49 protein-coding genes are annotated in these 54,170 nt (G+C 47.7%); 38 read left to right on the top strand and 11 right to left on the bottom strand.

Annotated features, from left to right (window positions below):
• Window positions 1-820: 820 nt before the first annotated feature.
• The gene (gene queG, locus A3K86_RS00450; protein ID WP_068326008.1) at window positions 821-1,969 is read right to left on the bottom strand and encodes a tRNA epoxyqueuosine(34) reductase QueG; all 1,149 of its coding nucleotides are present in this window, start codon (window positions 1,967-1,969) and stop codon (window positions 821-823) included.
• Between the two features lie 445 nt (window positions 1,970-2,414).
• Here queG and A3K86_RS00445 point away from each other — a divergent pair, with 445 nt between their 5' ends.
• The 12 genes from A3K86_RS00445 to motX all read left to right on the top strand — a co-directional run bounded on the left by A3K86_RS00445 (window position 2,415) and on the right by motX (window position 15,682).
• A complete protein-coding gene (locus tag A3K86_RS00445; RefSeq protein WP_068326005.1) occupies window positions 2,415-3,902 on the top strand; it encodes a bifunctional ADP-dependent NAD(P)H-hydrate dehydratase/NAD(P)H-hydrate epimerase in 1,488 nt (495 codons plus the stop codon).
• 7 nt (window positions 3,903-3,909) lie between these two features.
• Entirely contained in the window at window positions 3,910-4,374 is a 465-nt protein-coding gene (gene tsaE, locus A3K86_RS00440; RefSeq protein ID WP_068326003.1) for a tRNA (adenosine(37)-N6)-threonylcarbamoyltransferase complex ATPase subunit type 1 TsaE, read from the top strand.
• 4 nt (window positions 4,375-4,378) lie between these two features.
• Window positions 4,379-6,094 carry an N-acetylmuramoyl-L-alanine amidase gene (locus tag A3K86_RS00435; protein ID WP_068326001.1) on the top strand — a complete coding sequence of 572 codons (1,716 nt, stop codon included), beginning with the start codon at window positions 4,379-4,381 and terminating at the stop codon, window positions 6,092-6,094.
• A 2-nt stretch (window positions 6,095-6,096) separates the two neighbouring features.
• Complete coding sequence (mutL, locus tag A3K86_RS00430) at window positions 6,097-8,304, top strand: DNA mismatch repair endonuclease MutL (RefSeq protein ID WP_068325991.1); 2,208 nt, start codon at window positions 6,097-6,099, stop codon at window positions 8,302-8,304.
• Window positions 8,297-9,232, top strand: a complete 936-nt coding sequence (gene miaA, locus A3K86_RS00425) for a tRNA (adenosine(37)-N6)-dimethylallyltransferase MiaA (protein ID WP_068325989.1) — start codon at window positions 8,297-8,299, stop codon at window positions 9,230-9,232. The genes mutL and miaA overlap by 8 nt, the downstream gene beginning before the upstream one ends.
• An 88-nt stretch (window positions 9,233-9,320) precedes the next feature.
• Window positions 9,321-9,590 (top strand): RNA chaperone Hfq, encoded by a 270-nt coding sequence (gene hfq / locus A3K86_RS00420; protein WP_068325986.1) that lies wholly within the window; start codon window positions 9,321-9,323, stop codon window positions 9,588-9,590.
• Window positions 9,591-9,615: 25 nt separating this feature from the next.
• Complete coding sequence (gene hflX / locus A3K86_RS00415; protein WP_068325984.1) at window positions 9,616-10,905, top strand: ribosome rescue GTPase HflX; 1,290 nt, start codon at window positions 9,616-9,618, stop codon at window positions 10,903-10,905.
• 51 nt (window positions 10,906-10,956) lie between these two features.
• On the top strand, window positions 10,957-12,120 hold the full coding sequence (gene hflK, locus A3K86_RS00410; protein WP_068325980.1) for an FtsH protease activity modulator HflK: 1,164 nt from the start codon (window positions 10,957-10,959) through the stop codon (window positions 12,118-12,120).
• Window positions 12,121-12,122: 2 nt separating this feature from the next.
• Complete coding sequence (gene hflC / locus A3K86_RS00405) at window positions 12,123-13,115, top strand: protease modulator HflC (protein WP_068325977.1); 993 nt, start codon at window positions 12,123-12,125, stop codon at window positions 13,113-13,115.
• Window positions 13,116-13,179: 64 nt separating this feature from the next.
• Window positions 13,180-13,374: a DUF2065 domain-containing protein gene (locus A3K86_RS00400; protein ID WP_068325966.1), complete on the top strand. Its 195-nt coding sequence runs from the start codon at window positions 13,180-13,182 to the stop codon at window positions 13,372-13,374.
• A 122-nt stretch (window positions 13,375-13,496) separates the two neighbouring features.
• Complete coding sequence (locus A3K86_RS00395) at window positions 13,497-14,813, top strand: adenylosuccinate synthase (protein ID WP_068325958.1); 1,317 nt, start codon at window positions 13,497-13,499, stop codon at window positions 14,811-14,813.
• A 242-nt stretch (window positions 14,814-15,055) separates the two neighbouring features.
• A complete protein-coding gene (motX, locus tag A3K86_RS00390; RefSeq protein ID WP_068325956.1) occupies window positions 15,056-15,682 on the top strand; it encodes a flagellar protein MotX in 627 nt (208 codons plus the stop codon).
• Window positions 15,683-15,822: 140 nt separating this feature from the next.
• On the opposite strand, the gene hmpA is transcribed toward motX, so the two are convergent.
• Window positions 15,823-17,007: an NO-inducible flavohemoprotein gene (gene hmpA / locus A3K86_RS00385; RefSeq protein ID WP_068325955.1), complete on the bottom strand. Its 1,185-nt coding sequence runs from the start codon at window positions 17,005-17,007 to the stop codon at window positions 15,823-15,825.
• A gap of 106 nt (window positions 17,008-17,113) precedes the next feature.
• Here hmpA and nsrR point away from each other — a divergent pair, with 106 nt between their 5' ends.
• From nsrR to rplI, 7 genes are all read left to right on the top strand, one after another.
• Window positions 17,114-17,554, top strand: a complete 441-nt coding sequence (gene nsrR / locus A3K86_RS00380; RefSeq protein WP_068325954.1) for a nitric oxide-sensing transcriptional repressor NsrR — start codon at window positions 17,114-17,116, stop codon at window positions 17,552-17,554.
• A gap of 162 nt (window positions 17,555-17,716) precedes the next feature.
• A complete protein-coding gene (rnr, locus tag A3K86_RS00375) occupies window positions 17,717-20,290 on the top strand; it encodes a ribonuclease R (protein WP_068325953.1) in 2,574 nt (857 codons plus the stop codon).
• Window positions 20,290-21,027, top strand: a complete 738-nt coding sequence (gene rlmB, locus A3K86_RS00370; protein ID WP_068325951.1) for a 23S rRNA (guanosine(2251)-2'-O)-methyltransferase RlmB — start codon at window positions 20,290-20,292, stop codon at window positions 21,025-21,027. Before rnr ends, rlmB begins: the two co-directional genes overlap by 1 nt.
• Before the next feature lie 252 nt (window positions 21,028-21,279).
• Window positions 21,280-21,678: a 30S ribosomal protein S6 gene (rpsF, locus tag A3K86_RS00365; RefSeq protein ID WP_068325949.1), complete on the top strand. Its 399-nt coding sequence runs from the start codon at window positions 21,280-21,282 to the stop codon at window positions 21,676-21,678.
• Between the two features lie 7 nt (window positions 21,679-21,685).
• Complete coding sequence (priB, locus tag A3K86_RS00360; RefSeq protein ID WP_068325942.1) at window positions 21,686-22,000, top strand: primosomal replication protein N; 315 nt, start codon at window positions 21,686-21,688, stop codon at window positions 21,998-22,000.
• 3 nt (window positions 22,001-22,003) lie between these two features.
• Window positions 22,004-22,231 carry a 30S ribosomal protein S18 gene (rpsR, locus tag A3K86_RS00355; protein WP_005421136.1) on the top strand — a complete coding sequence of 76 codons (228 nt, stop codon included), beginning with the start codon at window positions 22,004-22,006 and terminating at the stop codon, window positions 22,229-22,231.
• 38 nt (window positions 22,232-22,269) lie between these two features.
• On the top strand, window positions 22,270-22,722 hold the full coding sequence (rplI, locus tag A3K86_RS00350) for a 50S ribosomal protein L9 (protein ID WP_068325940.1): 453 nt from the start codon (window positions 22,270-22,272) through the stop codon (window positions 22,720-22,722).
• A gap of 126 nt (window positions 22,723-22,848) precedes the next feature.
• Here the strand turns inward: rplI and A3K86_RS00345 are convergent, their stop codons facing one another.
• Window positions 22,849-23,604: a DUF481 domain-containing protein gene (locus A3K86_RS00345; RefSeq protein WP_068325935.1), complete on the bottom strand. Its 756-nt coding sequence runs from the start codon at window positions 23,602-23,604 to the stop codon at window positions 22,849-22,851.
• A 228-nt stretch (window positions 23,605-23,832) separates the two neighbouring features.
• On the opposite strand from A3K86_RS00345, the gene A3K86_RS00340 reads away from it, so the two are divergent.
• From A3K86_RS00340 to A3K86_RS00330, 3 genes are all read left to right on the top strand, one after another.
• On the top strand, window positions 23,833-25,230 hold the full coding sequence (locus A3K86_RS00340) for a replicative DNA helicase (protein ID WP_068325930.1): 1,398 nt from the start codon (window positions 23,833-23,835) through the stop codon (window positions 25,228-25,230).
• Window positions 25,231-25,334: 104 nt separating this feature from the next.
• Complete coding sequence (alr, locus tag A3K86_RS00335) at window positions 25,335-26,414, top strand: alanine racemase (protein WP_068325927.1); 1,080 nt, start codon at window positions 25,335-25,337, stop codon at window positions 26,412-26,414.
• Window positions 26,415-26,510: 96 nt separating this feature from the next.
• A complete protein-coding gene (locus A3K86_RS00330; protein ID WP_068325924.1) occupies window positions 26,511-27,701 on the top strand; it encodes a BamA/TamA family outer membrane protein in 1,191 nt (396 codons plus the stop codon).
• Between the two features lie 76 nt (window positions 27,702-27,777).
• Here the strand turns inward: A3K86_RS00330 and A3K86_RS00325 are convergent, their stop codons facing one another.
• On the bottom strand, window positions 27,778-28,197 hold the full coding sequence (locus tag A3K86_RS00325) for a secondary thiamine-phosphate synthase enzyme YjbQ (RefSeq protein ID WP_068325922.1): 420 nt from the start codon (window positions 28,195-28,197) through the stop codon (window positions 27,778-27,780).
• 274 nt (window positions 28,198-28,471) lie between these two features.
• On the opposite strand from A3K86_RS00325, the gene pgi reads away from it, so the two are divergent.
• Together pgi and A3K86_RS00315 are read left to right on the top strand one after the other, a co-directional pair.
• Complete coding sequence (gene pgi, locus A3K86_RS00320) at window positions 28,472-30,124, top strand: glucose-6-phosphate isomerase (RefSeq protein WP_068325920.1); 1,653 nt, start codon at window positions 28,472-28,474, stop codon at window positions 30,122-30,124.
• A 340-nt stretch (window positions 30,125-30,464) separates the two neighbouring features.
• Window positions 30,465-31,865: an SPFH domain-containing protein gene (locus A3K86_RS00315; protein WP_415860023.1), complete on the top strand. Its 1,401-nt coding sequence runs from the start codon at window positions 30,465-30,467 to the stop codon at window positions 31,863-31,865.
• A gap of 76 nt (window positions 31,866-31,941) precedes the next feature.
• Here the strand turns inward: A3K86_RS00315 and A3K86_RS00310 are convergent, their stop codons facing one another.
• Both A3K86_RS00310 and zur read right to left on the bottom strand, forming a co-directional pair.
• Window positions 31,942-32,403 (bottom strand): chemotaxis protein CheX, encoded by a 462-nt coding sequence (locus A3K86_RS00310; protein WP_068325918.1) that lies wholly within the window; start codon window positions 32,401-32,403, stop codon window positions 31,942-31,944.
• 28 nt (window positions 32,404-32,431) lie between these two features.
• Window positions 32,432-32,881, bottom strand: a complete 450-nt coding sequence (gene zur, locus A3K86_RS00305; RefSeq protein WP_068325916.1) for a zinc uptake transcriptional repressor Zur — start codon at window positions 32,879-32,881, stop codon at window positions 32,432-32,434.
• A 562-nt stretch (window positions 32,882-33,443) separates the two neighbouring features.
• Between zur and dusA the strand changes: the two genes are divergently transcribed.
• The 7 genes from dusA (at window position 33,444) to A3K86_RS00270 (ending at window position 40,508) form a co-directional block, all read left to right on the top strand.
• Window positions 33,444-34,484 (top strand): tRNA dihydrouridine(20/20a) synthase DusA, encoded by a 1,041-nt coding sequence (gene dusA / locus A3K86_RS00300; RefSeq protein ID WP_068325914.1) that lies wholly within the window; start codon window positions 33,444-33,446, stop codon window positions 34,482-34,484.
• A gap of 178 nt (window positions 34,485-34,662) precedes the next feature.
• A complete protein-coding gene (pspG, locus tag A3K86_RS00295; RefSeq protein ID WP_068325912.1) occupies window positions 34,663-34,899 on the top strand; it encodes an envelope stress response protein PspG in 237 nt (78 codons plus the stop codon).
• A 153-nt stretch (window positions 34,900-35,052) separates the two neighbouring features.
• Complete coding sequence (locus A3K86_RS00290) at window positions 35,053-35,700, top strand: TIGR04219 family outer membrane beta-barrel protein (protein ID WP_068325909.1); 648 nt, start codon at window positions 35,053-35,055, stop codon at window positions 35,698-35,700.
• Window positions 35,701-35,827: 127 nt separating this feature from the next.
• Entirely contained in the window at window positions 35,828-36,061 is a 234-nt protein-coding gene (locus A3K86_RS00285; RefSeq protein ID WP_068325904.1) for a thymidylate kinase, read from the top strand.
• 157 nt (window positions 36,062-36,218) lie between these two features.
• Window positions 36,219-38,039: an assimilatory sulfite reductase (NADPH) flavoprotein subunit gene (locus tag A3K86_RS00280; protein WP_068325901.1), complete on the top strand. Its 1,821-nt coding sequence runs from the start codon at window positions 36,219-36,221 to the stop codon at window positions 38,037-38,039.
• Complete coding sequence (cysI, locus tag A3K86_RS00275) at window positions 38,039-39,730, top strand: assimilatory sulfite reductase (NADPH) hemoprotein subunit (protein ID WP_068325898.1); 1,692 nt, start codon at window positions 38,039-38,041, stop codon at window positions 39,728-39,730. Before A3K86_RS00280 ends, cysI begins: the two co-directional genes overlap by 1 nt.
• The gene (locus A3K86_RS00270) at window positions 39,723-40,508 is read left to right on the top strand and encodes a phosphoadenylyl-sulfate reductase (protein ID WP_068325897.1); all 786 of its coding nucleotides are present in this window, start codon (window positions 39,723-39,725) and stop codon (window positions 40,506-40,508) included. The genes cysI and A3K86_RS00270 overlap by 8 nt, the downstream gene beginning before the upstream one ends.
• Window positions 40,509-40,648: 140 nt before the next feature.
• Here A3K86_RS00270 and A3K86_RS00265 read toward each other — a convergent pair whose 3' ends face one another.
• On the bottom strand, window positions 40,649-41,146 hold the full coding sequence (locus tag A3K86_RS00265; RefSeq protein ID WP_068325896.1) for a DUF2780 domain-containing protein: 498 nt from the start codon (window positions 41,144-41,146) through the stop codon (window positions 40,649-40,651).
• A 245-nt stretch (window positions 41,147-41,391) separates the two neighbouring features.
• Window positions 41,392-42,012, bottom strand: coding sequence for an FKBP-type peptidyl-prolyl cis-trans isomerase (locus A3K86_RS00260; RefSeq protein WP_068325895.1), 621 nt, complete (start codon window positions 42,010-42,012; stop codon window positions 41,392-41,394).
• 137 nt (window positions 42,013-42,149) lie between these two features.
• On the opposite strand from A3K86_RS00260, the gene A3K86_RS00255 reads away from it, so the two are divergent.
• Window positions 42,150-42,839, top strand: coding sequence for a LysM-like peptidoglycan-binding domain-containing protein (locus A3K86_RS00255; RefSeq protein ID WP_068325890.1), 690 nt, complete (start codon window positions 42,150-42,152; stop codon window positions 42,837-42,839).
• A 143-nt stretch (window positions 42,840-42,982) separates the two neighbouring features.
• Here the strand turns inward: A3K86_RS00255 and A3K86_RS00250 are convergent, their stop codons facing one another.
• The 3 genes from A3K86_RS00250 to A3K86_RS00240 form a co-directional block, all read right to left on the bottom strand.
• The gene (locus A3K86_RS00250) at window positions 42,983-43,447 is read right to left on the bottom strand and encodes a GNAT family N-acetyltransferase (RefSeq protein ID WP_068325887.1); all 465 of its coding nucleotides are present in this window, start codon (window positions 43,445-43,447) and stop codon (window positions 42,983-42,985) included.
• Between the two features lie 123 nt (window positions 43,448-43,570).
• The gene (locus A3K86_RS00245; protein WP_068325884.1) at window positions 43,571-44,152 is read right to left on the bottom strand and encodes a Crp/Fnr family transcriptional regulator; all 582 of its coding nucleotides are present in this window, start codon (window positions 44,150-44,152) and stop codon (window positions 43,571-43,573) included.
• Between the two features lie 127 nt (window positions 44,153-44,279).
• Window positions 44,280-46,244: a bifunctional 2',3'-cyclic-nucleotide 2'-phosphodiesterase/3'-nucleotidase gene (locus A3K86_RS00240; protein WP_068325881.1), complete on the bottom strand. Its 1,965-nt coding sequence runs from the start codon at window positions 46,242-46,244 to the stop codon at window positions 44,280-44,282.
• A 410-nt stretch (window positions 46,245-46,654) separates the two neighbouring features.
• On the opposite strand from A3K86_RS00240, the gene cysG reads away from it, so the two are divergent.
• Genes cysG through cysQ form a run of 6 tightly spaced genes read left to right on the top strand, consistent with a single transcriptional unit; the run spans window position 46,655 to window position 53,559 of the window.
• A complete protein-coding gene (cysG, locus tag A3K86_RS00235) occupies window positions 46,655-48,061 on the top strand; it encodes a siroheme synthase CysG (RefSeq protein WP_068325871.1) in 1,407 nt (468 codons plus the stop codon).
• Window positions 48,062-48,074: 13 nt separating this feature from the next.
• On the top strand, window positions 48,075-48,983 hold the full coding sequence (gene cysD, locus A3K86_RS00230) for a sulfate adenylyltransferase subunit CysD (RefSeq protein ID WP_068325869.1): 909 nt from the start codon (window positions 48,075-48,077) through the stop codon (window positions 48,981-48,983).
• 10 nt (window positions 48,984-48,993) lie between these two features.
• Entirely contained in the window at window positions 48,994-50,424 is a 1,431-nt protein-coding gene (gene cysN / locus A3K86_RS00225; RefSeq protein WP_068325867.1) for a sulfate adenylyltransferase subunit CysN, read from the top strand.
• Window positions 50,425-50,428: 4 nt separating this feature from the next.
• A complete protein-coding gene (locus A3K86_RS00220; protein WP_068325864.1) occupies window positions 50,429-52,153 on the top strand; it encodes an SLC13 family permease in 1,725 nt (574 codons plus the stop codon).
• A 23-nt stretch (window positions 52,154-52,176) separates the two neighbouring features.
• Entirely contained in the window at window positions 52,177-52,800 is a 624-nt protein-coding gene (cysC, locus tag A3K86_RS00215) for an adenylyl-sulfate kinase (protein WP_068325858.1), read from the top strand.
• An 18-nt stretch (window positions 52,801-52,818) separates the two neighbouring features.
• Complete coding sequence (gene cysQ / locus A3K86_RS00210) at window positions 52,819-53,559, top strand: 3'(2'),5'-bisphosphate nucleotidase CysQ (protein ID WP_084406450.1); 741 nt, start codon at window positions 52,819-52,821, stop codon at window positions 53,557-53,559.
• The last annotated feature ends 611 nt before the right edge of the window (window positions 53,560-54,170 follow it).

Here is a 54,170-nt window from a genome sequence, read left to right as displayed (position 1 = left end):
GTAGAGTGCAACCTTGCCAAGGTTGAGGTCACGCCTAGCTCCTCGAAGATCGGGAACCTCGTGTGTCGCTCCAATTTGATAGTTCTCATTGTACTTAACAATGACCCTACTACTGTGAAGTATTAGTCCCAAGTTGCATTAGGTCTCCAAGCGCGAAAGCCACCTAAGTGCACTCCAAAATCCCAACTCGATTGGGAGACATAGAAGCAATCAGCTTCAATCATCACCATCGCCAGACATTGCAACCTCTCTGAGGTTGTTCTTGTTATCTGTGCATTATGGTGCTCTGTTGTAATGCATGAAGCATAACCACAAGCTGACTAGAGTACGTAGTGCCAAATCTCAATGATAAGGCCAACCGACACGCTTCGAATGTACCTGCTCTCTTATCCAACACTGTTTTTCGTGTTAAGGCTGATGATATCTGGCTTTAGCGTGATACTGACAGGGACTTTCCGATCTTAATTAACAGAGTTATCCACATTGGTTATCTTGTGGGTAAGTCGGTTGATTACATGTGCTGATGCGGTGTGAATAACTTTAATCAAATTGATTTTATACCCGCCTTGCCAATTACCTTAATAACATTATCAACATTTTAACTTGTTGTTTTTGTTGTATTTTTAATCTTTACTCCCACACTTATATACAGCTTGATCAATATCTGATCTTGTGGAAAAAAGTGGCGTAATGAAATGAATGCGGTCTGTGTTTAATCCCCTGATGTTGCACGCTAAAATGGCAAACTGTAAATGTTTTCCACATATACACTGAATGCTGACCTAGCTCGCATTTTGTAGGTGGGGAATAAAACACCAAGTTATTGTGGTGGGCTGTGTGCGTCTCGTGGTAAGCCTTTCTCGACGATACGAACAAGGCGTTTGGTTTTTGATGGTAATACATCAACCGCAAGCGCTTCTCGTTTGAGCTGTTGCTGCTCCAATGCCCATTCGATGTGGATATCCAATAACTCGCTTAGCCCCTGACGTTCGCTAAGTGCATTGATAATTTCAGGTGCGTAAGGAGCGTTGCCAAGCGCAATGGTAATATTACGCAGCCATTGGATATGACCAATTCGGCGAATGGCAGAACCTTCGGTATTTTTTAAGAAGCTGGCTTCATCCCACTGGTACAAGGTGAGTAAGTCTTGTTGGTATAGCGTATCGCGACAATGGTAATCGGCTTCTTCTGTTAAATCGGAAAAACGGTTAAATGGACATACAAGCTGGCAGTCATCGCAGCCGTAAATACGGTTTCCGATTTTTTCGCGAAACTCTTCGGGGATCACGCCATCAAATTCAATGGTGAGGTACGACACGCAGCGGCGGGCATCAATAACACCTTCTTCAACGATGGCACCGGTTGGACAGCTTGTCATACAGGCTACACACTTGCCGCACTGATTAGTTTCTGGTGTATCAACAGGCAGCGGTAGGTCAATCAGCAGTTCGCCAAGGAAAAACCATGACCCAGCACTCTGGCTTAAAATCAGTGAGTGCTTACCTGTCCAACCCAGCCCAGCTTTTTCTGCTAAGGGGCGCTCTAGAATCGGCGCTGAGTCGACAAAAGGACGATAACCAAATTGCCCTACTTCTTGCTCGATTTGTTGCCCTAGACGCTTTAAGCGGTTGCGGATCAGCTTGTGGTAATCTCGACCAAGTGAATAACGGCTAATGTAAGCTTTATTTGGATTAGCTAGCGTGTCGGCAAAGCCGGCATCGGGTGGCAAATAGTTCATCCGCACGCTGATCACCCGTACTGTGCCAGGTAATAACTCGTCAGGACGCGCACGCATCATACCGTGACGTGCCATCCAGTCCATTTCACCGTGGTATCCCATATCAAGCCAACGCTGGAGTTGAGCTTCATGATCGCTAAGATCTACATTGCAGATCCCAACGTGTTGGAATCCGAGAGCTTGTCCCCATTGTTTAATTTTCTGGGCTAAGTCTGTGTAGTCTGGGCTCATGATGCGCTGCTGTTGGTTCTGCCTGTGTAGCGGGGTGCGAAGTGTAGCACAGAATTAAATGTGGAATGAGGCTTAATTGATCTTAGGTTTGATCCTGATGGCGTGAGAGGATCTAAAGGCTGGGTGAATAACAAAAAAGTGGCGCAGAGTGATCTAGATGATCAATCTGCGTACAAGGCAGGGTGAAATGATTACACCTTGATATTGGCTGTTATTGGCGTTGTTTACGTCGGTTGCTCATCGCCCTGTCTCACTTCAATTCTCTTAGTTATTTCCTTCTCTTGATGGTTAGTGGCGTTAGTCTTTTGGTTGCGGGTAAGATCAGATATCGAGGTGTAGTTTTTCTCGCAAATAAGCGTAAACCGTATAATAAAAATACGAATTTCTATGGTAATTATGTGTCGAGTCACCACTGCTATTGGTCTACGACAGGAAAGGATATCTTATGAGCACTTCACCGTTACCCCATGTTTTATACCGTGCTGACATTGTTCGTAAGGGCGAGCAATTGGCAGCTCAAACGCATGATATTGCGATGTACACCCTTATGGAACGCGCAGGCCAAGCGGTGTTTACGCATTTATGCCAGAGTTATCCGCAAGCGACACAGGTGTTGGTGTGTTGTGGTGGCGGCAATAACGGTGGTGACGGCTATGTCGTGGCACGGTTAGCAAAAGAAGCTGGGATGGCGGTGACGCTATGGCATAGTGGCGACGCTACGAAACTATGCGGTGATGCTGCTTTAGCGCGTGATGCATGGTTGGCCGCTGGCGGTAAAATTGCCGCTGTGGGCTCAAGTGTTCCCACAGATGCCGATATTATTGTTGATGCCATTTTAGGTACAGGGCTTACAGGGACGGTACGTCCTGCGCAGCAAGCCTTGATTGAAACCATAAATGCCTCAACGTTGCCGGTGATAGCGATCGATGTTCCCTCTGGCTTATGCGCTGATTCTGGGGCTCAATTGGGCGCTGCAATAGTGGCGACCAGTACCGTCACATTTATTGGTGTAAAGCAGGGGCTGGTTACCGGGCAAGCGCACAACTATGTCGGGGAGTTATGCTTTGCAGGTTTAGAGGTGGATGCCACTTTCCAACAACAGCAATCAACATGGGTGCAACTGATCCCCAATGACTTGGTGACCCGTTATTTAGGGACGCGGCAACGCACTGCGCATAAAGGTGAGCATGGTCGTGTGACGTGTTTTGGCGGTGATCTCGGTATGGCAGGGGCGATTCGGTTGGCGTCTGAAGCGTGTGCGCGTACAGGAGCCGGGCTAACCGCTGTTGTCACACAACCTGACAATGTATTGTCAATTGTAGCCGCTCGCCCTGAGATAATGGCAAAAGGCTGGTTTGAAAAAGCCCATGAAATTCAACAACAACGAGATTGGAGCGATGTAGTCGTGCTGGGGCCTGGGCTTGGTACCCAAGATTGGGGCAAAGCCTTGTACTTTCATTTAGCCGATTATGAAAAAAAACTTGTTGTCGATGCTGATGGATTGAACTTATTAGCCCTTTCCCCTGACTATAAAAATAATCGTATAATTACTCCCCACCCAGGAGAAGCTGCCCGCTTATTAGGTTGTACGGTGGCCGAGATTGAAGCTGATCGTTATGCCGCAGTACGGCAATTGCAGCAAAAATACGGTGGCGTTGTGGTATTGAAAGGGGCGGGCACCTTGGTAGATGATGGGCAGTACTGTTATGTATGCCGAGCGGGGAACCCCGGTATGGCAACAGGTGGCATGGGAGATGTGTTGTCTGGCGTAATTGGTGCGTTATTGGCGCAAAAACTGTCATTGATAGAAGCCGCTCAACTTGGGGTCTGGCTTCATAGTTATGCCGCTGACTTGTGCGCTCAAGAGGGTGAGCGAGGCATGTTAGCCAGCGATTTATTTCCGTATATTCGACAATTAGTTAACGCTAGATAATAAGATAATGCAAACAATTGAAATTCAACTTGCTGATGAGCAAGCAACCGTCGCACTTGGTCAGCAACTGGCACAGGCTTGCGAACGTCAAACGACGATTTATCTGCATGGTGATTTAGGTGCTGGTAAAACCACATTCAGCCGTGGTTTCATTCGCGCTTTAGGTCATCAAGGCAATGTGAAAAGCCCAACTTATACCTTGGTTGAACCTTACGAATTACCGCCGTGGCAGGTTTACCACTTCGACTTATACCGTCTTGCTGATCCTGAAGAGCTTGAATTCATGGGGATCCGTGATTACTTCTCGGCTGATGCTATTTGCTTAGTTGAGTGGCCTGAAAAAGGGCAAGGTCTATTACCAGAACCCGATCTAGACTTAGATATGCGCTACCTCGGTGATCAACGTCAAGCCACTATTACCGCAAATAATGAAACTGGCTTAGCTTTAGTAAAACGTTTGGAGTTGTGTTGATAGGATGTCTGTGCGGACTTTTTTTCAGGTTGTTGTATTAGGGATTGGGTTATTTGGTTCACTGGCCAGTTGGGCGAATGAATTAAAAAGTATTCGTGTTTGGCCGGCGCCAGATGAAACCCGAGTCGTATTAGATATGAAAGGTGAGGCGGCGTACTCGTATTTTACGCTGACCAAGCCATACCGCTTGGTGGTCGACTTAAAGAAGACCAGCTTGAAAGCCAAGTTGCCCATTTCGGTGGGTAATAGCGCTATATTGAAAAAAATCCGCAGCAGTGGAGCCCCTGAAAAAGGAACGTTCCGCTTGGTGTTTGAAACCAAAGAGGGGACAACACCAAAACTCTTTACGCTCGCGCCAACACCTGATGGTCACTATGGTCATCGCTTGGTGTTGGACTTACCACATGCCAAAAAGAAGCCGACAGACGTTTTCAAAAAGAAGACTCAACCATCGCCTTCCGTGGAAAACCACGAGGCACAGTTACCATCCGGCAATGATGACATCATCGTTGCCATCGACCCGGGTCACGGTGGTGAAGATCCTGGCTCTATCGGTCCAACGCGCAAATACGAGAAAAATGTCACTTTAGATGTTTCTAAACGGGTGGCAGCCAAGATCAATGCGACGCCGGGGATGCGCGCGGTATTGACTCGTCGTGGTGATTACTTCGTGAATTTGAACAAGCGTTCTGAAATTGCCCGTAAAAATAAAGCGCATTTATTGGTGTCGATCCATGCTGATGGTTTTCATAAACCACAGCCGCGAGGCGCATCGGTTTGGGTATTGAATACTCGCCGTGCGAATTCTGAAATCGGTCGCTGGATCGAACAAACTGAGAAACAATCTGAGCTGCTCGGTGGTGGCGATGTATTATCGGGTGATAACGATGACCAATACTTGAGTATGGCGGTGTTGGATCTGCAATTTAGTCACTCGCAAAAAGAAGGCTACGATGTCGCTTCACGGGTGCTGAAAGAGTTGGGACGAGTAACGACTTTGCATAAGAGCCGTCCTGAGCATGCCAGTTTAGCGGTACTGAAATCTCCGGATATTCCGTCTTTGTTGGTGGAAACGGGATTCATCACCAACCCGAAAGAAGAGCGCTTACTGAATTCATCATCGCACCAAAATAAGCTTGCGACTGCAGTTTATAAAGGGGTGTTGCAATATTTCAACGAGAAGCCGCCAGAAGGCACCTTGTTTGCCTCGCGTAAACACGGCATTAAGCACAAGGTAACCTCAGGTCAGTCGCTGAGTATTATTGCGCAAAAATACCGCACCTCGGTCAGTGCGTTGAAAAAGGCCAATGGGCTGAAATCAAACACCCTAAAAGTGGGCCAAGTGCTGACGATCCCTGGTGGAAAAGCACCCGCGAGCAAGACGGTCGCCGTTAATAAACCACAGCCAGCTAAGGCGAAAATTGTGACGCATAAAGTGCAGCGCGGCGAGTTCTTAGGCAAGATCGCCGATAAGTACGGTGTGACGGTGGCAAGCATTCGTAGTGAAAATAAACTGCGTTCAGACTCGCTGGCCGTGGGGCAAAAGCTTAAAATTAACCTTAGCAGCCGTAAAGCATTGAAACATACAGTTAAACGCGGTGAGTTTTTAGGTAAAATCGCTAACCAATATGGCGTGAGCGTCGATAGTATTCGAAGTGCGAATAAGCTAAGCTCAGATAGTCTGGCTGTTGGTCAGACACTAATCATCCCTAGAAGTTAATTATGCCCATTCAGATATTACCTGCCAGACTGGCAAACCAGATAGCCGCCGGCGAGGTAGTGGAACGTCCAGCATCCGTTGTGAAGGAGCTGGTTGAAAACAGCCTTGATGCTGGCGCAACCCGAATCGATATTGATATCGATAAAGGGGGCAGCCGTACGATCCGAATTCGAGATAACGGCAAGGGCATAGTCAAAGATGAGCTTGGCTTGGCGCTAAGCCGCCATGCGACTTCCAAAATATCTTCGCTCGATGATTTAGAAGCCATCGTGAGTTTAGGATTTCGCGGTGAAGCGTTAGCCAGTATCAGTTCTGTGTCGCGTTTGACCATCACTTCTCGCACTCAAGCGCAAGACGAAGCTTGGTCGGCGTATGCCGAAGGGCGCGATATGGAAGTGAAGTTGAAACCTGCCGCTCACCCGGTGGGGACCACGGTGGAAGTGCTGGATTTGTTTTTCAACACGCCAGCACGTCGTAAATTTCTTCGCACTGAAAAAACCGAATTTGGCCACATCGATGAGCTATTAAAGCGCATTGCATTGAGTCGTTTTGATGTTGCCATCAATTTACGCCATAACGGTAAACTGGTTCGCCAGTACCGCGCTTCTGCTACTCAGGTGCAAAAAGAGCGCCGATTGGCTGCGGTATGCGGCAATCCGTTTTTAAAACATGCCTTAGCGGTTGAGCTAGAGCACGGTGACTTGAAGTTATCGGGCTGGATTTGTAATCCCCAAGGGGCGAGAGCCCAAAACGATATTCAATACTGCTATGTGAATGGCAGGATGATGAAAGATAAGTTGATCAACCATGCGATAAGACAGGCCTATGAAGCCAGCTTACCGTCTGATCAATATGCCGCTTATGTGCTGTTTATCGAAGTAGACCCGCATCAAGTGGACGTCAATGTGCATCCGGCTAAGCATGAGGTGCGTTTTCACCAAGGGCGTTGGGTACACGATTTTATCTATCAAGCGATCCAAAGTGCGTTGCACCAAGGTTGGCATGGCGATATGGAACAGTACCAAGCGCCGCAACGTGCCAGCGCGTCTGCGCAGCATTACGCTGAACCAACGCCTTCAACCCAGCATCATATCGCGGAGGTGGCGCCGTCATCAGCTGCGATTGCCAATACGCCAGCTTACCCGAATAAAGCGGAAGATGATGCTTGGCTTAAGAGTTCTTCGGCAGGAAATAACCGTGATTATGGCTCGGCGTCTTCTGCGGGGAGCTCATCATATGCAGGCTCTGAGAAACGATCTCGTTCGGAAGAACGTCATCACTCACAAGTAGCCAGTTATACCGAGCACAGTGGCAGTCACCGTAATGGTGGCAGTGAAAATGGTCGTGCACCAAGCTCGGCTAGCAGTGGTGGGCGTCAGCAATATTCGAGCGATGGTCCAACGCCACAAGAAGTTGCCGTGTATCAAGAGTTAATGCAAACGGCACCACCGACGGAGCATCCGCAAGGAGCGACTTCGTTGCCGGTATCACCGCCGAGTGAACCTTCTTCGCCTGAGCAGCTTGTTAAATCGTCATCGACTGTACCTGCGTTTACCGGTAATGAATGGCAACAAAGTGCGCCTGCGGCTCGAACATCGCAGTCACATGCGTCACAGCCTATGGTCGCAGGGCAAAGTCAGGTGGGATTGGGCAAAGCATTATCACTGGTTGCTCAACGTTATCTATTATTAAGCCGAGAAGATGGCATTTATTTGTTATCTTTAGAGATTGCGCAGCGTTTGCGCCATAAAGGTCAGCTTAAACTAGCCCAAAGTGAAGGGTTAAAGCCGCAACCGTTATTGATCCCACATTCAGTCCCTGTTGAGCCTGAATTGATAGCGTGTGCTGAACAACATGCGCTATTGCTAAAACAGCTGGGTATTCAGCTGAAAAAGAAAAATCATAATGGTTTGATCATCATGTCGGTGTGCATGCCACTTCGACAACAAAATTTACAGCAACTGATCCCGAATCTATTGATGTATTTGGCTTCGGTTGCCGAGGATCAACAGGCCCAAGGTTGGGACAAATTACTCGATTGGCTGGCAGCACAGTGTGTGATGCCAACAGACGCTTTCAGTCTGTCTCAAGCGATTCAGTTAATCAGCGAACTTGAGCAGCTATGGGCCAATGATCTTGAACACTATTATCCAGAGTTGCTGCGTCCGGTTGATCTCGACGTTGCAATAGAAGCATTTAAACATGAGTAAGCCATTACCACAGGCCATCTTTTTAATGGGGCCGACCGCATCAGGTAAAACTGATTTAGCAATCCGATTGCGTGAGCAGTTACCAGTAGAGTTGATTAGTGTCGATTCCGCCCTTATCTATAAGGGAATGGATATTGGTACTGCAAAGCCGGACGAGCGTGAATTGTCGCTAGCGCCGCATCGCTTGATCGATATTCGTGATCCAGCGCAAAGTTATTCGGCTGCGGACTTCAGAGCCGATGCGTTAAAAGAAATGGCTGATATAGTTGCAGCTGGGCGTATCCCGCTTTTAGTCGGCGGTACCATGTTGTATTTTAAAGCATTACTGGAAGGCCTTTCGCCGTTACCGGCGGCAGACCCTGAAGTGCGTGCCCAAATTGAACGCGATGTAGCCGAGCGTGGTTGGCAGTCGTTGCACGATGAACTCGTTAGTATCGACCCAGTTGCTGGGGCGCGAATTCATCCCAATGACCCACAGCGTTTGTCGCGTGCATTGGAAGTTTTTAGAATTTCGGGTAAAACTTTAACAGAGTTAACCCAAACTCAAGGTGAGCCGTTACCATATAAGGTTCATCAATTTGCAATAGCTCCCATGGATAGGGCTGTACTGCATCAACGGATCGAGCAACGTTTTGAGAAAATGATGGAAGCGGGCTTCGAGCAAGAAGTACGTGCGCTCTACGAGCGAGAGGATCTGACTGCAGATCTGCCATCTATTCGTTGTGTTGGTTACCGTCAGATGTGGGACTATTTGGACGGGCAGTATGATATAGACGAAGCGATTTTCCGCGGAGTTTGTGCTACTCGTCAATTGGCGAAGCGTCAAATTACTTGGCTGAGAGGCTGGGATAATTTGACCTGGTTGGATAGCAGTAATGTTGAGCTAGCGTTACAAACAGTCACAAACTCAGTTAGCTGTGATGTTTGATAACCGTGTATACTCATTACTGTTTTGCGTATTTATTTAATTTTTGTTCGTTGCTAATACAACTACAAACTAATAAGGAAAAGAAATAATGGCTAAGGGGCAATCTTTGCAAGACCCGTTTTTGAATGCGCTACGTCGTGAACGTATTCCGGTGTCTATTTACCTGGTTAACGGCATCAAACTACAAGGTCAAATCGAATCGTTTGACCAATTTGTGATCCTACTGAAAAACACAGTAAACCAAATGGTTTACAAGCACGCAATTTCAACAGTTGTTCCTGCTCGTCCGGTGAACCATCACCACACGGGTGAGCGCACGGCAACTGGCGACCGTCCTCAAGAGAAAACTGAAGAATAATATTCTTCGTTAAGGAGTTGGTTGCTTGTTTGACCGTTATGAAGCCGGTGAGCAGGCAATTCTTGTTCATATCAACTTCACGCAAGAAGGGGAATGGGAAGACTTAAGCGAGTTTGAAATGCTGGTCTCCTCGGCGGGAGTTAACACACTACGCGTAGTTACGGGTAGTCGTAAAACTCCCCACCCTAAATTCTATGTTGGGGAAGGTAAGGCACAAGAAATTGCTGATGCGGTAAGGATGGAAGGGGCGGAAATCGTCATCTTCAACCATGCCCTTTCTCCCGCGCAAGAGCGTAATTTGGAACATCTGTGTAAATGTCGTGTTTTGGACCGTACGGGTCTGATCCTTGATATTTTCGCCCAGCGCGCACGCACTCACGAAGGTAAGCTACAAGTGGAATTGGCGCAGCTGCGTCATATTTCTACGCGTTTGATCCGAGGCTGGACGCACCTTGAACGCCAAAAAGGCGGGATTGGCTTGCGTGGTCCGGGTGAAACTCAGTTAGAAACCGACCGTCGTTTACTCCGTGATCGTATTAAAGCGATTTTGCGCCGCCTAGAGAAAGTCTCTAAGCAGCGTGATCAAGGTCGTCGTGCACGTAATCGCGCAGAGATCCCAACAATATCGCTGGTGGGTTACACCAATGCCGGGAAATCAACCCTGTTTAACCGCATCACAGATGCCGGCGTTTATGCCGCAGATCAGCTGTTTGCGACACTGGATCCAACGCTGCGTAAGATTGAAGTCGCCGATGTCGGCACCTCGATTTTGGCTGATACCGTTGGGTTTATCCGTCACCTACCTCACGACCTCGTGGCCGCGTTTAAAGCCACACTGAAAGAAACCCAAGAAGCCAGTTTATTGCTTCATGTGGTGGATGCCAGTGATGAGCGTTTCCGTGAAAACATCGATGCTGTTGAGGAAGTGTTGGATGAAATCGATGCAAGCGAAGTGCCTGCATTGGTGGTGATGAATAAAATCGATAATCTGGATGCTGCTGAGCCACGTATTGAACGTGATGACGAGGGGGTTCCTCGCCGCGTGTGGGTATCAGCAATGGAAGGGATCGGTATTGACCTGTTATTCCAAGCGCTGACTGAGCGCTTAGCTGGCACCATGATCTGCCACACGTTGCGATTACCACCGCAGCATATTGGTCGGGTCCGTAGTAAGTTCTGTCAGTTAGGCTGTATTTTGCGTGAAGAATACGAATCGGATGGCAGCCTGACGATTGACATTCGTTTACCGCAGACAGAATGGTCGCGGTTACAAAAAAGAGACAGCGCATCACTGGATGACTTTATTGTCAGTTGAGGGTGTGTTAGTTAAAAAACTGTCGTCATATCATATTGATGGAGTTCTATAATGGCGTGGAATGAGCCTGGAAATAACGGCGGCCGTGATAAAGACCCTTGGGGTAATAATAATCGCGGTGGACGTGAACAAGGGCCGCCAGATCTCGATGAAGTTTTCTCAAAGCTGAGTCGTAAAGTTGGTGGTGTTTTTGGGAATAAAAAAGGTGGTTCTTCGATGGGCGGCGGCGGTGCTGCTGGCTTAGGAGCAATCGCTGTTTTGGCGGCGGCAGTGTGGGGCTTTTCGGGCTTTTACACTATCGGTGAAGCAGAGCGCGGCGTAGTACTACGTTTCGGTAAGTTCTATGAAATGGTGGATCCAGGTTTGAACTGGAAACCAACGTTCATCGATGAAGTACAGCCTGTGAACATCCAAGCGATCCGTTCACTTCGTAGCTCGGGCTTGATGCTGACCAAAGATGAAAACGTACTGAAAGTTGAAATGGACGTTCAGTACCGTGTTTCTGATGCGCACAAGTACCTATTTAGCGTAACCAATGCGGATGACAGTCTACGTCAGGCGACTGACTCGGCACTGCGTGCTGTTATTGGTGACTCAACCATGGATGAAGCATTGACGACAGGTCGTCAAACCATCCGTGCCAATACCCAAGAAGCGATTGATAAGATCATCGCTAAATACGACATGGGTATCTTGGTTGTTGACGTTAACTTCCAGTCTGCGCGTCCACCTGAAGCGGTGAAAGATGCGTTCGATGACGCTATCGCGGCGCGAGAAGATGAAGAGCGTTTTGTACGTGAAGCCGAAGCTTACAGCAATGATATCTTGCCGAAAGCAACAGGTCGTGCAGAACGTCTGAAGAAGGAAGCGGAAGGTTACTCTGAGAAAGTGATCAACGGTGCATTGGGTGAAGTGGCACAATTTGAAAAGCTACTGCCTGAGTACCTAGCAGCACCAGAAGTAACCCGTAATCGTCTGTACCTAGAGACGATGGAGCGCGTTTACAACAACACCAGTAAGGTGATGATCGACTCTGAGTCGAGCGGTAACCTACTGTACTTACCGTTAGATAAGCTGATGAACCAAGGCGATGCGAAACAAGCGAAGCCGAAAGATTCTTCAAGCAACAGTTACGGTATTGAGCTGGAAAAAGTAGCAACGCCAGCTCCGGCACCAACGCCGCGCAGTGACACTGGTCGTCAAGGGAGATATTAATAATGCGTAAGTTAATTATCCCAGTAGTAGTGATTTTTATTGCTTTACTGCTGATGTCGATCTTTGTTGTTCGCGAAGGTGACCGCGGTATCGTGGTACGTTTCGGTCGTATTATCAAAGATAATAACACTGAAATTGCGCGTATTTACGAGCCAGGCCTGCACTTTAAAGTGCCATTGTTTGACCGTGTGCGTACGCTAGACGCACGTATCCAAACGATGGATGACCAAGCGGACCGTTTCGTAACGGCTGAGAAAAAAGACGTTATCATCGATACCTACGTGAAATGGCGTATCTCAGACTTTGGTACTTACTACCTAGCAACAGGTGGTGGCGATAAGTCGACAGCAGAAGCGCTATTGAAACGTAAAGTGGTTGATAGCTTGCGTGCTGAAATCGGTGCTAAAGAAATCAAGCAAATCGTTTCTGGACCTGATCGTGGTGATAAAGTCGATCCAGGTGCCGTAATCGCTGATGACACAGCGCCAGCGACAAACATCGTGGCTGAAGTTGTACCGCGTAAAGAAGTAGAAGGTCAACGTGACCAAATCATGGCGGATGTATTGGTTGAAGCGCAAGCAAGTGCGAAAGACCTAGGCATCGAGGTGGTGGACTTCCGAATGAAGAAAATCAACCTGCCTGATGAGATCAGTGAATCTATCTACCGTCGTATGCGTGCGGAGCGTGAGTCAGTGGCTCGTAAGCACCGCTCTCAAGGTCGTGAGAAAGCGGAAGTTATCCGCGCTCAGTCTGAGCTAGAAGTGGCGAAGATTTTGGCGGAAGCTGATCGTGAAGCGCGTGTGGTACGCGGTGAAGCGGATGCGAAATCTGCACAGATTTATGCAGACGCATTCAAAGGTCACGCTGAGTTCTACAACTTCGTTCGTTCACTTAAAGCGTATGAAAACAGCTTTAACAACAAGAACGACATGCTAGTGGTTGATCCGAATTCGGACTTCTTCCGCTACATGAAGAAGGCGGATGGCGTAAACTAAGCCTCGCAGAGTAAGACTAAATAAGACAAGGCCTCGGCCTTGTCTTTTTTTTGGGAGTAATAAAATGAGTAATTCGATTTGGTTAGCACTGGCTTTAGTGCTTGTTTTTGAAGGGCTGGGTCCACTGCTTGCGCCACGCGGTTGGCGTGAAATGGTCGGGCAGTTAGCACAGCAAGACGATAATAGCTTGCGTCGTATCGGCGGCTGCTTAGTGGTAGCGGGCAGTACCATTGCTTACATGGTCTACCATTGGGTGTAAATTGCCCTCGTCATTTGCTGTGACCTTGTGCTTGCAAAAATATTTGCCATGGTTAAAAAATGACTGCAAGCCGCGCACGAAGGTGCTAGAATCCATTTTTAACTACTGATAGACGAAGAAAGATGGCAAATAATGTAGTCGTTCTTGGCACCCAATGGGGTGACGAAGGTAAAGGTAAGATCGTTGATCTTTTAACCGAAGATGCAAAGTATGTAGTACGCTACCAAGGTGGCCACAATGCAGGTCACACTCTTGTCATTGACGGTGAAAAAACTGTCCTTCACCTGATCCCATCAGGTATCCTGCGTGACAACGTTAAATGTATCATCGGTAACGGTGTTGTACTTTCTCCAGATGCACTGATGAAAGAAATGGGTCCACTAGAAGAGCGTGGTATCCCAGTACGTGAACGTCTATTCCTTTCTGAAGCTTGTCCGCTAATTCTTCCATACCACATTGCTCTAGACCAAGCACGTGAACTTGCACGTGGTAAAAAAGCAATTGGTACGACTGGTCGTGGTATCGGTCCTGCATACGAAGATAAAGTTGCACGTCGTGGTCTACGTGTTGGCGATCTATTCGATAAAGAAGCATTTGCTGAGAAGCTTAAAGAAGTAATGGCTTACCATAACTTCCAGCTTGAGCATTACTACAATGCTGAGCCTGTAAGCTACGAAGACGTACTAGCTGGTGTTATGGCACAAGCTGACGTACTGACTGCGATGGTAATCGACGTAACTAAAGAGCTTGATGACGCGCGTCTACGTGGCGACAAGATCATGTTCGAAGGTGCGCAAGGTACACTTCTAGATATCGACCACGGTACTTACCCATACGTAACTTCATCAAACACAACTGCTGGTGGTGTTGCTGCAGGTTCTGGTTTTGGTCCTCGTCACCTAGGTTACATCCTAGGTATCGCGAAAGCATACTGTACTCGTGTTGGTGCGGGTCCATTCCCAACTGAGCTATACGACGGTCAAGATAAGCAAGACCCAGTTGGTAAGCACCTAGGTGAAGTAGGTAACGAGTTTGGCGCGACGACTGGTCGTCTACGTCGTACTGGTTGGTTCGATGCTGTTGCTATGCGTCGTGCGATTCAGATCAACTCAATCACTGGCTTCTGTCTAACTAAACTAGACGTTCTAGATGGCCTTGAAGAGATCAAAATCTGTACTGGTTACAAGACGAAAGATGGCGAAATCCTAGAAGTATCTCCAATGGCGGCTGACGCTTACGAGAACATCGAGCCAATCTACGAAACAGTACCAGGCTGGTCTGAAAACACATTCGGTGCTAAGTCTCTAGATGCGCTGCCACAAACAGCTCTAGACTACATTGCTCGCATCGAAGAGCTAACGGGCGTGCCAGTTGACATCATTTCAACAGGTCCTGACCGTAACGAAACTATCATCAAGGTTCACCCATACGGTGAGTAATTTGTGATGTTTTGTCAAAAGCCAACCTTAGGGTTGGCTTTTTTGTATCTGCCGATCACCAATTCCTGTTACCATCTTGCGTTCGGTTATTTGAGCGGCAAAAAGATGCCGTTATGTTGCAAAAAAGGGTTAAAGAGTTTGCCGCCTAAGCCGATACGTTTTGTACTGCCAGTAATTTGACTGCTGGTGGATTGCATGTTGCCTCGCAACACCACTCACTGGGTTATCACGAGTAAGGTGAAATGAAACTGCGTACCCTTTTACTGTCTACAGTGTTGTTAGCTGCGCCAGTACACGCTCTTGAAAGCGTGGGCGATGCTGTAGAAGTGTACACAGAGCCTGAGTTGTTTCGAATGTTCGATAGCAACAGCCATCTTGAGCGCGTTAAGGCGGATGATTGCCAGCTAGTGCAAGATATTGAAGCACGAGCGCAGCGCGTGGAATCACCAGCATATGAATTCTTGTATGGTGATATGTTGGCGTGGGGTGTGTGTGTTGAGCAGGATGTAGAGCTGGGTTTGGACTACATGGAGTCTGCCGCTCACCAAGGTTCACCGACGGCGCTAGAGCAACTTGGTCGTTATTACGCCCGCGGTATTTTAGTTCAGCAAGATCGTGAACGCGCCATTCCTTATTTACGTGAAGCAGCCTCGCTAGGCAATGTTGCCGCGCGTATTCAATTAGCCGAGCTTTTGCTTAATAATTACGGTAGCCCACTCGATTACGAAGATGCCTACCGCTGGTTGTACAACACAGTGACAGCCAATAAAACGACCCACCGTAAAATTACCCGTTTACGCCGCAGCTTGGAAAGCCAGATGCCCGCGAATGTTATTGCGCGTGCTAAACGACGAGATAGCTTTTGGTAATCGACTGAGACCGTTTAGGCAAATAGAGACTAGCGATGATTCAGTCTTAGCCATGCCAAATAACAAGCAAATGAAAAGAGCGCCAATGGGCGCTCTTTGTGGTTTTTAGGGCTCTCAGCTAGCGAGCTAAGCAAGGTGGATTAGATCACCTTGTGCGGACCGAAGCACTCGTAGTGGATACGATCTTGCTCAACACCCATATCCAGTAATTGCTTGGCGATGTGTTGCATGAAGCCAACCGGACCACAGAAGTAGAATTGCATTGATGGCTCAGCGATTTGCTCTGCAACCTGTGATAGGTCCATCAGCCCTTCAAACTCGAAATCTTCTGCCGGACGATCGCTTGCCTGTGGTGCGTTATACCACGTAGTTGTCGTGATGTGGTCGTGCTGGTCAGCCATGGTCGCCACATGCTGTTTGAATGCATGGTGCTGACCGTTTTCCGCTGCATGTAGCCAGTTAACCGGTGCCTGGTGCGCCGTTAGTGTTTCTAGCATTGATAGGGTTGGGGTCAGACCGACACCAGCAGAAATCAGAGTAACGGGGGTTGTTGCCTCAACATCAAGGAAGAAGTCACCAGCAGGTGCTGCTAGTTGTACCTTATCGCCAACTTGCAGTTCATTATGTAGGTGGTTAGACACGATACCACCGTCTTCGCGTTTGACCGAAATACGGTAGCTGTCGGTTTGCGGTGCTGAAGAAAAGCTGTATTGGCGAATTTCTTGGAATTCAAACGCTTCAGGTTGTAGGTAAATGCCTAGGTATTGACCCGGCTTAAAGCTCGCGACAGGACGACCATCGGTCGGCTTGAACGTAAAGCTAGTGATCACTTCTGATTCTTGCTGCTTAGCAACCAGTTCAAACTCGCGCGTACCACGCCAGCCGCCGTCTTTGCCTTCGTTTTCTTGGTAAATTTCTTCTTCACGCTTGATGAAAATGTCAGCCAGTACACCGTAAGCCTCTGCCCATGCATCAAGCACTTCTTGTCCTGGAGATAGTAGATCATCGATTGTGCCCAACAAGTGACCGCCGACAATCGCGTATTGCTCTGCGGTGATCATAAAACTGGTGTGCTTATGAGCAATTTTTTCTACTGCGGGTAGTAGGGCGGCAAGGTTTTCAATGTTGTTTGCGTAGGCACAAATGGCATTGAAAAGTGCTTCGCGTTGGTCGCCATTACGCTGATTGCTCATATTGAAAATATCTTTCAATTCAGGATTATGGCTAAACATACGCTCATAGAAGTGCGCGGTAAGTGCAGGGCCTGTTTGAGCAATAACAGGGGCGGTTGCCTTTACGACATCAATAGTTTGTTGGCTAATCATTACTACTATCTCTTGAAAGTTGTATTTATTATATATGTTTTAAGTTGTATCCGATCTGTATCTTTTAGTCAATAACAAGATTAGAATAGTTGCAGGAGGAGTTATTGTGCAGTTAACAAGTTTTACCGATTTTGGCTTGCGGGCATTGATTTATCTTGCCACCTTGCCTGAAGGCGAATTAGCCAGCATTACAAAAGTCACCGAAGTTTATGGTGTGTCGCGTAACCATATGGTCAAGATCATCAATAAGCTTGGTCAGTTAGGTTATGTAGAAACTGTACGTGGTAAAAACGGCGGTATTCGTTTAGGCATGGCAGCGCAAGATATTGTGATTGGTGATGTAGTGCGTGCCATTGAGCCACTACAGATTGTTAATTGCAGCGAAGATTTTTGCCACATTACGCCAGCTTGTCGCCTGAAAGGTGTGTTAGCGACAGCTCGTGAGGCGTTCTTGAATGAACTTGATCAGCATACATTGGCAACCATGATAGATGACAACCCACCGTTAAGGGTGTTGTTGGATGTACCCGCTGAGCCTCTGAGTTAACCTCTGCAAACTCTTTCTTCGAGAGGCACAGATCTGTGCCTTTGTCTTATTTGGGGAGTGAAGTCGTTGTGCCGTTGTGCACAAAATTTGTACTTGGCTCCCATCTGTTCACCTATGGTCTGGATATACTAGAGCTATGTCCTCGCCAATATGGATCTATTTATGCCTAAAGGTACTACCGATTTACCGGTCGATCCTTTCCGCGATCGCGAAGCGTCAAACTACGAAAACCCAATTCCAAGCCGAGAAATGTTGCTTGATGTGATCCGTGGTTTCAGTACGCCAGTTAGCCGCGACCAACTGTTTACTGAGTTGAAATTGGAAGGGGATGACCAATACGAAGGGCTACGTCGTCGTTTACGTGCGATGGAGCGAGATGGTCAACTTATTTTCACCCGTCGCCAATGTTACGCCTTACCAGAGCGTCTTGATTTGATCAAAGGTCATGTCATTGGTCATCGCGACGGATTTGGCTTTATCCGCCCTGAAGGCAGTGTGGGTAAAGACGACGATTTACTATTACCCAACCACCAAATGCGCGGTGTGTTGCACGGTGACTATATTCTAGCGCAAGCGGATGGCGTCGATAAACGCGGTCGTCGTGAAGCGCGTGTGGTACGTGTATTACAAGAGCGTACTGGCCAAATTGTCGGTCGATTCTTTGTCGAAGACGGCATGGGCTATGTGGTGCCGGATGATTCTCGTATTGCCCAAGATATCGTGATCCCGAACGACCAGCGTCTTGGCGCTCGTATGGGTAACGTTGTCGTGGTTGAGATCAGCCAGCGTGCCACACGTCAGTACAATGCCGTGGGTAAAGTGGTGGAAGTGCTCGGTGAAAATATGGCACCGGGGATGGAAATTGAAATTGCTTTGCGTACCCACGATATTCCCCACGAATGGCCTGTGGAAGTTGAAAAGCAAATTGAAGGCTTAGGCGAAGAAGTCCCAGAAGAGGCTAAGCAAGGCCGTGTGGACTTACGTGATCTGCCATTGGTAACCATTGATGGTGAAGATGCGCGTGACTTCGATGATGCGGTTTACTGTGAGCGTAAAAAGTCGGGTGGCTGGCGCTTATGGGTTGCGATTGCGGATGTGAGTCACTACGTGCGTCCGGGGACTGCACTAGATAAAGAAGCAACTAACCGTGGTAACTCGGTGTACTTCCCATCGCAAGTGATCCCAATGTTGCCTGAAGTGTTATCGAACGGTTTGTGTTCGCTTAACCCGCAAGTGGATCGCTTGTGTATGGTGTGTGAGATGACCATCTCAGACTCCGGTAAGCTATCAGGTTACAAGCATTACGAAGCGGTCATGAACTCTCATGCGCGTCTGACTTACACCAAAGTGAGTAAGATGCTAGACGGTGATGAAGAGTTGCGTGAGCGTTACCAGCACTTGGTACCACACCTTGAAGACTTGTACGGAATGTACAAGGTGATCAAGCAAGCGCGTGAAGAGCGTGGTGCAATTGAGTTTGAAACCATTGAAACGCAATTCATCTTCAACGCCGATCGCAAGATTGACCGTATCGTGCCGGCTGAGCGTAACGAAGCCCACAAGATCATCGAAGAATGTATGATCATGGCGAACGTGGCGTCAGCACGTTTTGTTGAAAAAGCAAAAGAGCCTGCTCTGTACCGTGTACACGATAGCCCAGGTGAAGAGCGCCTTACTGGTTTCCGTGATTTCTTGGGTGAGCTGAGCTTGAATTTGTCGGGTGGCCTTGAGCCGTCACCGCGCGATTACGCTGCGCTGGCTGCGATGATCCAAGACCGTCCGGATAAAGAGCTTATTCAAACCATGCTGCTGCGCTCCATGAAGCAGGCGGTGTATCAGGCTGATAATATTGGTCACTTTGGTTTGGCGCTGAAACAGTACGCACACTTTACGTCACCAATTCGTCGTTACCCAGATTTGACCTTGCACCGTGGGATCAAATACTTAATTGCCAAGCAAAATGGTACTAATACTGATCGTTGGACACCAACGGGTGGGTACCATTACTCGGTGGATGATATCGATGTACTGGGCGAGCAGTGTTCAACCACTGAGCGCCGTGCTGACGATGCGACGCGTGATGTGGCTGACTGGCTAAAATGTGAATACATGCAAGACCACCTAGGCGATGTGTTCGACGGTGTGATTGCTAACGTAACGGGCTTTGGTTTCTTCGTACGCTTGAACGAGCTGAATATCGATGGCTTGGTACACATTTCTAACCTTGCCAACGATTACTACCAGTTCGACCCAATCGGTCAGCGTTTGATCGGTGACAGTTCAGGTCAGGTGTACCGCCTTGGCGATAGCGTGAAAGTGAAAGTCGCGGCGATTAACCTTAACGATCGTCAGATCGATTTTGATGTGGTTGACTCATCACGCAAAGCGCGTGGTGCAGGTAAAACCGCGAAAAATCGAGAGAAGAAACAGCGCATGCGTAAGGCGCAAGGTCTGCAACGTCAGAGCCTAAAGACTTACCGTGTTGACGGTGGTGAAGCGCAATTGGATGCGGAACAAGAGCACCGTGCGAAATCGAAAAAAGAGCGTTCTTCAATCCGTCAAAAACTGAAAGCGGGCGCAATCCCGAAAGAAGGTGACAAGAAGAAGCCAAAAGGTCGTAAGACTGACGATGTAAAACCGAAAACCGCAGGCAGAAAGAAGCCGTCTTCCACTGCCCGTAAAAAGAAAAAGCAACGCGCAGGTAAAGCTGAGCGCGCGGCTAAAAAGGCGAAATAATGAGTAATGACATGATTTTCGGCATTCATGCCGTCAAAGCTGTGTTGGCAACCGATCCAGCGCGTTTCATCGAAGTATTTGTTCTGAAAGGCCGTGAAGACGACCGTCTACAGCCTGTCTTAGATGAGCTAACCATGCTGGGTATCACTATGCAGCAAGCGGGGCGTAAAGCGTTGGATGACAAAGCCAAAGGCGCCTCGCACCAAGGTATCATTGCCCGTGTTCGCCCAGGCAAGCAATACAATGAAAATGACTTGGATGCGATTTTGGCAGGCCAAGAAAATCCACTGTTGTTGATTTTGGATGGTGTGACCGACCCGCATAACCTTGGCGCTTGTTTGCGTAATGCCGATGCGGCGGGTGTAGCTGCGGTTATCGTACCGAAAGACCGCTCAGCGCAACTTAATGGCACGGCTTCAAAAGTTGCATGTGGTGCGGCAGAAGTGATGCCGTTGGTACGTGTGACTAACTTGGCTCGTACTATGCGTCAGCTACAAGACAAAGGCGTGTGGATTGTGGGTACTGCGGGTGAAGCGACGCACGATGTGTACCAAAGCAAGTTAACTGGTCCATTGGCTATCGTGATGGGCGCAGAAGGTGACGGTATGCGTCGCCTAACGCGTGAGACTTGCGATGATCTTATTAAGATCCCAATGGCTGGTACGGTATCGAGTTTGAACGTGTCGGTGGCAACGGGTATTTGCTTATTTGAAGCGGTGCGCCAGCGCCAGGCCTAAGCAAGCTCAGCACTAACGTTTGTGCTCAGTAGAACAGCAAAGGGTTACGGTTAATGTAACCCTTTTTTTGTGGTTGTGAGTTGGCGATTGCGATTGATCTTTATTTGGTTCTCTCGCGTGAAAACACTTGCGCCAACTGTCCAATCTCTGTACTATTCTGCCTCCAAATTCTCGGTTATTTACTTTAGTTCCTTGCTTCTCTTGGAAAACCGAGCCAATTCGAGAAGCTGATTAATCCGTAAGGAGCAACCAATGCGTCATTACGAAATCGTATTCATGGTGCACCCAGATCAAAGCGAGCAGGTTGCTGGCATGATCGAGCGTTACACTGGTGCTATCAAAGATTCTGGTGGTCAGATTCACCGTCTAGAAGATTGGGGCCGTCGTCAAATGGCTTACCCAATCAACAAACTGCACAAAGCACACTACGTTCTAATGAACGTTGAAGCTGAGCAGTCTGCAATTGATGAGCTAGAGTCTAACTTCCGCTTCAACGATGCTGTGATCCGTAACATGATCATGCGTACTAAAGGCGCTATCACTGAGCCATCTCCAATGATGAAGGCTAAAGAAGAGCGTGCACCACGTCGTGAAGAGCGTGCAGAGCAAGCTGCTCCAGCACAATCTGAAGGCGAAGCAGCAGCTGAGTAATTTGTAAATGACCAATCGTCTGGAGTTATCTGGCGTTATCGCCAAAGACCCCAAACGAAGCCAGTCCCCGGCGGGCGTACCTCATTGTCACTTTGTGCTTGAGCATCGTTCTTACCAAAGGGAAGCCGATTTACCACGCCAAGTGTATTGTTACATTAACGTGGTGGTCAGTGGCCAAGGTCAACAAAGACTCACTCAAGATTTAGCTGTCGGTAGTCACATTAAGGTAGGGGGCTTTGTCTCGTACCAAACCGGCCGAAATGGCATCGGTAAATTAGTGTTACACGCCGACCACATTGAAAAAAATTGTTCAGGAGATTAGCCCATGGCACGTTTCTTCCGTCGTCGTAAATTCTGCCGTTTCACTGCAGAAGGCGTACAAGAGATTGACTACAAAGACGTAGCAACTCTAAAAAACTACATCACTGAAGCTGGTAAAATCGTACCAAGCCGTATCACTGGTACTCGCGCTAAATACCAACGTCAGCTAGCTCGCGCTATCAAGCGTTCTCGTTACCTTGCACTACTACCATACACAGACAAGCATCTGTAATCGGTAGCAGTTAAATTAAGTTTAAGAGGACATAGATAATGCAAGTTATTCTACTTGATAAAATCGGTAACCTAGGTGGCCTTGGCGACCAAGTTAACGTTAAATCTGGCTACGCTCGTAACTTCCTTATCCCACAAGGTAAAGCAGTTATGGCAACTAAAGCTAACGTTGAAATGTTCGAAGCACGTCGTGCTGAGCTAGAAGCGAAAGTTGCTGAGCAACTATCTGCTGCTCAAGCTCGTGCTGAGAAACTAGCTGAACTAGAAGCAGTTGTTATTGCTTCTAAAGCTGGTGACGAAGGTAAACTATTCGGTTCAATCGGTACTCGTGACATCGCTGACGCTATCACAGCGGCAGGTGTTGCAGTAGCGAAAAGCGAAGTTCGTCTACCTGAAGGCGCTCTACGTAATACTGGTGAGTTCGAGATTTCTATCCAACTTCACTCTGAAGTATTCGCTAAGATCAACCTAAACGTTGTTGCTGAAGACTAATAGCGTTTGGAATTGATACTTAAAACCAGCCCTCGGGCTGGTTTTTTTGTATCTGGCGTTTGGTGACCACGGGTACGTGGGTATATCTGCGCAAGCAAGGTGGCTGGTCAGATAGGCGATGGCGGGTTAAATCTTAAATAACAGTGTCATGGTCAAGGTCGAGTCGCGCTTGTTAAGCCCTTCGGGTACCCAAGTGTTGTACTTTTGCGTGTTACTGACCTTAATCGCAATGTGTTCGGTGATCGAACTGGTTAGGTTTACTTCTGCTTCTAAGGTGCTATTACTGTTGCCACCGATCCCAGTGAGTTTGGTGCTCAGCTCTATCGCTTTAGCTGGTTTCCAAGTGAATTTAGCGCTACCACGAAGGATGATTTCTTGTACCGTTTCAGGTACCACGATGTCATCATCATCAATCTCATCAAAGTTCGGGTCTTGAAAACGGTAACCTGGGCCTGCTTCTACTTCCATCTGAAAGGTTTCACGGCGGATCAACTGGTAACCTAAACCGGTCGCGAGAATAAAGTCGTTAAAGTACGGGCCGTAGCGATCATTGGTGTAATTGGCGTTACCCAAGACATAAGCGCGTTCGTTGATCTTCATATCGCTCTGTACTTCCAACTGCCCTTTACGCTTATCTTCCTTCTCGTTCTTGGTCGCCAATAGGTATTTGGCTTCCATGGTGTTCCGGAATTGGTTTTTCACATAGGTCAGCCCTAAACGACTGTTCAGTGATTGGCTGTTGGAGTTGCCCGATAGCGATTGGTAGCCCAATTCGATTTCGGTCTTTAATGGCGAGGGTGGGGCTTTCGTTTCTTCATCTTCGGCGTAGGCAGTGCTAGTCGCCAGCAGCAGTGTTGCTGTTGCAAGCAGGTATTTAGCCACGCGGTATTCTCCTATTCGGAACCATTGATGAAAGAAAGGTGTGAGTGTACCGCAATATTGTCAACTTTTGGTCAGGAATTCGAATTGGTGGAGCGATTAGACAGAAAAGGCGCATAATAGTCGGCAGCACTGCGATACCTGACTCAGGTTATGGCGGCATTGTTACGACATAAACAGGGAATAAGGTATACTATCAGGCTGAGTTTTTAGTAAGTACGCGATCCCCTTATGGCTGAAAATAGTAAACCGAAAAAACAACGAGATACCCAGATGGATGCGATCAAGATGCCACCGCATTCATTGGAAGCCGAGCAATCCGTATTGGGTGGCTTGTTGCTGGATAATGAAAAATGGGACTCAGTTGCAGAAAAAATTATCGCGAGTGACTTTTATAGCCGTCCGCACCGAATGATTTTTGAGTCGGCAGCCGTCTTGTTAGAAGGGGGCAAACCGCTTGATTTGATCACCCTGTCTGAGCAGTTAGAGCTGACCGATAATCTAGAAGATGTGGGTGGTTTTGCGTACTTAGCCGAGCTAGCGAAAAATACGCCATCGGCAGCTAACATCGCCGCATATACCGATATCGTACGTGAACGTGCGATGGTACGTGGCATGATCAGCGTCGCGAACGAAATTGCCGATGCAGGTTACGATCCGCAAGGGCGTACCAGTGAAGATCTGATCGACATGGCGGAAAGTAAGGTGTTCGCGATTGCCGAGCAACGCACCACTGAAAACCAAGGTCCGCAAAACGTTGATACGATTCTTGAGAAAACCCTTGAGCGTATCGAACTGCTGTATCAAAAACCGCAGGATGGCGTGACTGGGGTATCGACCGGTTTCTCTGATCTCAATAAGAAGACCGCAGGTCTGCAAGGGTCGGACTTGATCATTGTGGCGGCACGTCCATCGATGGGTAAAACAACCTTTGCGATGAACTTGTGTGAGAACGCAGCAATGGAGCAAGAAAAGCCAGTGCTGATCTTCTCGCTAGAGATGCCTTCAGAACAAATCATGATGCGTATGCTGGCATCCTTGTCACGAGTGGACCAAACCAAGATCCGTACTGGTCAGCTTGATGATGAAGATTGGGCGCGTATTTCTTCTACTATGGGTATCCTGATGGAGAAGAAAAGCATGTACATCGATGACAGCTCAGGTCTGACACCGACCGAAGTACGCTCCCGTGCTCGTCGTATCGCCCGTGACCACGGTGGTATCAGTCTTATCATGGTCGACTACTTGCAGCTAATGCGCGTACCGGGTCTGCAAGATAACCGTACGTTAGAAATCGCTGAGATTTCACGCTCGTTGAAAGCGCTAGCGAAAGAGCTGAACTGTCCTGTTGTTGCCCTCTCACAGCTTAACCGCTCGTTGGAGCAACGTGCCGATAAGCGTCCAATTAACTCAGACTTGCGTGAATCTGGTGCCATCGAGCAGGATGCCGACTTGATCATGTTCATTTACCGTGATGAGGTTTATCACGAGAACAGTGAACTCAAAGGCATTGCCGAAATCATCATTGGTAAGCAACGTAATGGTCCTATCGGTACTGTGCGTTTGACCTTCCAAGGTCAGTACTCACGTTTCGATAATTACGCAGGTCCTGCGTTTGATGAAGAATAACTTGGTGCATATTAAGCACTAATATGCGTAAAAAGCATTGCGATCCCCCTGAATACACAGATAATTGCAGGCATTGGTTTAACAATAATAATTAGGAACTTGCGATGAAAGCGGCCACCGCCTATATCAACACGGATGCACTACAACACAATATTGCACAGCTACGGGTCAAAGCCCCAGACAGCAAAGTGCTGGCGGTTGTAAAAGCCAATGCGTACGGTCACGGTTTGTTGCCAGTGGCGCAGCATTTGGCCGAGGTTGATGGCCTAGGGGTGGCGCGGATCGAAGAAGCGTTAACGCTTCGTGCCGGGGGGATTGTCAAACCTATCTTACTGCTTGAAGGCTTTTTCAGTGCCACTGATTTGCCAGTATTGGTCACCAATAATATTCATACTGTGGTGCACTGTGTCGAACAACTTGAAGCCTTAGAGCAAGCGACGCTTGATGCCCCTGTGGTGGTTTGGCTCAAAATCGACACGGGTATGCATCGTTTGGGGGTTCGCCCTGAGCAATTTGATGATTTTGTGGCACGCTTACACGCTTGCCCGAATGTAGCCAAACCATTACGTTACATTAGTCACTTCGGTTGTGCTGATGACCTCAGCAGTGATGTCACCAACCGCCAGATCGAATCTTTTTTAACCCTGACCGCAGGTTGCAGCGGCGAACGTTCGTTGGCAGCCTCGGCTGGGGTGTTAGCATGGCCTGATAGCCGTCTTGAGTGGATCCGCCCGGGCATTATTATGTACGGGGTGTCTCCTTTTGTTGAACCTGAACGTTACGCCAGCGCGTATGGTATGAAGCCTGTGATGACATTAGCGTCATCCTTGATCGCGGTGCGTGATGTTAAACAAGGTGAAGCGGTGGGGTACGGTGGTACTTGGGTAAGCGAGCGCGATACCAAAGTTGGGGTGATCGCGATTGGCTACGGTGATGGTTATCCTCGCTCGGCTCCAAACGGCACTCCTGTGCTGGTCAACGGACGTATTGCGCCGATGGCAGGACGAGTGTCGATGGATATGCTCACGGTCGATTTAGGCCCAGATGCAACCGACAAAGTGGGTGATGAAGTGATTCTGTGGGGTAAAGGATTACCTGCAGAAGTGGTGGCTGAACATGTTGGCACTATCGCGTACGAGCTTGTTACTAAGCTCACATCGCGAGTCGCTATGGCCTATGTTTAGTCGACAAGCGCTAGCAAAACAACGGAATGAGATTTTTTGAAAAAACGACACTCATATTTTAGCTTGCTATTGGCAGCCTCATTGAGTTTGCCTACGATGGCCGATACAACATGGCCTGAATACGAACCCGATGTCAATGTCGTCCCTTTTGCTTTCTCGACCGATTCGATGGGCTTTTCCGTCGGGGTTGCGGGGTTAATTAAAGGGGCGGGACAGCCGCAATCGGCGTTGATTGGTGCTGGGTTGATGACCGACAAAGGCACTTGGATTTCTTACTTTGGTGCCAACAATTACACTCTCTCTGCAGATAGCCGCTGGTTACTTGGGTTAGAACTCTATTCCGCTTCTTACAAAAAGTTTGATTACTTTGTTGGACCAGGCACTTCTAATGACTCGACTGCCGATGACGCCATTGTTGCTGATGCGCGGGAAGATGAATACCGTTTTACCGCCCGTTATATCTTGCCGTTGGGGGCAGCCAAATCCAATGGCTTGATGGCAGCACTGCGCCCTAATCGTCCGGTCACAGGTAATGTGCCATGGGAGAGTGGGGTCACGTCGATCGAGTTTCGCCCTTTCTATCAAGGCCGCAAATTTGCCAATGAATCGCTGTTTCCCGTGCCAGATAAAGCCAACAACTCTGATTCTGTCTACGGGCTAGAAACTCGCCTTGATTGGGATAACCGTAATAACAGTCGTAACCCAACCGAGGGTAGCCGTAGCCAATTTACAGCGACCTATGATCCGGGAAGTAGCGACCGCGCTAGCTGGATGAAGTGGGAAGCGAGTCAAAGTTGGTTTTGGGATGTAGGGCCGCTGGGCGAGTTACTCGATCAGCAGGTCGTCGCATTCAACATTTATACTGCTGACACCCCGACTTGGAATCAAACTGAAAATATCGGTGGACGCGAAGTGTATAACCGTCCGCCGGAATATGCTGCTAACAGTTTAGGTGGCTTGTACCGTTTACGTAGCTTCCAAAGCAACCGCTATGTGGGGCGCTCGGCGATGAGCTACAGCATGGAATACCGTGTGTTGCCCGATTGGCAACCGTTAGGCGATTGGCCGATTTTCAATTGGTATGATGTGCCTTGGTGGCAGTGGGTCGCATTTGCGGATGTGGGCCGTGTGGCTGATGACTACAACTTGGTTGAGCTTCATAAAGACATGAAGTGGAGTGCTGGTGGTGCAGTACGTTTCCAAGTAGAAGGTATTGTGGTTCGCGCTGAGATGGCATGGGGCAGCGAAGATAATATCTTCCGAGTGATGGTCAACCAGCCTTTCTAATTCGCGCGAATTTTTTACGTTACACTATGCTTAACAGCGAGCCGACAGTCGGCTCGCTGTTTTTGTTTATGGTGCCTTATTCGCCCTGTAATGTAATGACGATACGGCGGCTGCCACCAAAGTCGCGGTGTTCGCCTAAATAGATCCCTTGCCAAGTCCCAAGGTTAAAGCGGCCATTACTGATCGGCAGCGTGAGGCTATTGCCCAGTACCGAGGCTTTGATATGCGCGGGCATATCGTCGTCACCCTCATAGGTGTGTTGGTAGTATGGGGCGCGTTCAGGGACGAAGTGATTAAAATGGGCTTCCATATCACTGCGCACGGTCGGATCGGCATTTTCATTGATGGTTAAGCTGGCAGAGGTATGCTGAATAAACAGGTGAGCAAGGCCAACCGAGATAGATGATAATTCTGTAATTTGTTGTTCAATTTCAGACGTGATCAAATGAAAGCCACGACCACGGGGTTTTAGTTCGATTGTTGTTTGAATCCACATAATACTTGCCTTAATGCCTCACCTTTGGTGCAATCAGCGTTAGATGATACTCAATTAGTGTCATTTTTCAGCGTGAATAAGTCTTTATTTTCGTGACCTGACGCAATGCAGGTGGTGATACCTTAGCGTCATAATTGCTAAAACGTTGTAATATTCCATAAAGATAGTCACGAATAAGACTACAGAAAACAACATTCTACTTAATCGGGGGTCCATTGGTGATTCGCATCCGATAACTAATGGATTAAACACAAAGAAATCAGGAATTTTCAGCATGTTGAAAAACATCAATCCAACCCAAACGCCGGCGTGGCAAGCACTAACAGCACACTTCGAGCAAGCGCAAGACTTTCAATTAAGCGAATTGTTTGCCGAAGACAATGAGCGTTTTGCTAAGTTTTCAGCGGAATTCGGTTCTGACATATTACTGGATTACTCAAAAAACCTTATCACGGAAGAAACATTGAGTAAGCTGTTTGATCTTGCCGAGCAAACTGAGCTGAAAGCGGCGATTGCAGACATCTTTAGCGGTGAGAAAATTAACCACACTGAAGGTCGTGCGGTATTGCACTCTGCACTTCGTAACCGTAGCAACACACCGGTGATGGTTGATGGTCAAGATGTGATGCCTGCTGTGAACGCTGTGCTTGATAAAATGGCAGTATTTAGCTCGCGTATCATCGACGGTGAATGGAAAGGTTACACTGGTAAAGAAATCACTGACGTCGTGAACATCGGTATCGGTGGCTCTGATCTTGGTCCTTACATGGTGGCTGAAGCACTAGCGGCTTACAAAACACGTTTGAACATGCACTTTGTATCAAACGTTGATGGCACCCACATTGCTGAAACGTTGAAAGGTTTGAACCCAGAAACAACCCTATTCCTGATTGCTTCTAAGACGTTCACCACCCAAGAAACCATGACGAATGCGCACTCAGCACGTGATTGGTTCCTAGCGACAGCACAAGATTCTGCTCACGTTGCGAAACACTTCGCAGCGCTATCAACCAATGCAACCGCGGTTGCTGAATTCGGTATCGATACCGACAACATGTTTGAGTTCTGGGACTGGGTTGGTGGTCGTTACTCACTATGCTCAGCTATCGGTCTATCTATCGCACTAGCGATCGGTTTCGATAACTTCGTTGAGCTACTGGAAGGTGCTCACGCGATGGATAAACACTTCGCTGAAGCGCCAATGGGTGAGAATATCCCAGTGATCTTGGCGTTGATCGGCATTTGGTACAACAACTTCCACGGTGCTGAATCAGAAGCGATTCTACCGTACGATCAATACCTACACCGTTTCGCTGCGTACTTCCAACAAGGCAACATGGAGTCTAACGGTAAGTGCGTTGACCGTGGCGGCAACCCTGTTGATTACCAAACGGGTCCAATTATTTGGGGTGAACCAGGTACTAACGGCCAACACGCGTTCTACCAGTTGATCCACCAAGGTACTAAGCTAATTCCTTGTGATTTCATTGCACCGGCAGTGAGCCACAACCCAATTAGCGATCACCATCCAAAACTGATGGCTAACTTCTTCGCTCAAACTGAAGCGCTAGCGTTTGGTAAAACCAAAGAGCAAGTGGAAGCTGAGTTTGTAGCTGCGGGTAAATCACTAGAGGAAGTGGCAGAGCTAGTACCATTCAAAGTGTTTGAAGGTAACCGCCCAACCAACTCTATCTTGGTGAAACAAGTGACGCCACGCGTACTTGGCTCGCTAATCGCGATGTACGAGCACAAGATCTTCACTCAAGGTGTGATTTGGAATATCTACAGCTTCGATCAGTGGGGTGTAGAGCTAGGTAAACAACTAGCGAATCAAATCCTACCTGAGCTAACAAACGATGATGCCGTTGCTACGCACGATAGCTCAACCAATGGTTTGATCAACCAGTTCAAAGCTTGGGCTAAATAAGCCTCACAGCATTAAGTAAATAGCAGGAACGCAGTCTCTTTGGAGGCTGCGTTTTTTTATGTTTGCCGCGAGCGAATAGGGGGGGGGCTGAAGAGAGCGCTTCAGGCAAATTGATATGAAATCACGTCCATTATGACGCCTTAATTGAGCGCTGTTCTATTTTGCATGCGCTGCGAGCGTAAATTTGCTAAGTTTGCGTAATATAGTGACTTTTATCGAATTAGCCCTCGTTAGTTGTAGTGGGGATTTTTCGAGTTATCTCGCACGATTGTAGCGGAGTGATTGGTCACTTGAGCGTAGGCTCTACCATAGAGCGATTTTAATGTTGAAGGAAGGTGAAATGGATATGCAAACCGAGGTCTCAAACGGGTTGAAAAAGAAGCTGTCATTGCCCTTAGTGGGCGGTATTTTAGGGGCGGCAGCTGTATTGGGGCTAATGAATAACTCTGTGTTAATGACAGATGCTGGCTATACCTATGTGCATCAGAATAACGTGACGGGTGAGCTGGATGTCTTTAATGAGCCCGGTATTCATTTTCGTATGCCTTTCTTGTCGAAAATCACCAAGTATGATCAGGTCGTTACCGTATCTTACGGCAATAACACAGGTGAAGACTTCTACCAGCGCCTACCGGCGATTCAGGTACGCTTTGCTGATACCTACATTGGTAAAATTCCGGTGACGTTCCGCTTTAAGCTATCGCAAAACCCTGAAGCGATTAAAAAAATGCACCGGGAGTTTCGCAATAACAATAATCTGATCGATGCGTTGTTAGTGAAAAATGCCCGTAACGTTACTGTGATCACCGCCACTCAATACACGGGTGAAGAATTCTTCCAAGGTGGTTTGAATCAGTTCAAGACTCAGTTAGGCGATCAGCTACGCGACGGTATTTATATGACCGAGCGAAAACAAGTTGAAGTTGAGCAAATCGACTTAGCGCCAGTGGGGGTTGATCAAGCCAATTCCAACAAACTGCAACGCACGCAGCAGTTAGTATGGAAAACAGTACCGGTATTTGATGATAACGGTAACCTCAGACGCCAGGATAATCCATTGCAGCAATATGGCATGGAGGTAACTCAAGTAACCATCGGTGATCCGTCTCCAGAAGAGCAACTCAATAAATTGCTGATGGATAAAAAGCGTTTGGTCGCTGATCGTATTCGAGCGATTCAAGAGCAAGAAACCTCGAAAGCGCAAGCCGAAACCGAGCAGCTACGTAAAGAAATCCAACGTACGCGCGAAGTGCAAGACGCTCAGAGAAACAAAGAGTTAGCGATTATTGCCCAGCAAAAAGAAGTGGAAGTCGCGCGTCAAATTGCTGAGCGTGAAATCGTGGAAGTTGAGAAGAAAAAACGCCTAGCAGAAGTCGATAAAGAGAAAGAGCTGGCGATTGCTGAAGCGAACCTCGCAATTCAAAAAGCCAATGCGTTATCGGCAGAATACGAAGCGAAAGCGATTTTGGAAAAAGGCCGTGCTGAAGCTGTTGTCTTGAAAGCAAAATACGATGCTTATGGCGCGAACCGCGATGTTTACTTGGCTGAACTGAATCGCGACGTTTCAACCGCGCTTTACAACAACTTGAAGAATTACCAAGTTCAAATGCCAAACAACTACTTTGGCGGTGGTGATGGCGGTAAGTTAACGACTAACTTGGACGTGATCACAGGTTTTGGTGCGTTGGGGATTCTAGATAAAACCCAGAAACTGGTAGAGCAGAAAACAGCGGAGAAATAATTTCGCTCGGCACAAACGAACACCAGTCAGACCTTGGTCTGACTGGTGTATTCACAAGCGGTGCAGGAGCAAAAAATCAGTCGAAACAGATTTCGATAAAGGCTTTCCCGTGCTCAGACTCGAAAGGCATGATGATGATCGCGCCTTCACATTTGTGGGTAATGGTATGGCCACGACCAGAAACAACCGCTGGGGTTGCCATATCAAATTCGTAGCCCTTATCAGACAGAATACGCTTCGCACCGCCTGTTACCATATTGGTGATTTCGCCCACCATGTCGGTTACTTCTTCGTTGATCCCGTTCGGTCGCTCACCCAGCATGCGTTGCATGATTTCTAGTGCTAGGTTTTCATCAAAAGTGATCGACATAGATCCCTTGGTTTTGGGACCTACCATACCAATCAGACCCGAGACATCGCCTCGAGCTACTTCATCTTTCTTTAAGCGAGGCTTTTGAGGAGCTAACTCCATCGAAGCCATTGTTTTTAATACGTTTAGCAATGATGCTAAAAACGGGTTTACGAATTCTGCGCGCATAGTGACGTTATTGTTCTTAAATGAAAAGTTACAGCGAGCTGCTTTGACAGTTTTTACAAATACCGTGGCTCTCTACTACGTGATTAGCAACTGTGAACCCATGTGAATCGGCTTTAATGCGTAATAATTTTGCCAGTTCTTCATCATGGCATTCTTCCACTGTGCCACACTCATCACAAATGAGTAATTGTGAGCAGTGTTCTGCGTGTCCAAGTAGACAGCAAGCAATGTAGCTATTGGTCGATTCTACTTTATGAATAAACCCTTGTGCCAACAGGAAGTCCAATGCTCGATATACCGTTGGCGGCTTTGCTTGCGGCTCGGTGATTTTGAGCAAGTCTAGCAATTCATAAGCACTGATTGAGCTACCATGCTCAATGATTAAAGCGAGAACCTTTTGACGCTGAGGCGTTAAGCGGACACCTCGTTGCTCGCATAGTTGTTGTGCTTGAAGCAACAGTTGTGCTTGGCTTGCCATAAAACCTCAAAAAACAGCGGTAGGACCTCTAGTCTACCACACCTAGGTATAAAGGTATCTCTGAACCCAAATTTCGTGGTGAGCAGATACAGCCTTTTTGAGCACCCGATCACATTATAACGTCATGCAAATCTAATTACTTAAGCATTATTTATTGCATGGTGTTTTTTACTTCGTTTGTCGTCGTTCTTTATTTTTAGGATGTACAGCTTTTGTTTTTTATTACAGCTAAAACGTGCACTAACTTTCACCTTGGTTGAGTCTTGTCTGTAAGTTGTTGATATTTAAGGGTTGTAGTGGGTGTGCAGCTTTTTATGAAATTTTTCGTGTAAGCTGTCATGTTTGCTGTTTTGGTTTAAGGTATTGTTTTTAAATGGTTATTTTGTTGTTTTGTTTATTTTGCCTATCATGTTCTTTTTGATTTTATTAAATAGAACATAATGTTCCTTTTGATTGGCAAATAAATCCAATTGGGAAACAAGGGCGAATGGGGTAGAATCCTTGGTCATTTTTCACTCGTGGCGAGTGGGAACGTAATAATGGTGATGTAAGAGGTAATCCAATGCCAAACAGTGCAGTTGCGAGTCGCGACGATTTACAAACAGGATCGGTACAGCAGGAGACATTTCCTTCATGTCGCTTTTCTGTGGCACCTATGCTCGATTGGACAGACCGACACTGTCGTTACTTTCACCGCTTGATGAGTGAACACGCACTGCTTTATACCGAAATGGTAACGACAGGTGCGATCATTCACGGTAAAGGCGATTTCCTTGCGTATAACGAAGAAGAACATCCGGTCGCGCTGCAACTGGGTGGTTCAAATGCTGCCGATCTGGCGCATTGTGCCAAGTTAGCGCAAGAGCGTGGCTACGATGAAATCAACCTGAATGTGGGTTGTCCGTCGGATCGCGTCCAGAACGGTATGTTTGGTGCGTGTTTGATGGGTGAAGCTGAACTGGTGGCGCAATGTGTATCTGCAATGCGTGAAGTCGTTGATATTCCTGTGACAGTGAAAACCCGCATTGGTATTGATGAGCAAGACTCTTACCAGTTCCTGACAGATTTTGTTGGTACGGTTTCAGAAAAAGGCGGCTGTGATAACTTTACTATCCATGCCCGTAAAGCGTGGCTACAAGGTTTGAGCCCGAAAGAAAACCGTGAGATCCCACCGCTGGATTACCCTCGCGTGTACCAACTAAAGCGTGATTTCCCACACCTGACGATGGCGATCAACGGTGGCGTTAAAACCTTTGAAGAGATGGAAGAACATCTTGAGCACTTAGACGGTGTCATGGTGGGTCGTGAAGCGTACCAAAGCCCGTACTTGATGGCACAAGTGGATCAGCGTTTGTTCGGTAGTCAAAAGCCAATCATGAAACGTCGCGAAGTTGTGGAAGCGATGTACCCATACATTGAGCGTCAACTTGCTAATGGTTCTTACCTTGGTCATATCAGTCGTCATATGCTGGGCTTATTCCAAAATATGCCGGGTGCACGTCAATGGCGTCGTCATATTAGTGAGAACGCGCATAAACCGGGTGCTGGTATTGAAGTACTGCAGCAAGCGGTCGCGAAAATTCCTGCAGAATTAGATGTGTAGTTTATTTCACCATTACGATTGGTGAATTTAACCAGATTTAACAAAGGTCAGCTTGTTACCAAGCTGACCTTTTTATTTATCTCTTGTTTTTAAAGGGGTTTTGTTAAGGGCCATTTTTGGCGCGCTTTGTGCACTCTATTCACTAAATGAAAAAAGATGATGCGAAAGGGGAATAGTCATGATGGAGATCCTATTTTTATTGGCGTTTTGTTTTGTGCTGATTTTCACGGGTGTCAGTATGCTAGGGATGGTGCTGGCTATAGCGGCGGGTTTTGCCGTGATGGCGTTGATTGGCATGCTTGGTGTGATGTTTAAGTTGTTACCTTGGTTGATATTGATTGCAGTAGGTGTCTGGTTCTATCGCGAGCATAAAGCAGACAAAGCACACCGAAGTCGTATGTCGTACCGACGTTAATGTGGTGAACAAAAGCCTGCACTGATTGGTATGTCAGCAGACGGTAAAATTTGAAATAAATAATATCGTTTAACAAAAGTTATGCAGGCTTTTTGTACAGCATCTGGTATAGTCTTGCCCGAATTTTATACGAAATAAGAGCGGAGACTCTGCATGAACAAATTTACACTTACAGCAGCGGCAGCTGCTGTAGCATTTGCAGCGGCAATGCCAGCACAAGCAGCTACCCTTCTTGGTGTAAAAGTAGGTGCTGATGCATGGTTTACTGGCGGTAAAACAGAAGCGGGTGCGTTTTCAAAAGATGCGGATAGCGCAACGAAAGGTTCTTTCCACATTGCATTTGAACACTTCATCCCACTAGTACCTAACGCGCGTATTCGTTACAGCGACGTAGATAACGGTACGATTTCGTTCAATCAAATCGACTACACTGCATACTACGAAATCCTAGATAACGACGCAGTAGCGCTAGATCTAGGTGTGGTAATGTCTAAGTTCAACGCAGGTAAATTTGCGGGCGAGACATTCAGCGAGTGGCAACCAGCACTATACGGTGCGGGTGAAATCGGTATCCCGATGACGCCAGTATCTGCATTTGCGGATCTAACTTACGGTACGTACCAAGACACTAAGACTGTTGACGGTCAAATTGGTGTGAAGTGGACAATTCCACTAGTTATCGATCTAAACCTACGTGCGGGCTACCGCGTAATGGATCACGATCTAGCGTTCATCGACAATTACAACTCTGTAAAAGTGAAGAACGACGGTTGGTTCCTAGGTGTTGAAGTAGACATCTAATCGACTGACGCAGCAGGCTTTGCCTGACAGTTTGCTAAAAGCCACGCATTGCGTGGCTTTTTTGTTGCCTGTTTGCTTTGTTTTGTACCATTTTTAATAGGTGACTAAGTTATCAGGAAGCAACGTGATGACATTAACGGAACTGCAAGTGTTGTATGCCAGCAGCGATTTAGTCGAAGCCGTTATCGAGCCATCGATTCAGGAAGACGGTTGGATTGTCGAATTTCGCCACCGTCGTGGTGGGTTTGTGCCGTTAACCGATGGTCATGGTAGCGAGCAATGCTATCAAGATATTGATACCGCGAGTGAAAGGGCGTTTGAAGTCGGCTTTCACCAAGTACGCATCGCTGATACCTTCTAAATTATCTACTACATTGTGCTAATTCCCATGGGTAGATGACTTTCCTCTCACGCTTTTCACCCTTACTAAAAGTTATAAAACATTCTTATCTATTCTTTCTTGTTATTTCGATGAGTGGCTAATCTAACCATACGCAATGTATAGGGAACGTCGTGTCATGGTACTCAAGGAACTTTCGGCCTTAGCCAGCCCACTCAATGATCAGCAAATAGATCAATTGCAACAGGCTACCGCTGAGTTATCGCCTCAACAGATGGCGTGGCTTAGTGGATATTTTTGGGGAATTAGTCAATCGCAAGCGGCGGCTCAGCCGTTAACTGCTCATCAACCTGTGGCTGCTGTCGCGAGCCAACCAGCAGGAAAACTGACCATCATCTATGCCTCTCAAACTGGGAATGCCAAAGGGGTGGCGGAAGCGCTTCATGCTGAGGCGGAAAACGCAGGCATGACTGCCGAGCTGTTTGCCGCAGGGGATTACAAAGGGAAAAACCTCGCTAAAGCGACTCACCTGATTGTCGTGGCGTCGACCCATGGTGAAGGCGAAGCGCCGGATGATGCCATTGAGCTCCATGAATTTTTGCAATCGAAGAAAGCGCCGAAGTTATCGCACCTTAAATACGCAGTAATTGGCTTGGGTGATTCGAGCTACGAATACTTCTGCCAAACCGCGAAAGACTTCGATAGTTATTTAGCAAAACTGGGCGCAGAAGCGGTTATCGAGCGGTTAGATTGTGATGTCGATTACGATGCGCCCGCAGCAACTTGGCGTGCGCAAGCGTTAGAGGCGGTGAAAGCCACCTTGGTAACGGGCGAGGCCGAAGTGGTGCAATTGCCTGTTCAAGGACAAGCACAAACTGCCGCAGCCGCGTACTCCAAACAGCAGCCGTATACCGCGAGTTTACTGACCAGCCAAAAGATCACCGGACGCCATTCAGGAAAAGATGTTCGCCATATTGAAATCGACTTAGAAGGTTCTGGTTTGGTTTATGAGCCGGGCGATGCGCTGGGGGTGTGGTATCACAACGACCCTCAGTTAGCGGAACGTATCGTTGCCCAAGTGGGGCTGACTGCTGATGAGCCGATTGAACTGGAAGGGCAATCTCTTTCTTTACTGCAAGCCCTTATCACCCGTTATGAAATTACCAATGCTAATCCACAATTGGTGAGCCAATACGCAGAGCTGTCGGGAAGTAAAAAGCTGGCAAAGCTGGTGGATGATAAAGAAAAACTACGCCATTACGCCGCCAATAACCAAGTGCTGGATGTACTGGCGGAGAAGAAAACCAAGCTCAGCGCCGAACAACTGATTGGCTTGCTGCGTCGATTAACCCCAAGGCTGTATTCGATAGCTTCTAGTCAGCAAGAAGTTGGCGAAGAAGTACATTTGACAGTTGGGGTGGTGGAATACTCAAAAGGTGATGAAGTACGCCAAGGTGGGGCATCAAGCTTTCTTGCCCATCGTTTGGAAGAAGGCGATAGCCTTGAGGTTTTTGTCGAAACCAACAAGCACTTCAAACTGCCAGACAATGACGACACAGCAGTGATCATGGTTGGGCCGGGAACCGGTATTGCGCCGTTTCGTGCCTTTATTCAAGAGCGCGAGAATCGTGAAGCGAGTGGTAAAAACTGGTTGTTCTTTGGGGACCGCACTTTTACTGACGACTTTTTGTATCAAGTGGAATGGCAAAAGTACGTGAAGTCTGGTGTTGTGACTCGGATGGACGTCGCCTTTAGTCGAGACCAAGCCGAGAAAGTGTATGTCCAACATAAGCTATTAGAACAAGGTAATGAGGTGTGGCAGTGGCTTGAGCAAGGGGCACATTTCTATGTATGTGGAGATGCCAATTACATGGCAAAAGATGTTCATCAAGCCTTGTTAGAGATTGTGCAGCAACATGGCAACCGCAGTGCAGAGCAAGCCGAGCAGTATTTGAATGCGTTGCGTAAGAGCAAGCGTTATCAAAAGGATGTGTACTAATGAGCGAACAAAAATTAGCTGATAACGAGCGTTTGAAACGAGAAAGTAATTTCTTACGCGGCACCATAGTCGAAGACTTGGCCAACCCATTAACAGGTGCTTTTCAGGGGGATAATTTCCAGCTGATCCGTTTTCACGGCATGTACCAGCAAGATGATCGTGATATCCGTGCCGAGCGTGCTAAGCAAAAGTTAGAGCCGTTTCAAAATGTCATGCTACGTGCTCGGATGCCGGGCGGCGTTATTACCCCATCGCAGTGGTTGGCGATTGATAAATTTGCAGAGGAGCACAGTTATTACGGCAGTATCCGCTTAACGACTCGCCAGACGTTTCAGTTTCACGGAGTGCTTAAGCCAAATATCAAATTGATGCACCAGACCTTAAATAAAATTGGGATCGACTCGATTGCCACCGCGGGTGATGTGAATCGTAACGTACTGTGTACCACTAATCCGGTGGAATCAGAGCTTCACCAAGAGGCTTATGAGTGGGCTAAGAAAATCAGTGAACATTTGCTGCCACAAACCCGTGCTTATGCTGAGATTTGGCTGGATGGTGAAAAGCTGGAAACCACGGATCAGGAGCCGATTTTAGGTAGCACTTACCTGCCGCGTAAATTTAAAACCACGGTGGTGATCCCACCGCAAAATGATGTTGATGTACACGCTAACGATCTTAACTTTGTTGCCATTGCGGAAAATGGCAAGTTAGCCGGTTTTAACGTGTTGGTCGGCGGTGGGCTAGCCATGACCCACGGTGATAAAACTACTTATCCTCGTCGCGCTGATGACTTTGGCTTTATTTCGCTTGAACACACTTTGGCTGTCGCGGAAGCGGTGGTTACCACCCAGCGTGACTGGGGTAACCGAGTTAACCGTAAAAACGCCAAAACCAAATATACCTTGGATCGAGTTGGGGTTGATGTGTTTAAAGCGGAAGTCGAGAAACGTGCCGGGATCGCTTTTGCCGACAGTCGTCCTTATGAGTTTACTGACCGTGGCGATCGCATTGGCTGGGTAGCCGGGATTGATGGTAAACACCATTTAGCCCTGTTTATTGAAAATGGTCGTTTACTGGATTATCCCGATAAACCATTAAAAACAGGTATGGCGGAAATCGCGAAGGTTCACCAAGGTGATTTTCGAATGACGGCAAACCAGAATCTGATTGTGGCAGGAGTACCAGCGTCGGAAAAAGAAAGGATCGAAAAGATCGCTCGCGATCATGGTTTGATTGATGACGCGACATCTGAGCAGCGAAAAAACTCGATGGCGTGTGTGTCTTTACCGACGTGCCCGTTGGCGATGGCCGAAGCTGAACGCTTTTTACCGGATTTCGTCACCGATATTGAAGGGATTCTGGCGAAACACCAATTGGGTGCCGATGAAAATATCATTACGCGGGTTACCGGGTGTCCGAATGGGTGTGGCCGTGCGATGTTGGCAGAAATTGGTTTAGTGGGTAAAGCGCCGGGACGTTACAACTTGCATCTAGGTGGCAATCGTAATGGCACGCGAGTGCCGAAAATGTATAAGGAAAATATTACCGTCGCACAAATCCTTACTGAGATAGACACCTTAGTCGGGCGTTGGGCAAGCGAGCGTGTACAAGGGGAAGGATTTGGTGATTTCACCGTACGTACGGGGATCATTGCTCCTGTCCATGTGTCAAAGAGGGATTTCCATGACTAAGACAACGACAGCCTCTACGGTGAAATGGCGACTCGATGAATTGCTCGCACTCAATAAAGTCGATCAAATCTTACAGTTGGCGCAAATCAATGCCGAACTCGAACAGCTTTCTGCACAGGAGCGTGTTCGTTGGGCATTAACGAATCTGCAGGGGGAATTTGCGTTGGCATCGAGTTTTGGGGTGCAGTCAGCGGTAATGCTGCACTTGGTAACTGAGGCCAAAGCGGATATTCCGGTGATATTGACCGACACTGGTTACTTGTTCCCTGAAACTTATCTGTTTATTGATGAGCTGACCGAGCGTTTATCGCTGAACTTGAAAGTGTATCGGGCTGAGCTGACTCCCGCTTGGCAAGAAGCGCGGTATGGTGAGTTGTGGGCGCAAGGTGTTGAAGGGATCAAGCTTTATAACCGACTCAATAAAGTTGAGCCGATGCGCCGTGCCCTCGATGAGTTGGCAGTGAGCACTTGGTTTTCGGGGTTGCGCCGCGAGCAATCAAGTACTCGCGCTTCCTTGCCAGTGCTTGCTATTCAAAATGGGGTGTTTAAATTCCTACCCTTGATCGATTGGACTAACCAAGATATCGATGCATACCTTAAGCAGCATGATTTGCCTTATCACCCGCTGTATGAGCAAGGTTATTTGTCTGTTGGTGATGTTCACACCACCCAGAAATGGGAGCCGGGAATGAAAGAAGAGGAAACGCGATTCTTTGGTTTGAAGCGAGAGTGTGGTTTGCACGAGGACGATAGCGAACAAGACGGTTCAGGTATTTGATTGTGTTTATGTTTTAGAACGTTAATAGGCGCTGTTTTACACAGTATTGACAGGGTAGCTTCGGCTACCCTGTATATTATGTGCCGCAAAAATGTTGAGGTAATAAGCGCGGTTGGTGGTTTTAGTTGGATTGCGGTGAATTAGCTTGCTGGATTCCAAATTTTACCAACGGCATCCATGAGACCAGCGCTAGCTCCTTTATCACCCATGAATTGCATGATCACAGGGATAAATTGGCTCACCATACTGGCGTCCATTCCCAGTGCAGAGAAAACTTGGTTAAGGCTATCGGCGTTGCTGATCATACTGCTTAGCCCAGGAGGTAATGAGCTCGTAAGTGCTTCTGCACCGGGGATCATACTGGTTAGTTCGTTAGCTTGATCGCCTGAGAGCTGTTTGGCGGCAAGGGCGAGTAGTGCACCGGTTCCGCCAGCGGCTTGTTCATTGGATACACCTAGTTGGCTAGTGAGCATATCTGTCAGTGGGTTACTTAAGGCGCTGCTGGCTTCGGCTTCTTCATCGCCGCCACCAAACAGGTCGGAAAAACTAAACGCATAACTCGATGGACTTAGGCTTAAGGTGGCAAATAGCGCCAAAATGGTGGCAAAAGTGCGACCACGTAAAGCAAAGAATGTCATGGTTTTCTCCTCTATAACCAAGATCTACGAATCAAGAGCTAAGGTGAGGATGGCGTTGGCGCGCAATGTCCTTAGCGCCGAGGTGGAACCATCTCTTGATTAAGCCTAGTGGAGAATGTGCGATGGGTAGCAAATTAATTTTGTGGGAAGTGCTATAGCTAGCAGTGGAAGCAGCATAAAATAAAAAACGGCGCCGTAGCGCCGTTTTTAAGCTTGTAGCTTTACGTTGTCAGTGACCGCGTAAATTACAGGATGTCTAGTAGCTCAACTTCGAATACTAGCGCTGCGTATGGAGGGATAGCAGCACCTGCGCCACGCTCACCGTACGCAAGGTTTTGTGGGATGTATAGTTTCCACTTAGAGCCAACAGGCATCATTTGTAGAGCTTCAACCCAACCAGCGATAACGCCAGTTACTGGGAACTCTGCAGGTTGACCGCGAGTTACAGAGCTGTCGAATACAGTACCGTCAGTTAGTTGACCGTGGTAGTGAACACGAACTTGCTTGTCAGAAGTTGGGATTTCGCCGTTACCTTCAACTAGTACTTCGTACTGAAGACCAGATTCAGTTACTGTAACTTCGTCGCGTAGTGCGTTATCTTTTAGGAAAGCTTCGCCGTCAGCTGCTGCGATTTTCGCTTGTTCTGCACGTGCTTGTTCTGCACGAGTGTGAAGTTCGCGAAGTGCGTTGTTGATTTCGTCAACTTCGATTTCTGGCATTTCACCAGTTAGAGAAGCTGCGATACCTTTAGCGATAGCTGCAACGTTTAGGCCTTCAAGACCGCTTTGTGCTAGCTGTTGGCCCATTTGTAGACCAATGCCGTAGCTTGCTTTAGTTTCAACTGTATCTAGTTTAACGTCAGACATTTTGTCATCTCTTAAGTTAGAGGTAATAAAGCAGGCAGGATAACAGTTTCAGCCCTACAGGGTAAACTCTTGTTAAGAATTGTCGCCATTTTTGCATCATTGATGTGTTTTGCTGTTGTTGTTATGGAGAATTAGTTATGGGACAAGCCCGCCGCCGAACCAAAAAGAAGAGTGAATTTAAGCTGCCTTCCTTGCAGTTTGATGCCACAACCATGGCGCAATGGAAAGAGAAAGCGCTGAGCGTGCGCGATTGGCTGCGAAGCTATTGGATGGGGATGCCGACCTTACACCGTCGTGCCTTAACTGTGTTGATTCCGCTTTTTGTGGTGGTGTTGCTGTTGCCTTCGGAGCCGACATTACCTGATGAACAAAGCGGTGACGGTGTTCGCCGTGAAGTGGCGCTCGATCTTGGTCAAGAAACACAGTCGGGAGTGGGTGAGCGTGCAGAGCCGTTGTCACCACAGCGTGTAAAACGCCCTGAACCTGCATCGCCTGTGCACTCAACGCCGACCGCGGTGGCAAGCGAATCGCGAAGCGAGCCTGTAACTCGTCAAGCATCGAGCATTGAATGGCAGCGCTATCAGATCAAGCAAGGGCAAACATTGGCAAATATCTTCCGTGAAAAATCTCTGCCGTTAGCTGACTTATACGCCGTCGCTGCGATTGAAGGTAAAGATAAGCCGTTAAGCCGAATCAAGTCAGGGCAATGGATCCGCTACAAACAAAATGCCGCGGGTGATTTGGATGCCATTCAAATTGAGACCACAGCAGGCAAGTCTGTGATGTATTACCGTTTGTCAGATGGCAGTTTCTCGCGCGGTAATTGATGCCCTGCTTCTATTAGGAAAGCAAAGGTGTCATCACTCGAGATTTAGCGCACGATGGCTATTGATAACAACAGCAAAACGAAAAGCCGCACTTTGATAGTGCGGCTTTTGTGTATCAGGTGTTGTGAGATGGACTCAATCGCTTATGCTTTGGCTTCGTCTTTGGTTAATCGCATGTCGATATGTGGAATTCCGTCTTCTAAATACATTTCTGAAATCGGGCTAAAACCGTATTGCAGGTAGTAGCTTTGCAAGTGATCTTGGGCGCCAATATCAATGGTGTGTTGCGGCCACAACCGCTCAGCATGGATCAACCCTTGTTGTAGCAGCGCATGTCCTGCCCCTGTACCACGTGCTGCTTGTGCGGTAAGTACTCGCCCAATACTGACATTATCATAGGTGACCCCGGGTGGTAATAACCTTAAGTAAGCCACTAACTCGCCATCTTGAAAGCCTAGTAGGTGATGGGTTTGCGGGTGACGGTCATGCTCGTCCAGCTCAGGATACGGGCAGTTTTGCTCGACCACAAAAACATCCACTCGGAGTTTTAATAGATCATATAGTTGGTGAGTTGTCAGTTGTTCAAACGGTAAACATTGCCACTGCATGTGAAATCCCTTGTTGTCTCGATGTCGATACCAGCATCAGGCTCTTCTTATCACTTTGATAAGTACTGAGTTGGTGGGTGCCTTATTTGTACTTACTTTAAATTAGCCTCGTGGGGATTGTCGTTATCTTATGTCATCAACGTCAGGTTTTAATCGAGCTTTGATCCGACTTAGGCTGGTGGCGGCGATCCCTAAATATGACGCTAATTGCTTGTCGGTAATTTGCAGCATGAGCTCACTGAAATGCTCGCTGAAGATTTGATAGCGCTCTTCTGGGCTATACATCAACATGAAGCGTTCTTTGTGCTCTTTAAACTGTAACTGACGTTCAAGTAGATGGAGATAGAGCGGGTGACGCTGTGAACGCCATTGCTCTAATAAAGTGATCGGCAGGGTTAGCACACGACTAGCCATTAAGGTTTCGAGTAAATACCCCGAAGGCTGTGATGTTGTTAGCGCTTCAAAGCCAATGATAGGCTCTTGCTCCCAATAGAATTCTTTACTGAATGCTTTGCCATCTTCGGTTAGGTAACAAGCATGACAAACACCTTCGACTAAAAAGTAAAAGTGCTCAGCCTCTTGTCCTTGATGCAACAGAATGTGGCGCGTGGGTAATTCTAGTGGCTCGGCTTGGGCGGCAATGGCCTCTGCTTCTTGGGGGCTGACACCGTGCTGGTGTAAAAACTGCAATAAGCGGGTTTTCATGTTTTTGGCTTCGTATAAACAGCGGTTACCGTTATTTATACTAACGATAGAATTTGAAGGAAAGAAAAAAGCCGTCGTTTTCACGACGGCTTAGGCGATAAGTATCACTCAGTGAAACTGAGGTGACTTATTTAGCTTGTAGATCGATTTGGTAAACCGCAAAGCCCACTTTGTCTGTGCCCACTTTCTTCATTGGGTACTGACCTTTGTCTTTAATAAACGCTGCCGCTTTCTCACTTGGTGACGTTTCGAAAGTGATGTTTAGTGCTTTATCACTCTTCAGTGGCGCAAAGTGCCAGTTGTTATCAGCACTTGGGATCACTTGACCTTTCTCTTTGCTCACACGGCTGATGTAGTCAGACAGTACTGAACGGTTCTCATCTGGTGAAGCAAAGGCAACAAACTTCTCACCAGTACCAGCGAACTTGCCGCTGTATGCGCGGTAGTTGTTGGTCGCAATGATGAAGTCTTGTTTTGGATCGACTGGCTTACCATTGAATGTCAGATCTTGGATACGTTCAGCACCAGCGTTGATCAGCTTACAGTCACCGTCGTAACGGGCTGGTTTTGAAATGTCGATGGCGTAATTCACACCATCAACCACATCAAAGTTGTAAGTACGGAAACCGTCCCAATTGATCAAACCTTGCTGTTTAGTGCTATTGACGTCAATTTGGTTAAATTGCGCTGCTGAACACTCCAGCCATTCTTTCACTTCTTTACCTGTGACTTTCATTGCCACTAGAGTATTCGGGTAAAGGTAAAGGTCGGCTGCGTTACGGAAGGTTAGCTGACCTGACTCTACTTCGGTGAAGTTTGTTGGATCGTTACCACGACCGCCGGCTTTAAACGGTGCCGCTGCAGATAGAACAGGGATGCCGTCTAGATCTGGGTCGCCTTGGATAAAGCGCTCAACGTAATCTTTTTGCGCTAAGTTAACGATCTGTACTGTTGGATCATCTTGTACCAATGCCAAGAAGCTGTACATTACATCGCTTGCTTTACCGATTGGCTGATTGACGAATTCACGGGTTGCTTTGTGATCGTCAGCCACTGCTTGCACCATTTTCTTATCGGCATCAACCAGCGCTTTGCCTTTCTCTTTATCAAAGATCGGACGCGCTTCGGCTTTGGCATCGCTGACATCCCAGCCGTTGCCTTCTTTTTCTAGTACCAAGTCAACCACACCTAGGTGATCACCCCAGCGACCAGGCATTACCGCAGGTACGCCATTAATGGTCCCTTTCTCTAGGTTAACACCCGGCACATTGGCAAAGCTCTTACTTGGGAACACAGCATGCGAGTGACCAAAAGCGATCACATCGATGTCTTTCACGCCGGTTAGGTAGTAAGTCGAGTTCTCGGCATCGATTTTGTACGGATCGGTTGAAATCCCTGAGTGTGGGATCGCAACGATAATATCAGCACCTTCCGCTTTCATTTGCGGGACATATTTTTCAGCCGTTTGCTTGATATCAAGCGCGTCAACACGACCTTCAAGGTGCTTCTTATCCCAAATCATAATTTGTGGTGGTACAAAACCGATGTAGCCCACTTTCACATCATGCTCAACACCATCGGTGTCTTTTAGCTTGTGCGTTTTAATGATGTAAGGCGTGAATAGGTTTTTGCCCGACTTAATATCAACTACGTTCGCATTGATGTAGGGGAAGTTGGCACCGGCAATGGAGTTCTTCAAAAACTCAAGGCCGTAGTTGAATTCGTGGTTACCAATGTTGCCCACATCGTAGCTTAGTTGGTTCATGGCTTTGTAAGCTGGGTGAATTTCGCCCATCTTAATGCCTTTGGCTGCCATGTAGTCGCCCATAGGGCTACCTTGGATCAAGTCACCATTATCTACTAACACGCTGTTGATAACTTCTGCACGTGCTTCTTTTACCAATGACGCGGTACGTACCAGGCCAGTTTTTAAGGTTGGCTTGTCTTTGTAGTAGTCGAAATCCATCACATTCATGTGGATATCTGTGGTTTCTAGAATACGAAGTTTAATCGTTTCCGCAGCGGCAGGACCCGCTAGGGTTAATAAACCACCTAAGACCGCAAGAGATAGAGGCTTGGCAGATAATTTCATGATTTTCTCCAAGAAAAATGAGTTAGGAAAGCCGCGCTAAGGTATCAAAAAAAATGTCACGGTATCGTTTGTTTCTTGATTTTATGTGTCATATCTCTCACTTTTGCCGCAAAAAGCGCATCGTTAATAAATAGATGGAGAGGCTTTGCTCGTTTCGCTCATTTCAACATAAGAAAAAAACAGCATAACTTACATCTAAATGAACTAGGGTGAGCGCCTTTTGATACTTGAGAGGTACATTTGCCGTCTTTTTTACCTCAAAATTGGTGAATTTATTGCGCTATTGCTCGCAATTCTCATTGAATACCTTTGCTCAAACTTTTTGGAATAAAAAATACAATTTTAGAATTTCAGGTAATATCAGGCTCTGTCTATAGTGCTCTAACAGGATAGTATTTGAGGGCGTAGACATGGAATATTTGCCGATATTTGCTGATTTGCAGCAGCGACCTTGTGTGGTGGTAGGCGGTGGCACGGTAGCGTGGCGTAAAACACAAATGCTGCTAAAAGCAGGGGCGGATGTTCGGGTTATTGCGCCGAAACTTAACGCTGAGTTTCAAGCGGCGCTCGCTGCCAACCAAGTTTCTCACCTTGCTGAGACGTTCGAGCCGCATCACCTCGATGGCATCTTTCTCGCTATTGCCGCTACCGAGCGCAAAGCGGTGAATGCTTTGGTTTATCAATCGGCCAATCAGCGCCAAGTGCTGGTCAATGTGGTGGATGATACCCAGCGCTGTAGTTTTATCGTTCCTTCTATTATTGATCGCTCCCCAATTGTGGTGGCGATCTCCTCCTCGGGCAAAGCGCCAGTACTGGCGCGCATGTTGCGTGAAAAAATCGAAACCTTATTGCCGCAGCACCTTGGCAAAATGGCCACCATCGCTGGCAACTTTCGTGATCGCCTTAAACAAATGGTACCGGATTTCTCCGCCCGTCGTTTTTTCTGGGAGCAGGCTTTCAATGGGCGTTTTGCCCAATTAGTTGAAGCTGGTCAGCCGCAAGCTGCTGAGCAAGAGCTAACGCGTTTATCGCAAACACTTAAGCCGCAAGGGGAAGTATCTTTAATTGGCGCAGGTCCGGGGGATGCGGGTTTGCTGACACTGCGTGCTTTGCAGTTAATGCAGCAAGCCGATGTGGTGTTGTACGACTACTTAGTCTCCGATGACGTGCTTGAGCTAGTTCGTCGTGATGCCGAGCTAGTGTGTGTCGGTAAACGAGCGGGATACCACAGTGTGCCGCAAGCCGAAACTAACCGCCTAATCGTTGACTATGCCCAGCAGGGCAAGCGGGTGGTGCGCTTAAAAGGGGGCGATCCATTTATGTTTGGTCGCGGCGGTGAAGAGCTTGAAGTGTTGTTTGATGCTGGGATCCCGTTTCAAGTGGTGCCGGGTATTACTGCCGCAGCAGGGGCAACCGCGTATGCCGGGATCCCTCTAACCCATCGTGATTATGCCCAGACCGCGATGTTTATTACCGGTCACACCAAGCCTGAGAGCGATCCGCTCGATTGGCAGGTGTTAGCGCGTGGTAAGCAAACCTTGGTTATTTATATGGGGCTGATGAAGTCGAGTTATATCCAACAACAACTCTTAGCACACGGCCGTCAGTCTGATACCCCTATCGCCATTATTGAGCGTGGCACACATCAATCGCAGCAAGTTTATCAAGGTCAGCTATCGCAGCTGGCAACGTTGGCACAACAGGCGGCATCACCTTCACTGATCGTGATTGGTGAGGTTGTCAACTTATCACAAAAACTACGTTGGTTTGGCAATCAGGAAGTTCAATCCCAGCCACAAGCTGTGGCGAGCCTTTAGCATGGAGAGAGTAATGGATCCGAAACGATTAACCCATCTCAAGCAGCTTGAAGCGGAGAGTATTCATATTATCCGCGAAGTCGCTGCTGAGTTTGATAACCCTGTGATGATGTATTCCATCGGGAAAGACTCATCTGTGATGTTGCACTTGGCGCGAAAAGCCTTTTACCCGGGCAAAATTCCGTTTCCTTTGCTGCACGTGGATACCGATTGGAAGTTTCGCGAAATGATCGCCTTTCGGGATCGTACGGCGGATAAATACGGCTTTGATCTCTTGGTGCACAAAAATCCAGAAGGGCTCGCATTGGGTATTAACCCGTTCGACCATGGCTCATCAAAGCATACCGACATTATGAAAACCCAAGCCTTGAAGCAGGCGCTGGATAAATACGGCTTTGATGCGGCTTTCGGTGGCGCGCGTCGTGATGAAGAAAAATCTCGGGCGAAAGAGCGCGTCTACTCGTTTCGCGATAAAAACCATACTTGGGATCCGAAGAATCAACGCCCTGAGCTGTGGAAAACCTACAACGGGCAAATCAACAAAGGCGAGAGCATTCGTGTGTTCCCACTTTCGAATTGGACCGAGCTCGATATTTGGCAATACATCTACTTAGAAAATATTGAGATTGTGCCTTTGTATTTATCGGATGTGCGTCCTGTCGTTGAGCGTGACGGCATGCTGATCATGGTCGATGACGATCGCATGAAGCTACAACCGGGCGAGCACATTGAGCACAAAAGTGTTCGCTTCAGAACGTTGGGTTGTTACCCACTCACCGGCGCGATCGAGTCTACCGCCGATACCTTGCCCGGCATTATCGAAGAGATGTTGGTGGCAACGTCCAGTGAGCGCCAAGGGCGGGCGATTGATCATGACCAGTCTGGCTCGATGGAGCTGAAAAAACGTCAAGGCTACTTCTAAGGAAAGAATGATGAACAGTGTTATTGAACAGCAAGTGGCTGAGCTGGGGATCGAAGCGTATCTCGATCAGCACCACAACAAAACCTTACTGCGCTTTTTAACCTGTGGCTCGGTAGACGATGGCAAAAGTACCTTAATCGGTCGCTTGCTTCATGACTCGCACCAGATTTACGAAGATCAGCTGGCCGCTATTCACAACGATAGCCAGAAGGTGGGGACCACTGGTGATAAACCGGATCTGGCTTTGCTGGTGGACGGGTTACAAGCTGAGCGTGAGCAAGGGATCACCATTGATGTCGCATACCGCTATTTTTCGACTCAAAAGCGCAAGTTCATTATTGCCGATACGCCGGGGCACGAACAGTACACTCGGAATATGGCAACTGGCGCTTCGACCTGTGATGTGGCGGTGATTTTAATTGATGCCCGCAAAGGAGTATTGGATCAAACGCGCCGTCACTCTTACATCGCGAGCTTGTTGGGGATCCGCCACTTTATTGTAGCGGTCAATAAAATGGACTTGGTGGGTTACGACCAAGCCACATATGACGCTATCGAAGCGGACTACTTACAGTTTGCCGCTAAGCTACATTCTGATATCGACATTCAACTGGTACCGCTATCGGCACTCGAAGGCGATAACGTGGTGAGTTTGAGTACGCATACACCGTGGTATCAAGGTGAGACATTACTGACCTTGTTAGAAAATGTGGAGTTTGGTCAAGAGCGTGAAGCGGGGGCTTTTCGTTTCCCCGTGCAATACGTCAATCGCCCCAATCTCGACTTTCGAGGCTTTGCTGGCACCCTAGCAACAGGGGTCGTAAAAGTCGGTGATATCGTCAAAGCGCTGCCATCGGGTAAGCAATCCGTTGTTGAGCGTATCGTGACCTTTGATGGTGATTTACCAGAGGCGTACCCTGGGCAGGCGGTGACTCTGACGTTGGCGGATGAAATCGATATTAGCCGTGGTGACACTTTAGTGGCGGCCAACGACGACGTGCCGTTAAGCGATCATGTTTTGGCGGACATTGTGTGGATGGCCGAAACGCCGTTAGAGTCTGGACGCCAATACGATATTAAAGTGGCGGGTAAGAAGACGGTTGGTACGGTTCAAGCTATTCGACATCAGGTGGATATCAATAATCTTGAGACGTTCACGACCGCGAGTTTACCGCTCAATGGTATTGGGTTGTGTGAGGTGGCGTTAACCGAAGCCATTGCGGTCGATGCGTATCAGCGCAGCGTTGATACGGGCGGATTCATCATTATAGACCGCCTGACCAATGTCACTGTGGGGGCTGGGATGATCCGCGAAGCATTACAAGGTGCTTCAACGGGTGAAACACCCCATGCTCACAGTGCCTTTGAACTCGAACTCAATGCGTTAGTGCGTAAACACTTCCCTCATTGGGATGCGAAAGACATCACCAAGTTGGGGTAGTGCTATGAGCTGGGAACAAGGGATTGTACTCGCTATGCTGATGGTGATAGTGACTTGCTTGCTAACAACGCGTATCAAACCAGCTTATTTGTTTGCTGGCGCGGCGTTTGTGGGTTATCAGACCAATATGATTGAGCTGACAGCTTTAGCGAGTAACTTCACCAATTCATCACTATTGACCTTGGTGTTGTTGATCCTTGTTTCTATTGCACTAGAAAAAACACGTTTGATCAGTTGGGTTGGGCAGCAGATTTCGCGCGGTGGCCAATCGAGTGTGATTGCCAAGCTCGGGTTATCGACGGCTTTCTTATCCTCTTTTACTAACAATACTGCAGTGGTGGTGTCGCTGATTGGAGCGATCAAGCGTAATCAGCGTCACGCGCCCTCGAAATTGCTGATCCCGTTATCTTATGCCGCAATATTAGGCGGCACGCTCACCTTAATTGGCACCTCCACCAATTTGATCATCAATAGCTTTGTTGAAGATGCTGGTTTACCTAGCCTCGATTTCTTTGCGCCAACTGTGATTGGTTTAGCCGTGCTGTTAGCGGGGATGTTGATTGTGATCCCTCTGAGTTACTTCTTACCCAGTAATGAAGAGCAGCAACAAGATGCGTTACCGTATTTCTTAGAGGCAATCATCGCCCCTCATTCCCCATTGGTGAATAAGACGGTGGCACAAAACGGCTTGCGTGCATTACGACGTTTGTTTTTAGCTGAGGTGATCCGAGATGGTCACACTATCGCCCCAGTGTGCCCTGATACCCAATTGCAAGCAGGGGATCGACTGTTGTTTTGTGGTGATGTGGAAAGTGTCACGACTTTGCAGGAAATCCCGGGGCTTGAGCTGTTTGGTCAGCACCACCTTAATGGGCAATCCATGATGGAAGTAGTGGTGAGTCATTCGGCAGGGATCCGTGGCAATACGCTAAAGAGCATTCGCTTTCGTGAACGGTTTGATGCGGTCGTGGTGGCAATTCGCCGTGGGCATGAACGCTTAGCGGGCGGTTTAGGAAATATCGAGCTGCATGCTGGTGATACTTTAGTCGTGGTGCCAGGAAAAACCTTCCACACAAATAAGCAGCTGAATCGTGAATTCGTATTGGTAAACGGCTTAGACTCGAGCGCTCGCTTAGATGGCAAAAAGAGTTTTGCGGTACTTGTGAGTTTTATGGCTGTGATCGGTGGTGCTTTGTTGGGAGGCTACCCGATTATAAAAGGACTTGCTGGGTTGCTATTGGTTCTCGTTGTTACAGGGATTATCTCCTTTGCCGAACTCAGACGCCGTTTCCCACTCGATATTGTCGTGATTGTTGGCTCCGCGTTATCGCTAGCACAGCTGATGATTTCAAGCGGTTTGTCTGCGCGGATTGGCGATGTATTCATGACCGCTTTTAACGGCTGGGGATTATACGGTGCATTAGTCGCAGTGTACTTGTTTACCTTAGTCTTAACTGAACTTGTCACCAATAATGCCGCTGCCGCTTTATCTTTCCCTATCGCTTATAGCTTGGCGGTAAGTTCGGGTGCCGATCCTATGCCTTTTATCATGGCGATTTTGTTCGGCGCTAGCGCCAGCTTTATTTCACCTTACGGTTATCAAACCAACCTCTTGGTTTACACCGTGGGTAACTATCAACTCAAAGACTATGTTCGGGTCGGTCTACCACTCTCGATTGTTTATTCGCTGGTGGTGCTGGGCTTGATCCCCATGTTATTTCCTTTTTAATTCATTGTGGAATGGAGTCATCAATGTCAGTACCCGTACCAACGACACAATCTCGTAATGTCGTATGGCATCAACATCATGTCGACCAAGCGCAGCGTGCTCAACAGAAAAAGCAGCAACCTTGTGTGCTGTGGTTTACTGGCCTCAGCGGCGCAGGTAAATCCACAATTGCAGGAGCATTGGAATATCGTTTGGTGGAGCTAGGACATCACACGTATTTATTGGATGGTGATAACGTTCGTCATGGCTTATGCCGTGATCTGGGTTTTTCCACTCAAGACCGTCGTGAAAATATTCGTCGTATTGGAGAAGTTGCAAACTTGATGGCGGATGCAGGATTGATTGTACTTACCGCCTTTATCTCTCCTCATCGTGAAGAGCGTCAACTGGTTCGAGACCTTGTCGGTGAGGGTAGCTTTTTAGAAGTGTTTGTTGATACCGATTTAGCTGAATGTGAGAAGCGTGATCCCAAAGGCTTGTATAAAAAAGCCCGAGCGGGTGAAATTAGCCACTTCACAGGCATTGATTCTGAGTATGAAGCACCACAATCACCTGAGTTGCACTTACGTGCAGCGGAGTTTGATGTGGCAGAGCTTGTAGAGCAATGTGTTCGTGCCCTACAACAGCGCAAGGTCATTGCAAGCTAGTAAAGGAAGGAGTCCCAATTGAAAGCACTGCTTGATCCCATTGTTGAAATTGCACTCGCCGCAGGCGATGCCATTATGACACGCTATCACAGCAATATAGAGATAACGGAAAAAGACGATACTAGTCCGGTAACGGCAGCGGATCTTGCGGCTAACGCCATTATCTTGGAACGCTTACAAGCATTAACGCCAGAGATCCCGATTTTGTCGGAAGAGTCAGAGCATACAGCTTGGCAGCAACGCCAAAATTGGCAACGTTTTTGGCTGGTGGATCCGCTTGATGGTACGAAAGAGTTCATTCGTCAGAATGGGGAGTTCACGGTAAATATCGCCTTAATCGATAACGGCGAGCCCGTATTAGGGGTTGTTCACGCTCCCGCACTTGAGAAAACTTGGTTGGCTGACGGTGAAACGGCTTGGCTTCAGACATCGAGTGGCAGAGATAGCGTTAAAGTAAGAACGGCGTCTATACCTACCGTGGTGGGGAGCCGCTCACATCCTAGCCCTGAATTAGCGACCTATGTTGCCAAGTTGGGGGAGCATAAGATGGCTGAAGTCGGCTCATCATTGAAATTCTGTCTTGTCGCTGAAGGAAGAGCGCAATACTACCCCCGATTAGGTCCCACAATGATGTGGGATACAGGGGCTGGTCACTGCGTAGCACAAAGTGCAGGGGCTAATATCATGCAGTTAGATGGTTCGCCATTACGATACCATCGTGAAGAATTACGTAATCCTTCATTCATCGTCTCTGTTTAAAATTACCTGACTCTGATTTCTTTATTGATGCCCTCTTTTATAGAGGGCATTTTCTTGCTGGCGGGGTAATTTATCTCGACTATGCTTATTCGCTAGGTACGTTTTTTAAAAAGGATCTTCATTGATCCTGTTTGTTGTTTGGTTTTTATCTCATTTTGGTGGCTTTGGCTCTATAAATCAGCGTTCGTGTGTTTTTATCAAAAAAATCATTGCGCTTTGTTCTAAGCTCCCTATAATGCCGCCTCACCGACACGGAGTACGGGCAATAAGTGAGTTATTCACAAGCTGTGTGTAAGTTGTTGGTAAGGTGTTCTTAAACTTTTGATAGTTTCTTTAAGCGGTGATGCTTGTAAGTAGGCTGATAAAATAGAGCGCTTTTTACAGATGTGATGCTTAAGCCTTAAAAGTGAAAGTGATGATGTCTGGAGTCGAGGAAATACGGGTTTTTAAGAAATTTAAAAATAACGCTTGACTCAAAAAATTAGCCGCGTAATATACACGGCCTAGACAGCACGAGGTGCTGCTCTAAAGTTCTTTAACAATTTGACCATGCAATCTGTGTGGGCACTCGTGAAATGATAGTCAAAAAGATTTATCAATGAAACTGAGTG

Source organism: Photobacterium jeanii (assembly GCF_001650345.1).
GTDB lineage: Bacteria > Pseudomonadota > Gammaproteobacteria > Enterobacterales > Vibrionaceae > Photobacterium > Photobacterium jeanii.
The sequence above is the reverse complement of the archived record's forward strand: the minus strand, read 5'-3'. Positions and strand labels throughout refer to the sequence as shown.

Excerpts from the sequence above, each read along its gene's own strand:
- A3K86_RS00310 (WP_068325918.1), bottom strand. The coding sequence starts at position 32,403 with ATGCGCGCAGAATTCGTAAACCCGTTTTTAGCATCATTGCTAAACGTA.
- A3K86_RS00330 (WP_068325924.1), top strand. The coding sequence starts at position 26,511 with ATGGCCGATACAACATGGCCTGAATACGAACCCGATGTCAATGTCGTC.
- motX (WP_068325956.1), top strand. The coding sequence starts at position 15,056 with ATGAAACTGCGTACCCTTTTACTGTCTACAGTGTTGTTAGCTGCGCCA.
- cysD (WP_068325869.1), top strand. The coding sequence starts at position 48,075 with ATGGATCCGAAACGATTAACCCATCTCAAGCAGCTTGAAGCGGAGAGT.
- rlmB (WP_068325951.1), top strand. The coding sequence starts at position 20,290 with ATGAGTAATGACATGATTTTCGGCATTCATGCCGTCAAAGCTGTGTTG.
- A3K86_RS00400 (WP_068325966.1), top strand. The coding sequence starts at position 13,180 with ATGAGTAATTCGATTTGGTTAGCACTGGCTTTAGTGCTTGTTTTTGAA.
- A3K86_RS00255 (WP_068325890.1), top strand. The coding sequence starts at position 42,150 with ATGGGACAAGCCCGCCGCCGAACCAAAAAGAAGAGTGAATTTAAGCTG.
- rplI (WP_068325940.1), top strand. The coding sequence starts at position 22,270 with ATGCAAGTTATTCTACTTGATAAAATCGGTAACCTAGGTGGCCTTGGC.
- A3K86_RS00245 (WP_068325884.1), bottom strand. The coding sequence starts at position 44,152 with ATGAAAACCCGCTTATTGCAGTTTTTACACCAGCACGGTGTCAGCCCC.
- A3K86_RS00445 (WP_068326005.1), top strand. The coding sequence starts at position 2,415 with ATGAGCACTTCACCGTTACCCCATGTTTTATACCGTGCTGACATTGTT.
- rnr (WP_068325953.1), top strand. The coding sequence starts at position 17,717 with ATGCCTAAAGGTACTACCGATTTACCGGTCGATCCTTTCCGCGATCGC.
- A3K86_RS00270 (WP_068325897.1), top strand. The coding sequence starts at position 39,723 with ATGACTAAGACAACGACAGCCTCTACGGTGAAATGGCGACTCGATGAA.
- rpsF (WP_068325949.1), top strand. The coding sequence starts at position 21,280 with ATGCGTCATTACGAAATCGTATTCATGGTGCACCCAGATCAAAGCGAG.
- dusA (WP_068325914.1), top strand. The coding sequence starts at position 33,444 with ATGCCAAACAGTGCAGTTGCGAGTCGCGACGATTTACAAACAGGATCG.
- cysN (WP_068325867.1), top strand. The coding sequence starts at position 48,994 with ATGAACAGTGTTATTGAACAGCAAGTGGCTGAGCTGGGGATCGAAGCG.
- hflC (WP_068325977.1), top strand. The coding sequence starts at position 12,123 with ATGCGTAAGTTAATTATCCCAGTAGTAGTGATTTTTATTGCTTTACTG.
- pgi (WP_068325920.1), top strand. The coding sequence starts at position 28,472 with ATGTTGAAAAACATCAATCCAACCCAAACGCCGGCGTGGCAAGCACTA.
- A3K86_RS00325 (WP_068325922.1), bottom strand. The coding sequence starts at position 28,197 with ATGTGGATTCAAACAACAATCGAACTAAAACCCCGTGGTCGTGGCTTT.
- A3K86_RS00220 (WP_068325864.1), top strand. The coding sequence starts at position 50,429 with ATGAGCTGGGAACAAGGGATTGTACTCGCTATGCTGATGGTGATAGTG.
- priB (WP_068325942.1), top strand. The coding sequence starts at position 21,686 with ATGACCAATCGTCTGGAGTTATCTGGCGTTATCGCCAAAGACCCCAAA.
- A3K86_RS00280 (WP_068325901.1), top strand. The coding sequence starts at position 36,219 with ATGGTACTCAAGGAACTTTCGGCCTTAGCCAGCCCACTCAATGATCAG.
- cysG (WP_068325871.1), top strand. The coding sequence starts at position 46,655 with ATGGAATATTTGCCGATATTTGCTGATTTGCAGCAGCGACCTTGTGTG.
- cysC (WP_068325858.1), top strand. The coding sequence starts at position 52,177 with ATGTCAGTACCCGTACCAACGACACAATCTCGTAATGTCGTATGGCAT.
- hmpA (WP_068325955.1), bottom strand. The coding sequence starts at position 17,007 with ATGATTAGCCAACAAACTATTGATGTCGTAAAGGCAACCGCCCCTGTT.
- A3K86_RS00340 (WP_068325930.1), top strand. The coding sequence starts at position 23,833 with ATGGCTGAAAATAGTAAACCGAAAAAACAACGAGATACCCAGATGGAT.
- queG (WP_068326008.1), bottom strand. The coding sequence starts at position 1,969 with ATGAGCCCAGACTACACAGACTTAGCCCAGAAAATTAAACAATGGGGA.
- A3K86_RS00395 (WP_068325958.1), top strand. The coding sequence starts at position 13,497 with ATGGCAAATAATGTAGTCGTTCTTGGCACCCAATGGGGTGACGAAGGT.
- A3K86_RS00315 (WP_415860023.1), top strand. The coding sequence starts at position 30,465 with ATGGATATGCAAACCGAGGTCTCAAACGGGTTGAAAAAGAAGCTGTCA.
- A3K86_RS00240 (WP_068325881.1), bottom strand. The coding sequence starts at position 46,244 with ATGAAATTATCTGCCAAGCCTCTATCTCTTGCGGTCTTAGGTGGTTTA.
- cysI (WP_068325898.1), top strand. The coding sequence starts at position 38,039 with ATGAGCGAACAAAAATTAGCTGATAACGAGCGTTTGAAACGAGAAAGT.
- tsaE (WP_068326003.1), top strand. The coding sequence starts at position 3,910 with ATGCAAACAATTGAAATTCAACTTGCTGATGAGCAAGCAACCGTCGCA.
- A3K86_RS00250 (WP_068325887.1), bottom strand. The coding sequence starts at position 43,447 with ATGCAGTGGCAATGTTTACCGTTTGAACAACTGACAACTCACCAACTA.
- alr (WP_068325927.1), top strand. The coding sequence starts at position 25,335 with ATGAAAGCGGCCACCGCCTATATCAACACGGATGCACTACAACACAAT.
- mutL (WP_068325991.1), top strand. The coding sequence starts at position 6,097 with ATGCCCATTCAGATATTACCTGCCAGACTGGCAAACCAGATAGCCGCC.
- zur (WP_068325916.1), bottom strand. The coding sequence starts at position 32,881 with ATGGCAAGCCAAGCACAACTGTTGCTTCAAGCACAACAACTATGCGAG.
- hflK (WP_068325980.1), top strand. The coding sequence starts at position 10,957 with ATGGCGTGGAATGAGCCTGGAAATAACGGCGGCCGTGATAAAGACCCT.
- miaA (WP_068325989.1), top strand. The coding sequence starts at position 8,297 with ATGAGTAAGCCATTACCACAGGCCATCTTTTTAATGGGGCCGACCGCA.
- rpsR (WP_005421136.1), top strand. The coding sequence starts at position 22,004 with ATGGCACGTTTCTTCCGTCGTCGTAAATTCTGCCGTTTCACTGCAGAA.
- A3K86_RS00265 (WP_068325896.1), bottom strand. The coding sequence starts at position 41,146 with ATGACATTCTTTGCTTTACGTGGTCGCACTTTTGCCACCATTTTGGCG.
- A3K86_RS00290 (WP_068325909.1), top strand. The coding sequence starts at position 35,053 with ATGAACAAATTTACACTTACAGCAGCGGCAGCTGCTGTAGCATTTGCA.
- hfq (WP_068325986.1), top strand. The coding sequence starts at position 9,321 with ATGGCTAAGGGGCAATCTTTGCAAGACCCGTTTTTGAATGCGCTACGT.
- A3K86_RS00435 (WP_068326001.1), top strand. The coding sequence starts at position 4,379 with ATGTCTGTGCGGACTTTTTTTCAGGTTGTTGTATTAGGGATTGGGTTA.
- A3K86_RS00260 (WP_068325895.1), bottom strand. The coding sequence starts at position 42,012 with ATGTCTGACGTTAAACTAGATACAGTTGAAACTAAAGCAAGCTACGGC.
- A3K86_RS00285 (WP_068325904.1), top strand. The coding sequence starts at position 35,828 with ATGACATTAACGGAACTGCAAGTGTTGTATGCCAGCAGCGATTTAGTC.
- pspG (WP_068325912.1), top strand. The coding sequence starts at position 34,663 with ATGATGGAGATCCTATTTTTATTGGCGTTTTGTTTTGTGCTGATTTTC.